The 54,835-nt window shown below is 63.6% G+C and carries 60 protein-coding genes and 2 pseudogenes (2 of these 62 cut by a window edge); 22 read left to right on the forward strand and 40 right to left on the reverse strand.

Features of this window, described 5'->3' with window-relative positions; all coding sequences use genetic code 11:
• The 4 genes from tnpC to E3U25_RS14355 form a co-directional block, all read right to left on the reverse strand.
• Positions 1–937, reverse strand: partial view of an IS66 family transposase gene (tnpC, locus tag E3U25_RS14340; RefSeq protein ID WP_116221375.1) — the 5' portion only. Its footprint begins 629 nt before the window's first position; only the first 937 of its 1,566 coding nucleotides appear in the window; its start codon is at positions 935–937; its stop codon lies off the left edge, out of view.
• Positions 938–1,006: 69 nt separating this feature from the next.
• Positions 1,007–1,339: an IS66 family insertion sequence element accessory protein TnpB gene (gene tnpB, locus E3U25_RS14345; protein ID WP_208861546.1), complete on the reverse strand. Its 333-nt coding sequence runs from the start codon at positions 1,337–1,339 to the stop codon at positions 1,007–1,009.
• A gap of 20 nt (positions 1,340–1,359) precedes the next feature.
• Positions 1,360–1,797 (reverse strand): IS66-like element accessory protein TnpA, encoded by a 438-nt coding sequence (gene tnpA / locus E3U25_RS14350; RefSeq protein ID WP_244295007.1) that lies wholly within the window; start codon positions 1,795–1,797, stop codon positions 1,360–1,362.
• A 41-nt stretch (positions 1,798–1,838) separates the two neighbouring features.
• Entirely contained in the window at positions 1,839–3,266 is a 1,428-nt protein-coding gene (locus tag E3U25_RS14355; RefSeq protein WP_116222397.1) for an IS1182 family transposase, read from the reverse strand.
• Positions 3,267–3,518: 252 nt separating this feature from the next.
• Here E3U25_RS14355 and E3U25_RS14360 point away from each other — a divergent pair, with 252 nt between their 5' ends.
• On the forward strand, positions 3,519–3,980 hold the full coding sequence (locus E3U25_RS14360; RefSeq protein ID WP_116222396.1) for a PaaI family thioesterase: 462 nt from the start codon (positions 3,519–3,521) through the stop codon (positions 3,978–3,980).
• On the opposite strand, the gene E3U25_RS14365 is transcribed toward E3U25_RS14360, so the two are convergent.
• Positions 3,977–4,225 carry a hypothetical protein gene (locus tag E3U25_RS14365; RefSeq protein WP_147304532.1) on the reverse strand — a complete coding sequence of 83 codons (249 nt, stop codon included), beginning with the start codon at positions 4,223–4,225 and terminating at the stop codon, positions 3,977–3,979. The genes E3U25_RS14360 and E3U25_RS14365 overlap by 4 nt on opposite strands.
• Positions 4,226–4,383: 158 nt before the next feature.
• Here E3U25_RS14365 and E3U25_RS14370 point away from each other — a divergent pair, with 158 nt between their 5' ends.
• The 6 genes from E3U25_RS14370 to E3U25_RS14395 all read left to right on the forward strand — a co-directional run bounded on the left by E3U25_RS14370 (position 4,384) and on the right by E3U25_RS14395 (position 8,288).
• A complete protein-coding gene (locus tag E3U25_RS14370; RefSeq protein ID WP_116222468.1) occupies positions 4,384–4,761 on the forward strand; it encodes a nuclear transport factor 2 family protein in 378 nt (125 codons plus the stop codon).
• Positions 4,758–5,156, forward strand: coding sequence for a cupin domain-containing protein (locus E3U25_RS14375; RefSeq protein WP_208861615.1), 399 nt, complete (start codon positions 4,758–4,760; stop codon positions 5,154–5,156). Before E3U25_RS14370 ends, E3U25_RS14375 begins: the two co-directional genes overlap by 4 nt.
• A gap of 100 nt (positions 5,157–5,256) precedes the next feature.
• Positions 5,257–5,514, forward strand: coding sequence for a hypothetical protein (locus tag E3U25_RS14380; RefSeq protein WP_147304531.1), 258 nt, complete (start codon positions 5,257–5,259; stop codon positions 5,512–5,514).
• Positions 5,507–6,757, forward strand: coding sequence for an MFS transporter (locus E3U25_RS14385; RefSeq protein ID WP_116222395.1), 1,251 nt, complete (start codon positions 5,507–5,509; stop codon positions 6,755–6,757). Before E3U25_RS14380 ends, E3U25_RS14385 begins: the two co-directional genes overlap by 8 nt.
• 90 nt (positions 6,758–6,847) lie before the next feature.
• A complete protein-coding gene (locus E3U25_RS14390; protein ID WP_116222394.1) occupies positions 6,848–7,393 on the forward strand; it encodes a YbhB/YbcL family Raf kinase inhibitor-like protein in 546 nt (181 codons plus the stop codon).
• Between the two features lie 19 nt (positions 7,394–7,412).
• Positions 7,413–8,288, forward strand: coding sequence for a PhzF family phenazine biosynthesis protein (locus tag E3U25_RS14395; RefSeq protein WP_116222393.1), 876 nt, complete (start codon positions 7,413–7,415; stop codon positions 8,286–8,288).
• Here the strand turns inward: E3U25_RS14395 and E3U25_RS14400 are convergent, their stop codons facing one another.
• Positions 8,289–8,834, reverse strand: coding sequence for an AAA family ATPase (locus E3U25_RS14400; RefSeq protein ID WP_116222392.1), 546 nt, complete (start codon positions 8,832–8,834; stop codon positions 8,289–8,291).
• Between the two features lie 28 nt (positions 8,835–8,862).
• The gene (locus tag E3U25_RS14405; RefSeq protein ID WP_116222391.1) at positions 8,863–9,840 is read right to left on the reverse strand and encodes an alpha/beta hydrolase family protein; all 978 of its coding nucleotides are present in this window, start codon (positions 9,838–9,840) and stop codon (positions 8,863–8,865) included.
• Positions 9,841–9,981: 141 nt separating this feature from the next.
• On the opposite strand from E3U25_RS14405, the gene E3U25_RS14410 reads away from it, so the two are divergent.
• From E3U25_RS14410 to E3U25_RS14420, 3 genes are read left to right on the forward strand one after another with little or no spacing between them, the layout of a single operon-like run.
• Entirely contained in the window at positions 9,982–10,500 is a 519-nt protein-coding gene (locus E3U25_RS14410; protein ID WP_116222390.1) for a cupin domain-containing protein, read from the forward strand.
• A complete protein-coding gene (locus E3U25_RS14415; RefSeq protein WP_116222389.1) occupies positions 10,497–11,096 on the forward strand; it encodes a 2-hydroxychromene-2-carboxylate isomerase in 600 nt (199 codons plus the stop codon). Before E3U25_RS14410 ends, E3U25_RS14415 begins: the two co-directional genes overlap by 4 nt.
• Positions 11,090–11,563 (forward strand): GNAT family N-acetyltransferase, encoded by a 474-nt coding sequence (locus tag E3U25_RS14420; protein ID WP_116222388.1) that lies wholly within the window; start codon positions 11,090–11,092, stop codon positions 11,561–11,563. Before E3U25_RS14415 ends, E3U25_RS14420 begins: the two co-directional genes overlap by 7 nt.
• Here the strand turns inward: E3U25_RS14420 and E3U25_RS14425 are convergent.
• Together E3U25_RS14425 and E3U25_RS14430 are read right to left on the reverse strand one after the other, a co-directional pair.
• Entirely contained in the window at positions 11,555–12,022 is a 468-nt protein-coding gene (locus E3U25_RS14425) for a GNAT family N-acetyltransferase (protein ID WP_116222387.1), read from the reverse strand. The genes E3U25_RS14420 and E3U25_RS14425 overlap by 9 nt on opposite strands.
• The gene (locus E3U25_RS14430; protein WP_116222386.1) at positions 12,023–12,964 is read right to left on the reverse strand and encodes a LysR substrate-binding domain-containing protein; all 942 of its coding nucleotides are present in this window, start codon (positions 12,962–12,964) and stop codon (positions 12,023–12,025) included.
• A gap of 141 nt (positions 12,965–13,105) precedes the next feature.
• Here E3U25_RS14430 and E3U25_RS14435 point away from each other — a divergent pair, with 141 nt between their 5' ends.
• On the forward strand, positions 13,106–14,008 hold the full coding sequence (locus E3U25_RS14435) for an aminotransferase class IV (protein ID WP_116222385.1): 903 nt from the start codon (positions 13,106–13,108) through the stop codon (positions 14,006–14,008).
• Here E3U25_RS14435 and E3U25_RS14440 read toward each other — a convergent pair.
• Entirely contained in the window at positions 13,999–14,739 is a 741-nt protein-coding gene (locus E3U25_RS14440) for a sulfite exporter TauE/SafE family protein (RefSeq protein ID WP_116222384.1), read from the reverse strand. The two genes, E3U25_RS14435 and E3U25_RS14440, sit on opposite strands and share 10 nt — an antisense overlap.
• Positions 14,740–14,830: 91 nt before the next feature.
• Here E3U25_RS14440 and E3U25_RS14445 point away from each other — a divergent pair, with 91 nt between their 5' ends.
• On the forward strand, positions 14,831–15,595 hold the full coding sequence (locus E3U25_RS14445; RefSeq protein ID WP_116222383.1) for an AraC family transcriptional regulator: 765 nt from the start codon (positions 14,831–14,833) through the stop codon (positions 15,593–15,595).
• Between the two features lie 2 nt (positions 15,596–15,597).
• Here the strand turns inward: E3U25_RS14445 and E3U25_RS14450 are convergent, their stop codons facing one another.
• Both E3U25_RS14450 and E3U25_RS14455 read right to left on the reverse strand, forming a co-directional pair.
• A complete protein-coding gene (locus E3U25_RS14450; RefSeq protein WP_116222382.1) occupies positions 15,598–16,230 on the reverse strand; it encodes a LysE family translocator in 633 nt (210 codons plus the stop codon).
• A gap of 2 nt (positions 16,231–16,232) precedes the next feature.
• Positions 16,233–16,778 carry an RBBP9/YdeN family alpha/beta hydrolase gene (locus tag E3U25_RS14455; RefSeq protein ID WP_116222381.1) on the reverse strand — a complete coding sequence of 182 codons (546 nt, stop codon included), beginning with the start codon at positions 16,776–16,778 and terminating at the stop codon, positions 16,233–16,235.
• Positions 16,779–16,895: 117 nt separating this feature from the next.
• On the opposite strand from E3U25_RS14455, the gene E3U25_RS14460 reads away from it, so the two are divergent.
• The 4 genes from E3U25_RS14460 (at position 16,896) to E3U25_RS14475 (ending at position 20,423) form a co-directional block, all read left to right on the forward strand.
• The gene (locus E3U25_RS14460) at positions 16,896–17,351 is read left to right on the forward strand and encodes an Lrp/AsnC family transcriptional regulator (protein ID WP_116222380.1); all 456 of its coding nucleotides are present in this window, start codon (positions 16,896–16,898) and stop codon (positions 17,349–17,351) included.
• A 29-nt stretch (positions 17,352–17,380) separates the two neighbouring features.
• Entirely contained in the window at positions 17,381–18,004 is a 624-nt protein-coding gene (locus E3U25_RS14465; protein WP_116222379.1) for a LysE family translocator, read from the forward strand.
• A 174-nt stretch (positions 18,005–18,178) separates the two neighbouring features.
• On the forward strand, positions 18,179–19,177 hold the full coding sequence (locus tag E3U25_RS14470) for a LysR family transcriptional regulator (RefSeq protein ID WP_116222378.1): 999 nt from the start codon (positions 18,179–18,181) through the stop codon (positions 19,175–19,177).
• The gene (locus E3U25_RS14475) at positions 19,170–20,423 is read left to right on the forward strand and encodes a tetratricopeptide repeat protein (protein ID WP_116222377.1); all 1,254 of its coding nucleotides are present in this window, start codon (positions 19,170–19,172) and stop codon (positions 20,421–20,423) included. The genes E3U25_RS14470 and E3U25_RS14475 overlap by 8 nt, the downstream gene beginning before the upstream one ends.
• 15 nt (positions 20,424–20,438) lie before the next feature.
• Here the strand turns inward: E3U25_RS14475 and E3U25_RS14480 are convergent, their stop codons facing one another.
• The 12 genes from E3U25_RS14480 to trbB form a co-directional block, all read right to left on the reverse strand.
• Positions 20,439–20,942 carry a MaoC family dehydratase gene (locus tag E3U25_RS14480; RefSeq protein ID WP_244295229.1) on the reverse strand — a complete coding sequence of 168 codons (504 nt, stop codon included), beginning with the start codon at positions 20,940–20,942 and terminating at the stop codon, positions 20,439–20,441.
• Positions 20,943–21,100: 158 nt separating this feature from the next.
• On the reverse strand, positions 21,101–21,334 hold the full coding sequence (locus tag E3U25_RS14485; RefSeq protein WP_116222375.1) for a DUF2274 domain-containing protein: 234 nt from the start codon (positions 21,332–21,334) through the stop codon (positions 21,101–21,103).
• Positions 21,335–21,336: 2 nt separating this feature from the next.
• On the reverse strand, positions 21,337–22,458 hold the full coding sequence (locus E3U25_RS14490) for a TraB/TrbI/VirB10 family type IV secretion system protein (RefSeq protein ID WP_116222374.1): 1,122 nt from the start codon (positions 22,456–22,458) through the stop codon (positions 21,337–21,339).
• On the reverse strand, positions 22,455–23,483 hold the full coding sequence (gene trbG, locus E3U25_RS14495) for a P-type conjugative transfer protein TrbG (RefSeq protein ID WP_116222373.1): 1,029 nt from the start codon (positions 23,481–23,483) through the stop codon (positions 22,455–22,457). The genes E3U25_RS14490 and trbG overlap by 4 nt, the downstream gene beginning before the upstream one ends.
• Positions 23,480–24,169, reverse strand: a complete 690-nt coding sequence (gene trbF, locus E3U25_RS14500) for a conjugal transfer protein TrbF (RefSeq protein WP_116222372.1) — start codon at positions 24,167–24,169, stop codon at positions 23,480–23,482. Before trbF ends, trbG begins: the two co-directional genes overlap by 4 nt.
• Positions 24,166–25,515, reverse strand: a complete 1,350-nt coding sequence (trbL, locus tag E3U25_RS14505; protein ID WP_116222371.1) for a P-type conjugative transfer protein TrbL — start codon at positions 25,513–25,515, stop codon at positions 24,166–24,168. The genes trbF and trbL overlap by 4 nt, the downstream gene beginning before the upstream one ends.
• Positions 25,516–25,518: 3 nt before the next feature.
• Entirely contained in the window at positions 25,519–25,806 is a 288-nt protein-coding gene (gene trbK-alt / locus E3U25_RS14510; protein ID WP_116222370.1) for a putative entry exclusion protein TrbK-alt, read from the reverse strand.
• Between the two features lie 17 nt (positions 25,807–25,823).
• A complete protein-coding gene (trbJ, locus tag E3U25_RS14515; RefSeq protein WP_116222369.1) occupies positions 25,824–26,606 on the reverse strand; it encodes a P-type conjugative transfer protein TrbJ in 783 nt (260 codons plus the stop codon).
• Positions 26,603–29,113 (reverse strand): conjugal transfer protein TrbE, encoded by a 2,511-nt coding sequence (trbE, locus tag E3U25_RS14520; protein WP_116222368.1) that lies wholly within the window; start codon positions 29,111–29,113, stop codon positions 26,603–26,605. The genes trbJ and trbE overlap by 4 nt, the downstream gene beginning before the upstream one ends.
• Positions 29,114–29,119: 6 nt before the next feature.
• On the reverse strand, positions 29,120–29,401 hold the full coding sequence (locus E3U25_RS14525) for a VirB3 family type IV secretion system protein (RefSeq protein WP_116222367.1): 282 nt from the start codon (positions 29,399–29,401) through the stop codon (positions 29,120–29,122).
• Positions 29,401–29,733 (reverse strand): TrbC/VirB2 family type IV secretion system protein, encoded by a 333-nt coding sequence (locus tag E3U25_RS14530; protein ID WP_116222366.1) that lies wholly within the window; start codon positions 29,731–29,733, stop codon positions 29,401–29,403. The genes E3U25_RS14525 and E3U25_RS14530 overlap by 1 nt, the downstream gene beginning before the upstream one ends.
• On the reverse strand, positions 29,730–30,680 hold the full coding sequence (trbB, locus tag E3U25_RS14535) for a P-type conjugative transfer ATPase TrbB (protein WP_425355729.1): 951 nt from the start codon (positions 30,678–30,680) through the stop codon (positions 29,730–29,732). Before trbB ends, E3U25_RS14530 begins: the two co-directional genes overlap by 4 nt.
• A gap of 506 nt (positions 30,681–31,186) precedes the next feature.
• Here trbB and E3U25_RS14540 point away from each other — a divergent pair.
• Entirely contained in the window at positions 31,187–32,860 is a 1,674-nt protein-coding gene (locus tag E3U25_RS14540; protein WP_116222364.1) for a reverse transcriptase domain-containing protein, read from the forward strand.
• 181 nt (positions 32,861–33,041) lie between these two features.
• Here E3U25_RS14540 and E3U25_RS14545 read toward each other — a convergent pair whose 3' ends face one another.
• The 7 genes and pseudogenes from E3U25_RS14545 to E3U25_RS14575 all read right to left on the reverse strand — a co-directional run bounded on the left by E3U25_RS14545 (position 33,042) and on the right by E3U25_RS14575 (position 43,153).
• The gene (locus tag E3U25_RS14545) at positions 33,042–34,181 is read right to left on the reverse strand and encodes a hypothetical protein (protein WP_244295227.1); all 1,140 of its coding nucleotides are present in this window, start codon (positions 34,179–34,181) and stop codon (positions 33,042–33,044) included.
• 441 nt (positions 34,182–34,622) lie between these two features.
• The gene (locus E3U25_RS14550) at positions 34,623–35,054 is read right to left on the reverse strand and encodes a CopG family transcriptional regulator (protein WP_116222362.1); all 432 of its coding nucleotides are present in this window, start codon (positions 35,052–35,054) and stop codon (positions 34,623–34,625) included.
• 2 nt (positions 35,055–35,056) lie between these two features.
• Positions 35,057–36,187 (reverse strand): annotated as a pseudogene (locus E3U25_RS14555) (type IV secretory system conjugative DNA transfer family protein); the annotation flags it as partial.
• 129 nt (positions 36,188–36,316) lie between these two features.
• Positions 36,317–37,045 (reverse strand): IS21-like element helper ATPase IstB, encoded by a 729-nt coding sequence (gene istB, locus E3U25_RS14560; protein ID WP_058096087.1) that lies wholly within the window; start codon positions 37,043–37,045, stop codon positions 36,317–36,319.
• Positions 36,942–38,544, reverse strand: a pseudogene (gene istA, locus E3U25_RS14565) (IS21 family transposase). Before istA ends, istB begins: the two are co-directional and overlap by 104 nt.
• A gap of 123 nt (positions 38,545–38,667) precedes the next feature.
• Positions 38,668–39,755 (reverse strand): IS3-like element ISPbe1 family transposase gene (locus tag E3U25_RS14570; RefSeq protein ID WP_076611590.1). Its coding sequence is split into 2 segments (ribosomal slippage): positions 38,668–39,500 and positions 39,500–39,755, totalling 1,089 coding nucleotides; the frame shifts between segments, so codons are not numbered across the junction.
• Positions 39,756–39,844: 89 nt separating this feature from the next.
• The gene (locus tag E3U25_RS14575; protein WP_244295225.1) at positions 39,845–43,153 is read right to left on the reverse strand and encodes a strawberry notch family protein; all 3,309 of its coding nucleotides are present in this window, start codon (positions 43,151–43,153) and stop codon (positions 39,845–39,847) included.
• A 234-nt stretch (positions 43,154–43,387) separates the two neighbouring features.
• Here E3U25_RS14575 and E3U25_RS14580 point away from each other — a divergent pair, with 234 nt between their 5' ends.
• Positions 43,388–44,932, forward strand: coding sequence for a Fic family protein (locus E3U25_RS14580; RefSeq protein ID WP_116222360.1), 1,545 nt, complete (start codon positions 43,388–43,390; stop codon positions 44,930–44,932).
• Between the two features lie 11 nt (positions 44,933–44,943).
• On the opposite strand, the gene E3U25_RS14585 is transcribed toward E3U25_RS14580, so the two are convergent.
• The 9 genes from E3U25_RS14585 to E3U25_RS14625 form a co-directional block, all read right to left on the reverse strand.
• Positions 44,944–45,588, reverse strand: coding sequence for a hypothetical protein (locus tag E3U25_RS14585; RefSeq protein ID WP_036744025.1), 645 nt, complete (start codon positions 45,586–45,588; stop codon positions 44,944–44,946).
• The gene (locus E3U25_RS14590; protein WP_116222466.1) at positions 45,581–45,997 is read right to left on the reverse strand and encodes a hypothetical protein; all 417 of its coding nucleotides are present in this window, start codon (positions 45,995–45,997) and stop codon (positions 45,581–45,583) included. The genes E3U25_RS14585 and E3U25_RS14590 overlap by 8 nt, the downstream gene beginning before the upstream one ends.
• Before the next feature lie 65 nt (positions 45,998–46,062).
• On the reverse strand, positions 46,063–46,611 hold the full coding sequence (locus E3U25_RS14595; RefSeq protein WP_036744023.1) for a hypothetical protein: 549 nt from the start codon (positions 46,609–46,611) through the stop codon (positions 46,063–46,065).
• Positions 46,612–46,811: 200 nt separating this feature from the next.
• Complete coding sequence (locus E3U25_RS14600; protein ID WP_156876264.1) at positions 46,812–46,976, reverse strand: hypothetical protein; 165 nt, start codon at positions 46,974–46,976, stop codon at positions 46,812–46,814.
• A 415-nt stretch (positions 46,977–47,391) separates the two neighbouring features.
• Positions 47,392–47,697 carry a hypothetical protein gene (locus tag E3U25_RS14605; RefSeq protein ID WP_011747857.1) on the reverse strand — a complete coding sequence of 102 codons (306 nt, stop codon included), beginning with the start codon at positions 47,695–47,697 and terminating at the stop codon, positions 47,392–47,394.
• A 97-nt stretch (positions 47,698–47,794) separates the two neighbouring features.
• A complete protein-coding gene (locus tag E3U25_RS14610; protein ID WP_116222358.1) occupies positions 47,795–49,909 on the reverse strand; it encodes a ParB/RepB/Spo0J family partition protein in 2,115 nt (704 codons plus the stop codon).
• A gap of 111 nt (positions 49,910–50,020) precedes the next feature.
• Positions 50,021–50,509: a RadC family protein gene (radC, locus tag E3U25_RS14615; protein WP_116222465.1), complete on the reverse strand. Its 489-nt coding sequence runs from the start codon at positions 50,507–50,509 to the stop codon at positions 50,021–50,023.
• Positions 50,510–50,619: 110 nt separating this feature from the next.
• Entirely contained in the window at positions 50,620–51,015 is a 396-nt protein-coding gene (locus E3U25_RS14620) for a DUF2958 domain-containing protein (RefSeq protein ID WP_116222357.1), read from the reverse strand.
• Positions 51,012–51,974, reverse strand: coding sequence for an ArdC family protein (locus E3U25_RS14625; protein ID WP_116222356.1), 963 nt, complete (start codon positions 51,972–51,974; stop codon positions 51,012–51,014). The genes E3U25_RS14620 and E3U25_RS14625 overlap by 4 nt, the downstream gene beginning before the upstream one ends.
• Positions 51,975–52,338: 364 nt before the next feature.
• Between E3U25_RS14625 and E3U25_RS14630 the strand changes: the two genes are divergently transcribed.
• The 4 genes from E3U25_RS14630 to E3U25_RS14645 all read left to right on the forward strand — a co-directional run.
• Positions 52,339–52,656: an H-NS histone family protein gene (locus E3U25_RS14630; RefSeq protein ID WP_036744168.1), complete on the forward strand. Its 318-nt coding sequence runs from the start codon at positions 52,339–52,341 to the stop codon at positions 52,654–52,656.
• 15 nt (positions 52,657–52,671) lie between these two features.
• The gene (locus E3U25_RS14635) at positions 52,672–53,289 is read left to right on the forward strand and encodes a plasmid pRiA4b ORF-3 family protein (RefSeq protein ID WP_116222355.1); all 618 of its coding nucleotides are present in this window, start codon (positions 52,672–52,674) and stop codon (positions 53,287–53,289) included.
• Positions 53,290–53,626: 337 nt separating this feature from the next.
• Entirely contained in the window at positions 53,627–53,932 is a 306-nt protein-coding gene (locus E3U25_RS14640) for a helix-turn-helix domain-containing protein (RefSeq protein ID WP_244295223.1), read from the forward strand.
• Positions 53,922–54,835 carry the 5' portion of a type II toxin-antitoxin system HipA family toxin gene (locus E3U25_RS14645; protein ID WP_036744171.1) on the forward strand. 328 nt of this gene lie beyond the right edge of the window, so 914 of the gene's 1,242 nt are visible here — the first part of the coding sequence; it begins with the start codon at positions 53,922–53,924; the stop codon falls past the right edge of the window. Before E3U25_RS14640 ends, E3U25_RS14645 begins: the two co-directional genes overlap by 11 nt.

The raw sequence follows: 54,835 nt of genomic DNA on the forward strand, positions 1-54,835 counted from the left end.
CGTCGCATTGCAGGAACCGGCCGCGGTATCCGGCCAGGAACCTAAGCGGATGTTCCCGTCCCCGACCGGGAGCGTAGTGGAACAGCACGATGGGCGGTCCGGCACCACCATGCCCGCGATCGTCGGATACGACGGCCCAGAAGTAGCCGCTCTTGGTGGCCTTCCGGCCCGGATCCAGAATCGGCGCGCGGGTCTCGTCGACGAAGATCCGGTCGGCGGCGCGCAGATTGGCCTTCATGTGGTCGATCACGGGCATCAGGTGGAAGCAGGCGCGGCCGACCCAATTGCCGAGTGTGCCGCGGTCGAGGTGGAGTCCCTGTCGCTCGAAGATCCCCGCCTGGCGGTAAAATGGAAGGTGGTCGCCGAACTTGGAGACGATGATCCATGCGATCAGCCGCTCGGTGGGCAGGCCGCCCGGCACGACATGCTCGGGGGCATGCGTCTGCACTACGGCCTGCGAGCAGCGGCGACAGGCATATCTGGGGCGGCACGTCACCAGAACCTGGAACTGCGCCGGGATCACGTCGAGACGCTCGGAGATGTCTTCCCCGATCCGGGCCATCTCACCACAACCGCAGGGGCAAAGGGTGCTGGCGGGCTCGATCACGCGCTCGACCCGGGGCAGATGCGCCGGCAGATGCCCACGGTTGCGCGCGGGCTTGCGAGGTTCTTCCCCTCGCGCCCGTTGCAGCGCGGCTTCAGTCTTCTCCTGTGCGGCCTCAAGCACGCCCTGGGCCAGTTCGGCGTCCTCGAGCGGCAAATTGAACTGGTCGGGTGACAACTTCTCGGAACTCTTGCCAAAGCGCTCGCGCTGCGAGGCGCGCAGGATACCCTCCAGCCGGCGGTTGGCCTCCTGCACCTCCGCGAGCGCTGCCTCAACCTCCGCGAGGCGGGCCTTCAAATGAGCGTTCTCGCGGCTGAGAGTGTCGGCATCCATGCCTCGAAGTGAATCATGCTGATGCTGTTCTGGCCAGTAAAAACAGGGCCTCCAGTGCATCGGACGCACTTACCCTGCAACCAGCGGGCGGCGCACCCGCTCGGGTCTTACCAGTCTCCAGTCCAACCCCTCGAACAGCGCCGCCAGCTGCGCCGAGGACATCCGCATCACCCCGTCCCGCACCTGCGGCCAGACAAACTTGCCACCTTCGAGGCGCTTGTGAACCAGCACCATTCCGGTCTGATCCCAGACCAGGAGCTTGATGCGCTCCGCACGCTTGGCCCGGAACACGAAGACCGCCCCGCTGAACGGGTCGAGCCCGAACATCTCCTGAACCGCCAGCGCAAGCCCGTCGATCCCCTTGCGGAAGTCCACCGGGCGCATCGCCACATAAACCTTCACCGGCCCGCCCTGACCGAGCATCATGACCTCGACGCCCGCGCCGCCCGGATCGACCGCGTAAGCAGAACCTCATCGGTATCTGCGCCGACGCGGATCACGACATCACCCACAACGATCTCCACGCCGGTGCTGGCCTCCGTCTCTGCCGGCATCTCCGCTGCGGCGCCCTCGACGACCAGTTCTGCAAACATCGGCAGTGCCGCCACGCTCTCGGGCACGACAAGCTGTCCGTCCCGTAGCTTCTTCCGCCAGTCATAAACCTGCCAGCGCGTCGTCCCGTGCCGCCGCGCGACATCGGTCACCGACGCTCCCGGCACCAAGCTCTCCGCCGCAATCCGCGCCCGCTCCGCCTTCGTGCGTCGCTGACGCCCGGTCGGCCCCTCGATCACTTCCAGCCGCGAAACCCCACCATCCGAGAAACCGTCCAAATGGCCGCCCATTTTGCCGTCTCGTTCCAAGCCAACACCTCCGACCTTCATGCGCACGGAGATTGGCCCGTTCAGATCACCAGCGGCAGGAGGGGATCAGCGTCGCGCTTACGCTTGATATTGTAGGCAAGGACATTCAGCGCCATTTCCGTGCGGACGTTTGCCAGCCTTCGTGTCAGGAAATGGGTGTGCCCCATCCAGGCCTTGATCGTGCCGAACGGGTGCTCGACCGTCGAGCGCCGGATCCTCATCGGGGCCGAGGCGTCCCGTCGGCGGGCGTCGGCCGCCTCCACCAGATGCTCATGTTCCCAGCGACCGATCCGGCGCAGGGTGTTCGTCGTGCAGCGGTTGCGCAACGGGCAGTCAGGGCAGGCCGTGGTCCAGTAGCGGCGCATCTGCAGGCCCTGCTGCTCGACCGTGGACCGATAACTCAATACCTCGCCGGCCGGGCAGCGATAGATGTCTTTGTCGGGATCATAGCCGAAGTCCGCCTTCACATAGCGTCCATGCACCCGGCTCCCGGACGTGTCTGGCCGCGGCACCGTTGCCGTGATGCCCTGCTCGTGGCAGGCGAGTATCTCGCCACCGCTGAAATAGCCTTTGTCGGCCAGGATATGCAGGTCGTCGCGCCGGAGGGCAGTCTTTGCTACACCCGCCATGGAGGCGAGCTGATCACGATCATGGCCCTGATTGGTGACCTCATGCGTCACGATCAGATGGGTCTCGGTATCGACAACGCTTTGCACGTTATAGCCGACATGGCCGCTGTGCTGCGCCCGCGTCGCCATGGCACGGGCGTCCGGATCCGTCAGTGATATCTGCCCGTCCGGTGTCGTTGCCAGTTCCCGGCGCAACCTCACCATGCGGTCCATTTCCAGCCGGACGCGGTGATAACGGCTGGTCAGATGGGCTATCTTTTCCGTGCGTGCCTCGCCGGTTTCCTGCCGATCCGCCCGCTCGGCCTCCTCGATATAGCGACCAACCTCCTGCTCCAGATGCGCCAGGCGGCTGGCGATCTTCGCCTTGGTGAAGTTCCGGTCGCGATTGTTGACAGCCTTGAACTTGCTGCCGTCCACGGCAACGCAGTCGCCCCTCAGCACGCCGATCCGGCGGCAGAGTTCCACGAACTCGGCACAGGTCCGGCGAATGGCCGGGCCGTTCTCGCGCCGGAAATCGGCGATGGTCTTGTGGTCGGGCACCAGCCGCCCGGTCAGCCACATCGCCTCGACATTGCGCCCTGCCTCACGCTCGAGGCGCCGACTGGAAGGAATACGGTTCAGATAGCCGTAGATGAACAGTTTCAGAAGCACCGCCGGATGATAGCCCGGCCGTCCCGTCCGTGCGGCCGCATGGCGATGAAAGCCAAGGGCGGCAAGGTCGAGCTCATCGACGAAGAGATCGACGACACGGACAAGGTTATCTTCGCCGATCCAGTCCTCCAGACGCTCCGGGAAAAGCGTCGTCTGATCCCGGTTCACGCCCTCGATGAAACCCGACATGCCAAGCCTCCCGACCATGCGGAAGTGTAGCATAAAAAAGGAGTTTTTACACAATCTCCGCCCTTCGTGCCAGAGCCTCTAGCGGTGACGGCAATGGAACTCTTGGCGGCCCTGAATCGCCAATCGTAGGCAGCCCAGGGCAGCACAAAGCTCTGCTCCGGCGCCTAACATTCAGTTGAGACTGAGAATTCCTCACGCGCCGAGACCTATGCCTTATGCATACTTCCCCGGCCAAGATGTGGGGGAAAAGCTATGCAGGTCGGCGATCCAATTTCTGAGGAAGTCATCATTAGAGCGCGCGAAAGCTTTGCAAGACAGGGGCTTATGGCGCATCTCGGGGCCGAAATGACGGATGTGCGCGCGGGGCTTGTCACGCTGCGACTGCCGTTCCGTCCAGAACTCACGCAACAGCATGGCTACTTCCATGCCGGCGGGACATCGGCCATCGCCGACAGCGCAGGCGGTTACGCTGGGTTCACCCTCTTCCCCGAAGGCAGTTCAGTCCTGACGGTCGAGTTCAAACTGAACCTGATCAGCCCGGCGCAAGGAGATTATCTCGAGGCTGTCGGCCGCGTGATCAAGAATGGTCGCACACTGACCATCTGTCAGCTCGATGTATGGGGCGTTGATGGAGATCGCCGCAAACATGTCGCGGCGGGGATGCAAACCTTGATCTGCTTGCATGACACGCCAGACCTGCCCGCTTCGCGCTAGAACAGGTCTTCTCGGCGAATGGCCTGAACAGGATTGAAGATCGGCAGATTTTGGCGGTCCAATCCCAGATCCATCAATTCCGCGTCGCTCAAGCGGTAAAAGGCCCGAAAACGGCGCGGCAGCCGAGCCGCGCGTGATGCGAGACCATCTTTGTCGCGCTCTTGCGTTGGATTTGCCGTGCATCGCGGGTTCATGGTCACCTCCGGTGTCTTCCCCCAGAGAATGCACCCCGTGCCCAGAGCCATGAATTTCGGATCCTTCAGCGGATATTGAGAATTCCTCTCTGGGATTGTCGCCGCGAAATCCTCAGGACCACCGGAAGATTCCTCAATTGCGAGCAGCCATGCTGCGGCACGACAGTCAGCCCCGACCGCTAAAGCGGACGGAGAAGGAGACCGGAATAATGACAAGACTTTCCCGCACTGACCTTGAAACCCATGCCAGGCATTGGATCGCCGCCTGGAACGCGCATGACGTGGAGACGGTTCTCGCGCCGTTCGCCGAAGACTCCGTCTTCATCAGCCCTCTCGCCAAGCAGGTGGCGGGTGACGCCCAGATCATTGGGAAGGACGCCCTGCGGCAGTACTGGACCGACGCCTTGGCACGCGTGCCCGATCTTCATTTCGAGCTGAGCGGAACTGCCGTTGACGAAGAGGCGCAATCCGTGACGGTTTTCTATGTGTCGCGAGCCCGCGGTCGGGTCAGGCATGCCTGCGAACACATGCGGTTTCGGGATGGTGTTCAGTTTCTGGGCGAAGCCTATTACGGGTCCGAGGAATGACAGGCCCCCTGCGCGCGTCAGCCGCGAACCATTACCCCTGGGGTAACGGCTGTGACGGCTGGAGACTGGTCGATCGCCCCGAACTTTCACTGCGCGAAGAGCGCCTGCCGTCCGGCGGTGCCGAAGCACCACATTATCATCGGGTCTCTCGCCAGATCTTCTATGTCCTTGCCGGGGAACTGACGATCAAGGTCCCGGGTCGTATCCTATTGGCCAAGGCAGGAGAGGCCCTGGAAATCCCCCCGGGCCTGGGACATTTGGTACAGAACAACGGGGCCGAAGACCTGCGCATCCTGCTCGTCTCCGCCCCTGATACGGCCGGCGACCGGTATCCGGTCGAAGACCGGTCGACCGTCCCGGCGGATGTAGCACACCATCCGATGTATTGGCTCTAGCCCGCCCCGGACAAAATCTCCCGCTCGGTTGAGACCTTCTCAATCGGCGTGGAGGCGGCTCCCGGCTAGCACTTGAGACAAAGAGCGGATGCCAGATGCCATGAACATCAATGATCTGAGAAAATCCTTGAGCGCCGTCTTTGGCGAGACACCGACACCCGGCCTGTCGGGTCTTCAACGACTTGCACTTCTTTGGGTCACGGCCATCCTGCTGACATTTCTGTCCTTCGTCTCTTATCCTCACCGATCTGGCGAAACGGGCTCCATTCAGGATCGTGCCGAGCAAACCGACAACCTTGGGCGGGTATACTCCCTGAGGGACGACTGCTGCATCTGGTCCGGCCACGCGCATGACTGACCCAGCCCAATTGTCCCCGTTGCGCCGCATCGTCTTCGTCTCTCTGCCATTCACCTTCGCCTACCTGCTCTCCGAACTCTTTCGAAATGTGAACGCTGTTCTGGAGCCTCGTCTCACGGCCGAGTTTCAGCTTGAACCTGCAACCATGGGCATGATGACCTCCGCCTTCCTTGGCGCACTGGCCGGCTCGCAACTGTTCGTCGGTCAGGCCCTGGACAGGTTCGGGCCGAAACGCGTGCTGGTGACTACGCTCTTCCTGGCTGTCGTCGCATCCGCGCTCTTCGCCGGGGCACAAACAGCCAGCATGCTCATCCTGGCGCGTTTCATGATCGGTCTCGGGCTTTCCGCTTGCTGGACCGGCGCCTACAAGGCGAACACCCTGTGGTGGCCGAGGGAGCGCCTGCCCTTGGTAAACGCCATCACGATTGCAGCGGCCGGCCTTGGTTCCCTGGCGGCCACCAGCCCGACCGAATGGCTGCTACGCCAAATCGGCTGGCGCGAAATTTTTCTGGGTCTCGCCGGCGTCACTGCCACCATTGCATTGATCATCGCCGCGGTGGTTCCGCCCCAGACGAGGGAACGAGCCGCCCCTGCGGGGCTGGAACCGGCTGTGAAGGGACTGCGTGGTGTCCTCACGCACCCCGCCTTTCTCACCATCGCACCGGCTTCGGCCCTCTGTCAGGGAGCCTGGGTCGCCTATCAGGGGCTCTGGGCCGGGGTCTGGCTACGCGACGCGATTGACCTCCCGTCGACTGCGGCAGCGGGTATCCTGATGGCGCTCTCCCTTGCCGTCATCTTGGGGCAATTCGGCTTCGGCCTGCTCGCCGATCGGATCGCCCGCACCGACCGGCACCTGTTCCACCTGACGTTCGCCCTGACGCTTGGCTTTGTTCTGTGTCAGCTCGCGATTGCCGGTGCAGGCGCGTCCCTGCAGACCATCCTTTGGGCTGGCTACGGGCTGTTCACCGCGGGTCCCATCCTTGCCTACGCGCTTTTGGTCCGGCTGCTACCCGACGCAGTGTCCGGCCGCGCTATCGCCATGCTCAATCTCGGCGCCGTCCTCACCGGCTTCTTGATGCAGGGCGGTATCGGCGCAGGCATCGAGACTTTGGTTCGGCTTGGGTGGAGCATTTCGTCCGCCCATGTGGCGTTCATCGTGCTGATCGCCGGTCTGCAAGCCATCGCTCTGGCGTGGATGGCTCTGCATCAAGGTCGCGCCCTGAGTCTGGACAAGGTTCGGTGATCATTTCTACCGGGCCCCTGAAAGCTTCTCAATCGCCGTATCTAACACATTGGAATACCGTCAAATCATGGAAGTCGAGGAGAGACATTCATGATGATGAACCTAAGCCGTACTGCCCTGATCTCAATGGCGCTCGCCGCCGTTCCCGTTGTCGCTCACGCGTTCGATCTGGACAGCCGCGACCTGCGGGAGGGTGAAACGATCCGCATGGAATTGGTGAACTCGACCATGGGGTGCGAGGGGCTCAACCAATCCCCGCACCTGGTCTGGAATGACCCGCCCGCAGGAACGCAGAGCTTCGCGATTACGGTCTACGACCCAGACGCCCCGACCGGCAGCGGTTGGTGGCACTGGATCGTTCTGGATATTCCGGCGCACACACGGGCGATGCTCGCGGGCGCCTCCGGCTACCTGCCCGCCCCTCTGGTCGAGGCCCTGACGGATTTCGGGCAACCCGGCTACGGCGGCCCCTGCCCGCCTGAGGGCGCAGTCCCTCATCGCTACGAGTTCACCGTCTATGCAATCGACGTGCCGAGCCTGGGGTTAGACGCCAGCGCCATGCCCGCCCTCGCCGGCTACATGATCCACGCGCACAGCCTCGGCAGTGTGACACTGACAGCGCGCTACGGGCGCTGAAAGCAAGGACTTAACGACCATGAAGAAACGCATGCTTCAGATCGATGCCTTTTCGGACCGCCCCTTGCTCGGCAATCCGGCGGCGGTGGTCTTCGACGCCGATGACTTGTCCACCGAGATCATGCAACGCATCGCGCGCGAGATGAACCTCTCCGAGACCGTGTTCCTGCTTCGCCCGACCGGTGATGCGGACTATCGTGCCCGCATTTTTACCCCGGTGCGCGAACTGCCCTTCGCCGGTCATCCGACCATCGCCGCCGCCCATGCGTTTTGCGGCGAGCAAAGCAGAACGCCCCAAAGCCTGACGCAGGAATGCGGCATCGGACTGGTTCCGATCCGCCTCGAAGACGACCTTTACACGATGACGCAGGCAACGCCCCAAATCCGCGATGTGCCGGTCACCAAAGCTGAACTTGCCGAGGCGATCTGCCTTCCGCTCGACATGCTCGCGGACAGCCCGCATCAGATCGTCTCAACGGGGGTTCCATGGCTGTTGCTTGAGCTGCACGACCTCCAGGCACTGGCTGGCCTGCGACCCGACCTCGGCCGGATCGAGCGGATCTGCCATGGGCTCGGCGCGGCAGGGCTCACGGTCTTTGCGGACAGCGGGTCCGGGGCCGCGCCGCGCCTGCGTGTACGCACCTTCGCTCCGGGTGAGGGCGTGGCCGAGGATCCTGTTTGTGGGTCTGGCAATGGTGCCATTGCTGCGTGGATCGCCACGCATCGCGACGCGGTACCTCGGGGTGGTTACCTGTCGGAGCAAGGGGTCGAGATGGGCCGGCGCGGGCTGGTTCACGCGGGCTGGGATACGACAGCCGAAGGGCTGCGGATCACCATCGGCGGGGCCGCCTGTATCGTCCTGCGGGGCGAACTGGATCTGGGTGACGCGTCCTGATCAGATGGACTGATCCAAAACCTCCAGAACAAAATCGACCCGCGCCTCGACCGTGGCCAAAGGCAGCGGCAGCAGGTCATATCCCGCCATGGCATAGGCCTGCTCCATTGCCTCTGCCGTCGCAACCGCCTCGTCGAAATCCTGCCCGCGCTGCGCATCCTGACCGAAGATCTCGGGCCAGGGCGGCGCAAGAAAGACCGTCGGGCGATACCGGTAGAGCTCGGCCGCCGCGTGAACATGTGAGGGCGCCTCTCCCACATAGAGCTGAAGATAACCGATCACATCGGGAATGCCGCGATCGAAGACCACCGGACCGTCGGTCCCCTGCGCCTCGTGCCACGAGCGCATCTCCCAGCCGAGCATGAGCTCTGCAAAAAGCTGCCGGTCCTGACCGTGCCACCCTGTCCCGCCAATCCGGGTCTGATCCTGAATGACCGCGCGCCCGGCTTCGGGCATTGTTGCGAGACCATGCCGCGCCAATGCGGACAGAAGCGTAGTCTTGCCCGATCCCGGGCCGCCGGTAATAACAAAAAGTCGATCGTTCATAGTGATCCTGCTGGAAAGAAACCTGCATTCAGCCTGTCGGAAAGACGATCTGCCCCGGAGCATCCTTGGGCAGTCGACCGGAAAGCAACCATGCGGCGGCAAGCGGCCAGAGCGTCTGTTCGAAACGGGCGTGGAAGAATGCGAAATGCCCGATCTCGGGCACCGCGATATCCAAGGGCGCGATCCGCAGATGGGTTCGATCCGCCCTGGAATAGTAGTCGAGCAATCGCTGGCCCGCAGCTTCGGTGCAGAACGGATCATCTGTCAACCCGATGGCCAGGAGCCGCGCCCGGGTGGCGCCATGACGCGATGCAAGGTCTGTTGGGTCCAAAGCGGAGCAGACACTCGACTCGAACCTCGGCCCCATCCGGCTCCAGTCGCGCACCACGCCGCGCGGCACATCCTCGAGCCATCCAAGCCGTGCCCCGGGAAAATAGCCGAAGAGCTGCGTCACGGCGGGCATGAAGAGATGCCATTTCAGATACATCGCACGCCGCTGGCGGGGATCGTAATCGCGCCAGTAGGCGAATTGCGCGCCAACCGTCACGATCCGATCCAGCCGATCCGAGGTGCGCGCCAACCCCAGGGCGAAGCCGCCGATTGAATGGCCCACGGCGCAGAGCGCACGATCCGGCCAGCGCCTGCCAGCATAGGCAAGCACCGCCTCAGCATCGAGGACGCCCCAATCGACCCATCCCGCCTGCAAATCCTTCACCGGCGTGGAGCGGGACTCACCAATCCCGCGATAGTCGAAGGTCAGGACCGTCGCCCCCTGCCCGGACAACCAGGACGCGAATCGTGCGTAATAGCGCGCCTGAACCGCCGTCGCGGCATGAAGCACGACGACAGGGCCGGTGTCTGCGTGCCAGATCCCACCCCTGATCGGATACCCGTCTTCAGCCGCCACCTCGAAGCGTTCGGCGGGCATCGTCGACGCCGGCCTTTCAGGGTTCGGCCGCGATGGCGGAGCGTCAGGTCTCCAGCGATAAAGCATTGGTGTCCACATTCGTCTCAGGTCCGACAATACGAGAACAGCTTCCTTTGAAAGGGAAAGCACGCCAAATGAGCTTTGCTACGGCTCACCTGAAGCCAATTCAATTGCGGGACCGGTCGGATTGGCGCTCTCTTCTCGCAGGAGGGCACCGAAATGACCCAGGATCGCATGCCACGCAGCCCCGTCGTCACGCTCGACGATCTGGACCTGTCGCCACAGAGCTATGGCACCCGCTTTCATGCCGCCATGGCGGCCATTGCCGCCCCACTCGGTGCGACGCATCTGGGGGCAAGGCTGGTGGAGGTTCCGCCCGGCAAAGCAGCCTGGCCCTTCCATGCCCATCATGCCAATGACGAGATGTTCATCATTCTCTCGGGCACCGGCGAACTGCGGTTCGGCCCCGACCGGTACCCGGTCGCAGCCGGCATGGTGGCGGTCTGCCCTGCGGGTGGCGCCGAAACGGCCCATCAGTTGATCGCAACCGGCACTGAACCTTTGCGATATGTCGCGGTCAGCACCATGCGAGAGCCTGATGTGATGGCCTATCCCGACAGCGGCAAGCTGACAGTCTTCGCGGGCGCCGCGCCCGGAGGTGACAAGGCAAAGCGTCGGGTTGCCAGCTCCTTCAGGACGGCGGATGCGGTCGATTACTGGGAAGGCGAAGAGCCATGAGCCCCGTCGAGTTCTGGTTCGACTTCTCGTCCGGCTATGCCTTCTTCGCTGCGCAGCGGATTGAGGCCATCGCGGCAGACCTGGGTCGGACCGTGCTCTGGCGACCCTACATGCTGGGCACCGCTTACAAGGTGACAGGGGCACGCGGACTGTCGTCGACGCCGCTGAAACGCGACTATGCGCGACGCGACTGGGCGCGTATCGCACGGCACCAAGGACTGACCTTCCAGCTGCCCGCCAACCATCCCCATGTCGCCCTGGCGGCAACGCGCGCCTTCTACTGGGTTGAAACACAGCGCCCTGAACTTGCGGCCGCCTTCGCGAAGAGGGTCTTCACCTTGTATTTCAACGACAGTCTCGACACCGCCTCACCCGAAGCCGTCTCGCGGCTCGCCCCGGAGTTCGGCCTTAAGCCCGGGGCCCTTCTGGCCGGCATCGCCGACCCTGCCCTGAAAGAAAAAGTCCGGAGGATCGGCGAAGATGCGGTGGCACGGGGCGTCTTCGGATCTCCCTTCTTCATCGTCGATGAAGAGCCTTTCTGGGGCTGGGACCGCATGGAGATGATGGCAGAGTGGGTCAGGATCGGCGGATGGTGACCGCACCGGCGATCCGCTGCCTGTCCGCCGCGGACGCTCCGCGCCTTGCCGATCTGATGACGGCCTATCGGAGAGCCATGAGCGGACCGGCAGAGGCAATGACGCCGGAACAGGCCACACCTCTGATCGAGGGGGTCGGCAGCGAGCCGGGTCTGCTGCTTCTCGGGGCGGATCATGGCGGCGCGCTTGCCGGCTTCGCGCTGGCCTTCGACTTGCCCGAGATCATCTCAGGAAGCCGTGCCGGTCAGCTCGACGACCTCTTCGTTATGCCAGAGGCCCGGGGAAGCGGCCTTGCCCGCGCTCTGATTGGCCAGTTAACCGAGATCGGTACCGCACGCGGCTGGACCCATCTGCGCTGGCTGGTGCCGCAGGACAATCTGACGGCGAAACGGTTGTATCTGTCGATCGCCGATCCCGCACCATGGGACAGTTTTCGGATCGAGCTGAGCCAACCCCGCTCAATCTAGGTCGATCCGGTAGCGCTTGACCGGATCGAGCGAGGCAATCCGGTCATAGAGCCGCTGCGCAATGAGGTTCTCATCGCCGGTTTCCCATTCGATGCGGCGCCAGCCCTGCGCGCGCCCCTCCAGAACCAGTCGCTCGACAAGCCGTTCCGCCAGCCCGTGACGCCTCGCGAAAGGTGCGATCCAGAGATCTTCCAGGATCGCGATCTGGGCTGTGCTGAAGCTGTGCTGGCGAAGGATCACATGCGCCAGCCCGGCGGCCCGCCCCTGCAGGAGAACCAGCCAGCCGAGAAGCGGCGCAGCTTGATCCATGAGGCGCTGCCAGATGACGGGCATGTCCGCCCGGGCTCGATCAGGCGCCGCGAAATGGTCCAGGTTCTCTTGCCAGAGGTCTTCCCATGCCACGCGGTCGTTTTCCTCAAGTCGCCGGATCTCGAGCGCCGCCGCTTCAATACGATGCATTCAATTCGCTCCCGGCTCCAGTTGCCTTTGCGCGAGGGTCCTTTCCCCGGCCGAGGCCTCGACCATCCAGCGGCTCAAATTGCGCACGCGACGGTCCCTGGCCAGCGCCTCCGGATAAACGAGGAAGTAGCCTCCGCCCGTATGAGCCCAATGTGGAAAGAGCTGCGTCAACCGCCCGGCGCTGACATCGAAGGCGGCGATCTCCACGCCTGCCAGAGCCACCCCTGCCCCGTCCATGGCCGCGCGCAGCGCCAGCCCGGCGGAATCGACCATCATCACCGCAGCAGGCCGGATCGGCCCGCCCGGCAACGTCGCGTTCCATCGCGCGTAGTTCTCTTTCCGATACTGCGAGAGAAACAGGGTCATGCCCGATATCTGCGCCCGCATTTCGTCGGGGTCATCCTTGGCCAGGGGTGGCGCACCGAACAGGCTCACGGTTTCTTCGAACAGCAGGTCCGCCTGCAACCCATCCCATTGGCCCTGCCCGTGCCGCACCGCCGCATCGGCCACTCCGGCAGACAGATCCACAGCCTCCTGTGTCGTGGATATCAGCAGATCGAAGCCGTTGCGCTCGAACGGGTAGCGCGTGAGCCGGGGCGAGAACCAATGGGCCGCGAAAGTCGGCAGCATTGACAGCCGCAAGGGGCCCGCGTTGCGATCCTGTCTGAGGCCGCCGACCGCTTCGATGATCCGGGAAAACCCCTCGCTCAGATCGGGCGCCAGTCTCGCTCCGGCCTCTGTCAGTTCGAGCGCCGGGCCGACCCGTCGCATCAATGTCAGGCCGAGCGCATCCTCAAGCCCGCGCAACTGGTGGCTGACGGCCGATGGCGTTACGCCAAGTTCCAGCGCCGCCTCCTTGATCGAGAGATGGCGCGCCGCAGCCTCGAAGGCTCGCAGGGCATTCAGGGGCACATTCAGCCGAAAGGGTACTTGTTTATCCATAGATCCTCACAAACCGACTATCGCCGATAACCGGCACCACGCGAACGACGCTTTCTCATCAGCGCCTGAAAACTGCTCACTCGCCTGCCCGGCTCCTGAACCCGAAGATCGTCCCATCATCCGCGAAAAGGGAGATCCCGAATGCTGACCGAAGCCGTGAAGGTCCCGCTCGTCGATTTGGCGAGTCCCGTCTGGTTCGACGGGACGCTTCTGCCGTCCGGTGAGGCGACGCTGCATGTTCTGACGCACTCTCTGCACAACGGCGGCGCGGTCTTCGAAGGAATCCGCGCCTATGACGGTCGCCTGTTTCTGGGCAAGGAACATTTCCGGCGCCTGCAGCGCTCGGCCGAGCTTCTCGGATACACGCTGCCATGGCTGGTCGATGATCTTCAGGCCGCGGCCGAGGCCGTGCTTTGGGCCGGCGGACTGAAGGACGCCTATGTTCGGCCGATCGCCTGGCGCGGCAGCGAAAGCGTCACCGTTTCCGCACAGGGGTGCCGGATCCATACCGCCATCGCGGCCTGGGACTGGCCGGTGGAAACCGCCCTCGGAGACGGCACAAGCGAATTGCGCCTGGTTCTGTCGGATTGGCGGCGCCCCGCGCCCGATACGGCGCCGACGGCGTCGAAATGCTCGGGCCTCTACATGACCGGAACCTTGTCGCGAGCCGCAGCCGCCCGTAGCGGACATGACGATGCCCTCATGCTGGATATGGCAGGCCATGTCGCCGAAACCACGGTCACGAACATCGTCCTCGTCCGGGACGGCAGGCTTCTGTCTCCCCTTCCCACATGCTTTCTCGACAGCCTGACCAAGCGCCATGTCTTCGACCTTGCGCGTGGCCTCGGCCTGTCGGTTCATGAAGGAACCGTCAGCCTCGACGATCTGGATGCAGCGGACGAGGTCTTCGTCACGGGCACGTCGGTCGAGCTTCGTCCCGTGGTCTCGCTCGACCGCCCCGGCAAGCACAGCACATGGCCCGTGGGGCGGATTACCAAGGCCCTGCGCGAGGCGTTCCGCGCCTCGACCCGGGCTCACGCGTAGTGCCAGACCAGCAACAGGCCGAGGCAGACGATCGCGACGCGCAGGAGTTGCGGCTTCACCCGGCGCGCCAGCCGGCCACCGATGACACCACCTGCCGTCGCCCCCAGGAAGACCAGGGCAGCCGGACCCCAGGCGACCGCGCCGCCAAAGGTGAAGATCAGGACGGCGATACTGGTCGCGAGCGTTGCCAGAGCATTCTTGACCACGTTCAGCCGCTTCAGATCGTCGTCCCCCGTCACGGTCAGCAGCGCGAGCAGCAGCACCCCCAGCCCTGCCCCAAAGTAGCCACCATAAAGGGCCACGCCCCCCTCGGCGCACGCGGCGCTGACTGGCCCGATCGACACCCCGTGGCGGGCGAGCCAGCGGTTGAGCCAGGGCCCCGCAGCAAACAGCAGCGTCGCGAAGAGCAGCAGCCAGGGGACCAACTGCCGGAACAGCGCATCTCCCGACAGCAGCAACAGCCCGGCCCCCGCCGCCGACGCCAGCGCAAACACCGCGACGCGCCCGGGCCGCGCAATCAGTTCCTGCCGCAGCACCGCACCTTCGCCAATCAGGCTGGCCGCATGGCCGGGCCAGATCGCGACTGCGCTGGTTGCGCCCGCCGTCACCGGCGGCAGCCCCACGGCCAGCAGCGCCGGGAAGGTAAAGAAAGTGCCGCCGCCCGCGATCGCATTGCACAGCCCGCCGAGCAGCCCCGCGCCCGTGAGCAGCGCTATTGTCGCCATATCCATCCGGTCCTCCGCTCCACCTCCGCGCGATCCTGACAGAGGGGCTGGAAAATTGTGTCGGACCGGTGCCAGATGATACCCCGGAGGTGCCAACATGCAGCGCGACGAGATTGGCGGATTTGCCGAGGATGGAAGTCCAGTGATCGGCAGTATCACGAGCTTCACACCCGGCACCATGCCAGAGACGCATGCGCACTGGCGCGGGCAGCTCGCCTGGTGCCCGGACCGGCCGGTGACTGTCGAGACAGGATGCAGGCTGCATCTTCTCTCTCCCGGCATGGCGATCTGGCTTCCACCGACGCACCGCCACCGCATCCGGGCCGAGGGCGCACGGAAATCGGTCAGCCTCTACACCCGGCCCGCCGCGGCGCCGCTGCCCAAGGACCCCACGCCTTTCCCTCTCGAGGCGCTGGAAGCCGAACTTCTCCGCGCCCTGGCAGGATCCAGCCGCGCCGACCGGCAAGAGCCCGCTTTCGCCCGGCTGACGGCCGTGCTGTGGGACCGGCTTGCCCGCCCCACCCCTGCGCCCACGCTGCCCCTGCCCACAGACCCGCGCCTGCGTCGGATCGCGCTGGCACATCTCGATGGGGCCGACCAATCGCTCGACTACTGGGCTGGGGCACTGGCGCTGTCGCGGCGCAGCATGCAACGGCTCGTTCGTCGCGACACCGGGCAGAGTTGGGCCACCTGGATGCGAGATCTTCGGTTGGCACGCGCTATTGCCCCGTTGATGGTCGGCAAAAGCGTGCAGCATGCAGCCCATGCCGCCGGCTACGCCACCGCGAGCGGCTTCGTCGCCGCCTTTCAGGCCGCCCATGGGATCACGCCTGGTCAGTTGCAGCGTCGGATGGAGAGCTGAGGTCATCCCACGCGCCGCTCCGTCAGCAATCGCAGGGCGAACCCGATCAAGACACTGCCGGTGATCCCGTCGAGGAGGCGAGGCAGGCGGGGGCCGTTCAGGGCATTCTGAAACGGTACTGTCGCGGCAGTCAGCGTTGCAAAGAAGATCAGCCCCATCGACGCGTGTATCCCCGCGAGCAGAACGCTGAACGGCACCACCGGAACGCCCACGGGCAGAAACTGCGGCAAGAAGCTGATATAGAAGACGCCGACCTTGGGGTTAAGAAGGTTAGTCATCACCCCGCGCAGGAACCAATTCGGTGCGGAAGGCGCCATGACCCTCGGCAACCCCGGCTCTCGCGCACGGAACGCCCCCCACAACATCCCGATACCCAGCCAGATCAGGTAGGCCGCGCCGGCAAGCTGAAGACAACGGTAAGCCAGTTCCGACACGGCCAGCACAGCACCGAGCCCCAAAGCCGCAATCAATCCCCATGCCAGCACCCCGGTCACCACCCCTGCCCCCGCCAGAATCGCCCGGCGCGGCCCCTCGACCGCCGCCGTCCGCAGAACAAGGGCTGTATCGAGCCCCGGTGTGATCGTCAGCAAAGCCGCTGCAATGGAGAAGCTCAGCAATGCAGTTGCAACGTCCATGGCTACTCTCCGATCTCGTCCAGGAAATCTGCCAGAAGCCCCTGGCCTTCGGGCCAGGCGCCGAGGTTCGACGCCTCATTCAAATGGCCCCTTGGGCCAAGACGTCGCGGCCAGGCGCCTTGCCTGGCAGCCCAGGCTATCGCACTCGCCTTAGGATCATAGGGATCGTTCTCACTTGCGACGGCCAACACCGGCCGCTCACCAAACCCTGTTGCAGGTAACGCTCCGAATGCCTTCGCTTGCGCCGGGAAAGCGGGCCCGCTCCGGTCCGGCACGGCAACAAGAAATGCCGCGGCGATCGCCCGGGACGACGCCGCACGCCAATGGGCAAAGAGCAGGCACCCGAGCGAATGGCATACCAGCACCGGCGGATAAGGTGCCGCGGCGACCGCCCGGTCCAGGGCGGCGAACCAGTCCGCGAGGTCGGGCTCATCCCAGGAATTTGGCTCTATCCGGAGGGTGTTCGGATAGAGAGATTCCCAATGGCTCTGCCAATGCTCAGGGCCGGATCCCCCGATGCCCGGCACCATAACGAAACGACGGCTCATGCGACTCTCCTGATGTTCACCCTTCTGGAGTGTCCCTTGCCGAACGCAAAACGGGAATGGCAATTCATCGGCGTTTGTGACAAACTTCCGATGAATTAACGGAATCTGTGGTGGAACATGCCGACCAGTGAGCTCGACCGCCTTGACATCGCAATCCTCGAAGCGCTTCAGGAAAACGCCCGCACCCCGCTATCGGAGGTCGGCCGACGTGTCGGGCTTTCGCAGCCGGCGACATCGGAGCGGGTGAAGCGCCTAGAGGATCGCGGAATACTGGCCGGCTATACAGCGCGTCTGGACGCCGCCGCGCTCGGTCTCGGGATGATGGCCATCATTCGCCTGAAAACCACGCATGAGCACATCAAGCCAGCCTTGAAAGCCTTTGCCGAGATGCCGCATGTCATCGAGGTCCACCGTTTGACCGGCGAAGACTGCTTCCTGCTCAAAGTCCTCGTCCCGACGCCCGGCCAACTTGAGACCATCGTCGACACCATCGCCCGGTTCGGCGCGGTGACGACCTCTCTAGTGCTGCGCTCGGAACCCGCAAAACCGCTTGGAAAGGCGCTACTCGGCTGACGACACCACGCGCGATACTGGAGCAAACCATGCCAATCGATATCTGGCTGATATACGTCGCAACCGTGCTCGCCCTGATGAGTACGCCTGGCCCCAGCCAGATGCTGATGCTGTCAAACAGCGCCATCAATGGCTTGCCGCGGGCCTGGTCCACCGCTGCGGGAGATTTGACAGCGAACCTGATTCAGATGCTTGCCGCCGGCCTGGGGCTGGCAACCGTCCTCGCAGCCTCCGCCGAGGCCCTGACCGTCGTAAAATGGGCCGGCACCCTCTATCTTCTGTGGATCGGCCTGCGTACGCTTCGGCGATCGATGAAGCCCATATCGCACTCCGCTTCTCGACGGGCCTCCCTGCGGGCCCTTTGGCTGCAAGGCTTCGTAACCTCGGCGGCCAACCCCAAGGCCGTGGTCTTCTTCGCCGCGCTGTTTCCCCAGTTCATTGATCCGGCGCAGCCGTTCTGGCCGCAGTTTCTAATTCTGTCGGCCACCTATATCGCAATGGATGGAGCGTTCCTGACCGGATACGGGGCTGGCGCGCATTGGCTCTCCCAACGACTGAAGGGTTCGGCCCGTCGTTGGCTGGACCGGATCGGAGGCAGCTGCATGATCCTGGCAGCGGTTCTCCTGGGGATGAAAAACGCCGCCAGCCGGTAAGGTCGCTACTCCTCTCGGACGGAAATTCAACGCCGGGTGAGACAATCTCACTACGCATGATGCAAGAGGTTTTTCATGATGATCAGGCGTTGCATGAGAAGGCGCTGAAGCAAGCAAGCAGCCAGCCCCCCGCTTCCGAACGCAGGTTTCGGCTGCAGGTTCGGAGGTGGCTTCATGATTGAACTGCGTCAACTACACCAATTGATCGCTATCGCCGAGTTTCGGAGCCTGCGCGCCGCCGCCGAAGCTCTGGATGTACAACAATCGACGCTAAGCCGCACCGTCCGCGCCATCGAGGATGAGCTCGGCGCGATACTTCTGGACAGGCGCCATAGTGGCGTCGAGCTCACTGAGGCCGGCCAGGCTTTCCTTCGCGAAGCCAAATCGGCGATCGAACTGCTCGAACGTGCGCAGCGACATGCCAGGCTTGCAGGTCGAGGAAAAACTGGAAGTCTGACGATCGGGATTCAGACCTCGCTGGGCACCGGCTTCCTCAAGGACCTTCTCCGGCGATACGCGACGGCCCATCCCAAGGTGCAGCTTAGCGCAGTCGACGGCGCAACGAGAGAGCATGTCAGGCTCGTCGCGGCGGGCTCTCTGGACATCGCCTTCGTGACCAATTGCGAGATCCCGGCGAACTGTGATCACGCACAGCTGTGGCAGGAAGAAGTCTTCGTTGTCACCTCGAAGACCCATGCACTGTCCGGCATGCCCGCTGTCAGTTGGTCTTCGATGCGGCATGAGCGGGTCCTCGTAACCGTCGCCGCGCCAGGTCCCGAGGTCGAAGCCTTTATTCGCGGCGTTCTGGCGGTCGAAGATGATTGCGGCTTCAAAGTCGATCGGATCGATGCGACCCAGGAGATGCTTCTGGATCTGGTCGCCCTGAACCAGGGCATAACGGTCGCCGTCTCTTCCTGGCAGCGACCGGATGATCGGGAACTTTCCTATCTTCCCGTGAACGAGCCCAAAAACAGCGTGGCTTTCAATGCTATCTGGAATCGAGCGAACGGCAATCCGGCGCTCCGGCGGCTCATAACTGCCGCACATATCTGCGCCGGACGGCACCGCCGGGGCACGTCGGACTGGCTGTCAGCGCAACACTCCATCGATCAGGACGGCATGTCGGGCCAACAAGTTACCATACCCTCCAAAGGGTCCTCGCGCGATGGATAGTATCAAGCGTTGCCGTACCGCAGAAGCTCTGAGCGCCTATGCCGCAGGACGCTACTCAGCGGCGGAAACTGCCTGCATGCGCACTCTGATGGACTACCCTAACGACCCGGACCTGCTTCACCTGCTCGGGGTCGCACGGCTCGCTCATGGTAGCATCACCGCGGCGATCGAGGCCCTCGAGGCCGCGTGCGTACATGCACCGGTACCCTCGCCGGAAGCTTACAACAATCTCGGCATAGCTCTGCGTAAGGGGCAGCGGCCTGAAGACGCAATTGCAGCCTTCAGGAAGGCCATCGAAACACGGCCCGGATATGCGGAAGCGATGTACAATTTGGCTGTCACCTCAATGGATCTGGCGGATTTCGCTACTGCAGCCGACCTTCTTGCCGAAGTCACCGCTGCCAGTCCTGAAGATACGCGGGCGCATTTCGCTTTGGCAGACGCTTTAATCGCCCTGAACGATCTTGACGCGGCAGGGCTGTCATTGCGTTGCTACCTGCGCCTCGCCCCCGGAGACGAGCAAGGCGCTGAACTGATTCTTGCATCAATTGGCAAGGCGCCTGTTCCAGCTAGAGCATCGCCCGCCTTTCTGCGCGACCTCTACCGACGAAAGGCGAAGAATTGGGATCTGGTCCCGGGCTATTTCGCGCATCGTCACGTCCTGGATGCCGTTCTCCGCCACGCGTCCCCGCCCTTCTTCTCGGCCCTCGATGCCGGATGTGGCACAGGTCTCTCCGGCGCCGGGGTCCGCGCGATGACCCAGCACATGGCGGGTGTCGACGTCTCACCGGACATGCTTGAGGGCGCCCGCGCGAAAGGCATCTATGACGTCCTGAACGAGGATGATCTGCTTTCTTTCCTGACCCGGCATCCAGACCAATTTGACCTGATCGTCTCGGCGGCGGCACTCATCCATTTCGGAGACCTGAACGCCGTCCTCGAAGCAGTGTGGCTGGCCCTTCGGCCGGAAGGAACATTTGCTTTCACCACCTATTCATACGACGGTTCCGACCCAACAGCCTTTGGTGCATCGAGCTATCGGGAACTCGCAAAATCGGGATGTTTTGCGCATGGCAGCGCCTACCTGGCCGACTTATCCAAAACCTGCGGTTTCGAGATCTGCGAAGTCAGCGAGATCATTCATGAGCAAAGCTCCATGCAGAAAATCCCGGGTTTCGTCGCGGTGCTGCGCAAGAGGAGCGACGTTAAAAGCCCCCTGATCAACAGCCCCTTGCCGGGCCGTTGATCTGAGCAATCCCGCCTATTGCCTGGATGCTGAAGGTCTCTTCCCGATGATGTTCATCGCCTTGAAGCTGGCGACCACCTCTTCGCGCTGGTTCACCGCCTCCACAAAAGAATGCACCAGCCCCCTGTCCGCCTTCGTTCTTGACGGTCGGGCTTCTGTGATCGTGATCCTCACCTGGAGCTGATCGCCCGGACGCACGGGCACAGACCACCGCACTTCATCCACTCCCGGAGACGCCATACTTGCAACAGAGGTCAGGTAGTGTTCCACGAAGAGCCTCATCATCAGGCCAATCGTGTGCCAGCCACTGGCAATGATCCCACGAAATGGGCCGTTCTCTGCGGCGTCCCGATCCATGTGGATTGGCTGCGGATCAAACTGGGTGGCAAATTCGATGATTTCGCTTTCGTGAACCTCCACTCCGCCAAACTGGAAACAACTTCCGGGGACGTAGTCCTCAAAATAACGCGCATCCCTGGGGACATCGAAGGACATCTGAACTGGGGGGTCTTGGCTCATGTCTCGCACCTTCATCCATTAAGGAAGCGGGGCACGGCATTCACCGCAGCCCCGCTCAGCTCAGCTCAGTTCGCGCGAGCTGAGTTCGATTGCTGGCAATATCAGCCGGGTCAGCCCATCGCGCGAGTGAAAATACATTCACTCAGCGTGAGCTTCCTTCACGCTTCGCTCCCGGGGGACACGCGCCTCGCCCTCGCAAACCCGCGATCCGTCGCCATGAAGCGCTCCAGCATCGGCACGATGAGCCGGACAGGGTCGGCGGCGGCCTGGCCGCTATCGCGGGCGAGGATTTCGGCGTAGGCGACAAGATCGCGATGAACGGACGCCGGCAGTTCCACTGTCACCTTCACCGGCTTGTCATCGGGCAGCGGCCCCAGCTTCAGTTTCGACATGATCAACCTCCTGCCGGTTCGAATACCAGATCGCGGGTGACGATGATCCTGATCGGGAAACCCGGACGGATGGTCAGCGTTGGCGCGACCTGCAGCTGACGCTGGATGATCTGCTGACCGGCCTGGTTGATCGTATCCACAGCGCCATCGCGGATCGCCTGGACCAGGCGGTCTTCGTCATCGGTGGCGAGGTCCGCGCCGATCGCGAGCAGCGTGGACAGACCCGCTGCGCGCATAAGATCCCACCAGTGGTAGTCAACGCCATCCTCGAGGCCGGCATAGCCGCTCGCATCCGCACCCGGCAGACGTTCGAGAACGATGGACCGGCCTCCGGGAAGGATCAGGCGGTTCCAGACCAGCAGCACGCGTCGCTGGCCGAACGTCACACCGTCATCGTATTGGCCGATGATACGGGTTCCCTGTGGGATCAACAGCAGCGATCCGGTCGGGCTGTCATAGACGTTCTCGGTGACCTGCGCGGTGATCTGGCCCGGGAGATCGGAGCGAATGCCGGTGATCAGCGCGGCCGGGATCACCGCTCCGGCCTGAAGGATGTACGGCGAGGCTGGCGGCTGAATGCGATCCGATGCGACGGTTTGCCGGTCCACCGGACCGTTGAGGAAAGCCGTATGCCGGCTGCCCTCGGGTTGTTCGGTGCCACCCAGGCCCGGAAGGTTCACGCCGACCCCGGCCGTCGTCGCTCTGCCAGACGCCGTCTGAAAGAAGACCCCGCTCAGACGCGCGGTTTCCTCCTCTGCCCTGCGGCGCTCCGCTTCCGGATCGACGGTCGGGCCCACAATCGGCGGAGGGGTCACGGGCACTCCGCGCTCCTGCGCATCGAGGATCGGTCGCCCGAGGTCACCGGGCAGTGCGGGTCCCAGAACCGGCCCGGTATAGTCGGACGGCAATCCTTCCAGGCCGTCCGCGGCCGGTCGGTTGTCGATGGAATAGAGTTCTCCACCTCCCGGCCCAGCCTCACGGGTCTGGAGCGCATAGATCAGCGCGCCTCCAATGCCGAACAACGCGACCGCTCCGACACCGGCCAGAACCTTGCGCGACAGCCTGGTCACGCGGGGCGGATCGGGACGCAGACGCATCGGAGCCGCGGGATCGGTGTCACTCATGACGCCCCTCCCCTTCGCGCATCCCCCTCCGTCCGCGCATCGGCCTCGCGCTCCTCCATGCGCACGATCCGGACCACCTGCTGGCGGTCTCCTGCCCCCAGCCGGAGCTCCGCCGCACCGAAGAGGCGATCCACGATCAGAACGTTCCGGTGAATACGGCTGTTCACGATCTGCGGTTCTCCGTCGGCGCCGAGCACGAAGAGCGGCGGCATCTCGCCCTGGGCGATGCCAGCCGGGAAAACGACATAGACGCGGCGGCCATCGTCGAAGACGGAAACCGGGCGCCAGGGCGGGCTTTCCCCCTGGATCTGCAAGCCGTAGCGATGATTGCGGGCAGAGGGCGCCGGAATGGTCGGCGCGGTTGCCACAGCCTGTCGCCCACCACGGGGCGCTGCCGGATAGGCCCAGGCGACAGAGGGCATGTAGAGCGCCTCGCGCGCACGCAGCTCGATCGTATACACCCGCCTGTCAGTGCTGATCACCAGATTGGTCGAGATGTCGTCCCGCGTCGGTTTGACGAGGATGTGGACGCGAGCGGTGGATCCGGACCCGCTCTCTGTGTCGCCGATGATCCAGCGCGTGGTATCCCCCGCGGCGATCGGACCCGCGCCGGTCAGACGTTCGCCCGGCTCGAGTGCGATGTTGGTGATCTGACCCGGCGCGGCGTAGACCTGATAGAGGGCTCCTTCCGACCAGGGATAGATCTGGATCGCATTGTAATAGCCTTCCCGGCGCGGTTCGATCCGGGCGGCAGCATTGGCGTTTTCGATGCGAGCAGTCGGTGTGCCTGCCGCCGCTCCGCCATGCGCCACTGTCCAGACCGGCGGCGTGTGCAAGGGCCGAGGACGTTCCTCGGCAGTCGAGGCGGGCGGATTGGGCAGTGGTGGCACGGACTCGTCGTAGCTGAATTCCGGCACCGGGTTTCTGGCACATCCCGCCAGTAAGGATGCGGATAGCAGCAAAGCCACCAACATCGGCGTCCTGATGCCCGGAGACCCGGTTGCATGAAGATGGTGTTCAGTCATTGGCTCATCTCCCGCGACCAGGAGATCGCATTGACATAGATTCCGAGGGGATTGGCGCGCAGGCGCTCGGCGCTGCGCGGAGTCTGGATCACGACGGTCAGGATCGCGGTCCAGCGCTCGGTCGTGGAAAGCTGGCCGTTCTCGTAGTGCCGTTCGGTCCAGGCGACGCGGAACGATCCCGGCGAGGCCCGAATGACGGAGGACACCTCCACGGCGATCTGTTGGCGACCGACGCGGGTGAACGGGTCGTTGGCGCGGGCATAGTCGTTCAGAGCGGCCGCGCCGCGATCCGTGGTGAACTCATAGGCGCGCAACCAGTTCTGCCGCACGATAATCGGATCGGCGGGGATCGACCGGACCTGTTCGATGAAGCGGCCGAGATGGAAGGCGATCTGCGGATCGGTCGGCTCGTAGTCGGCGGAAGCCGGGGCGACAGCCTGGGCCTCGCCGAGCGAGTCGACCTGAACGACCCAGGGCACGACGGTGCCACGCGCGGATTGCCAGACCAGGGCGCCGGCAAAACCCGCCACGAGGATCAGGCTGCCGAAGGCCATGTAGCGCCAGTTGCGGGCCTGAACACGGGCGGAGCCGATACGCTCATCCCAGACCTGCGCAGCCCTCTGGTAAGGCGTTTCTGGTTGAGGAGTCTTGCCATAGTGCGTGGCGGAACGCCTGAAGAGGTTCATGAGCGATCCCTTTCGGAGAGATTGACGGAGGTGCCCGAGCCGTGGCTGTCGCCCGACCGGACGGCATGGGCGGCAGCGCGCACACCATGGCTCATCGCCTGGCTATGGCGCATGCGCTTGGCCCAGGCTGGCGGGCCATCGGAGGCGGACGGGCTGGAAGAAGGCTCGGGCGCCCCTCCGCCGACCGTGCCCATCGAGGTGGTTCCGCCCGTCGCCGCAACACCGCCCTTGACGCCCTCGGCGTAGCTGGACTGAATCCCGCCAGCCGCGCGAGAGGACGCTTTCTTGAGCGGTGATGCCGCGGCAGCGGCCCCGGCGCGCGCCACACCAGCCATCCCGCCGGAGAGACCACCTCCGCCCATCGAGCCGAGCGTGTAGGCGCTCGAGGCAGCGCCCGCCGCGGCCGCGCCGCCACGTGCCAGGGCGGCGCCTCCGGAGAGCGCGGACCCGGCGCCGCGCGCTGCGAGCATGCTCGCCCCTCCGACCCCGATCGCAGCGCCACCAACGGCAAGGCCGGTGCCTATGGCGGCACCCGCGCTGAGTTGCGGCCCGCCGGACACCAGACCTGAGGCGATGCCCGGGCCGAATATTCCGAGGCCCAGCAGAGACAGGGCGGCCAGCACAATCGCCATGGCGTCATCGATGGTCGGCGTCACGCCTCCGAAGCCGGCTGTGAACTGGCCGAAGAGCGTCGATCCGATGCCGATGATCACGGCGAGGACCAGAACCTTGATGCCGGAGGAGATGACGTTGCCCAGCACGCGCTCGGCCATGAAGGCGGTCTTGCTGAAGAGGCCGAAGGGGATCAGCACGAAGCCCGCGAGGGTCGTGAGCTTGAACTCGATCAGGGTGACGAAGAGCTGCACCGCGAGGATGAAGAAGGCGAGGATCACCAACGCCCAGGCGAAGAACAGGCAGAGAATCTGGACGAGGTTCTCGAAGACCGCGACCCAGCCCATCAGATCGGAGATGCTCTCGAGCAGCGGCCGTCCGGCCTCTAGCCCGGTCTGGGCCACGCGGCCAGGGCGCAGAAGATCTGCGGCAGAAAACCCGGTGCCCGAGGCCATCAGACCGAGGCCCGCGAAGCTCTCGAAGACGATCCGGGCGAGGTTGTTCCAGTTGGAGATGATATAGGCGAAGACCCCGACAAAGAGCGTCTTCTTCACCAGCCGGGCGATGATGTCGTCATCGGCGCCCCAGGCCCAGAAGAGCGCCGCCAGCGTCACGTCGATGACGATCAGCGTGGTGGCGATGAAGGCCACCTCACCCCCGAGCAGCCCAAACCCGCTGTCGATGTAGCTGGTGAAGATGCCCAGGAAGTTGTCGATGACGCCGGTTCCGCCCATGGCTTACTGGCCTCCCGACCGCTGTGGCGCTTCGGGTGCAGGCATCCGGCCGAGGAACCGGTCCCGGCTCTCGGCCCAGGCGGCGAGGCAATCGGCATCGCTGGAAGCGGCCACGCCAAGCTGCTGGCACCGGCGCAGCGTCGCGCGGAGAGGATCAGTAGACGGCTGGAGCGCGGGCGCGGTGCTGGCCGGCACGGGAGCTTCCTCGCGTGCCATCTCGATCACCGTGGCTGTGATCGCGATCGCCACGAACACGATGGCCGCGATCCGGGCCGGCACCTTACCCTCCATCGTCTCCCCTCCCGGCCTCAGTTGAACATTTGCGCGTTGCCGGGCTGGTAGCCCGCGCCCGGCGTCAGGAACCGCTCGCGCTGGATGCGGCCCTGTTCTGCAGCGGTGGCGCGCTCGGCCTCGGTCAGCGCGTTGGCGCGACCGTTGGCCGAGATCACCGCTATCAGGTCCGAGAGCTGCTGCGATTGCAGTGCGAGGAGCTGGTTGCCCGCCTGCGTGGCCTGAAGACCACCGACCGCGTTCTGGCTCTGCCCCACGAGCGCGGACATCTCGGCACGGTTGGCATTGATATTGCCGACGACACCGGCCTGCACGCGCATCGCATCCTGCAGGCCACCGACCGTGTTCTCCCAACGGGACCGGGCCTCGGCGATCAGCTGTTGGTCGGTCGCCGTCAGGGAAAGGTTGCCATAGTCCTGCTGGAACATCTGGTCGATGCTCTGAACGTCGAAGGCGATGTTCTGCGCTTGGGCCAGGAGTTGCTGTGTGCGGCTGACGTTCTGCTGGATCTGCTGGAGCGCGGAATACGGCAGGTTGGCGAGATTGCGCGCCTGGTTGATCAGCATCTGCGCTTCGTTCTGGAGCTGTGCGATCTGGTTGTTGATCTGCTCCAGAGCCCGCGCCGCGGTCAGGAGGTTTTCGGCGTGGTTGGTCGGGTCGTAGACGATGAAAGGCCCCCCGCCGATACCGAAGAGCGCGTGTGCGGGCGGCGCTGCGATGGGCGACATGGCAATGGGCATCGCCAGCGCGAGGGCGAGCAGCGACGTGCCGGCGGGCCGAAACGTGATCTTGCGGGTCATGATGTGATCTCCTCTTCTTTCAGGACAGGTTCGGCGTCCTCAACGACGACGGAGGCCTGAGATGCCCCCTCAGCGTCGAGGGCGAGATTGGTGAGGTCAGGGATCAGGTCGGCGGCCCAATCGAGGCCATGCGCCTTCAGCCAGGCGTCGAGGAAGCCGTCTTGGCCGTGCCCGGCACAGATCTCGGCAATCAGCGCCTGATCCGATTTGGACGATGCCGCGCAGAGTGCGAGCCCGACATCGCTGAGGCCCAGCTCGAACAGCCGGTTGCCGCGCCGCGACTGACAGTAGTAGTCGCGTTTGGGCGTGGCCCGCGCGAGGATCTCGATCTGCCGGTCATTGAGGCCGAAGCGGCGATAGATGGCCGTGATCTGGGGCTCGATGGCCCGCTCGTTCGGCAGCAGGAGCCGCGTCGGGCAGCTTTCGATGATCGCAGGCGCGATGGCGCTGCCGTCGATGTCGCTGAGGCTCTGCGTCGCGAAGATCACCGAAGCATTCTTCTTCCTCAGCGTCTTCAGCCATTCGCGGAGCTGCTCCGCGAAGGCATCGTCATCGAGTGCGAGCCAGCCCTCGTCGATGATGAGCAGCGTGGGGCGTCCATCGAGCCGATCACCGATCCGGTGGAACAGGTAAGAGAGGACGGCGGGCGCCGCGCCGGTTCCCACCAGCCCCTCGATCTCGAAGGCCTGCACATCCGCCGATCCCAGCTGTTCGGTCTCGGCATCGAGTAGCCGGCCATAGGGTCCACCCACACAGTATGCGCGGAGCGCCTGCTTCAGGTCGTTGGATTGCAGCAGGACCGCAAGGCCGGTCATGGTCCGCTCGCCCACAGGGGCCGAGGCCAGCGAGGTCAGCGCGGTCCAGATATGTTCCTTCACATCCGGGGTGATCTGGATGTTCTCGCGCGTCAGGATGGCAACGATCCAGTCGGCCGCCCAGGCACGTTCCGACGTCTCGTGAATGCGTGCCAAGGGCTGTAGCATGACGGAGCTCTCGTCCGCTTCGGTCAGCTCTCCGCCGAGGTCATGCCAGTCGCCGTCCATGGCAAGCGAGGCGGCGCGGATCGAGCCGCCGAAGTCGAAGGCGAAGACCTGGCTGCGCGGATACCGGCGGAACTGAAGCGCCATCAGTGCCAGCAGCACGGACTTTCCCGCGCCGGTCGGGCCGACGACGAGGGTGTGACCGACATCCCCGACATGGAGAGAAAACCGGAACGGGGTGGAGCCTTCGGTCCTGGCGTAGAGCAACGGAGCGTCGCCGAAATGCTCGTCCCGCGCCTCGCCCGCCCAGACCGCCGAGAGCGGGACCATATGGGCGAGATTCAATGTGCTGATCGGTGGCTGCCGGACATTGGCATAGGCATGTCCGGGCAGACTACCAAGCCAGGCATCGACCGCATTGACCGTCTCGACCATGACGCTGAAATCGCGCGACTGGACGACCTTCTCGACCAGCCTGAGCTTCTCGTTAGCGCGGCGGACATCCTCGTCCCAGACCACGATCGTCGCGGTGACATAGGCCATGCCAGCCACATCAGCCCCAAGTTCCTGCAGGGCCATATCTGCGTCAGCGGCCTTGTTCGCCGCATCGGTGTCGACCAGCGCGGATTGTTCGTTGGTCATCACCTCCTTGAGGATCGCGGCGATGCTCTTGCGTTTGGCAAACCATTGACGGCGTATCCGGGTCAGCAGCTTGGTTGCATCCAGCTTGTCCATGAGGATGGCCCGGGTCGACCAGCGATAGGGAAAGGCCAGCCGGTTCAGCTCGTCGAGCAGGCCCGGGGTCGTGACGCCGGGAAAGCCGGTGATCGTCAGGACGCGGAGGTGATGATTGCCCAGACGCGGCTCCAGCCCGCCCGCCAGCGGCTGGTCGGGCAAGAGCGCGTCGAGATAGACCGGCACCTCCGGCACGCGCACGCGATGGCGGTTGGTCGAAATCGTCGAATGCAGGTAAGTCAGCGTAGCGGCGTCATCGAGCCAGTGGCAGTCCGGCATGAAGCCGTCGAGCAGCGCCAGCACGCGGTCCGTTCGGTCGATGAAGCCGCGCACCTGTTCCCAGGGGTTCACGCCCGAGGTATCGCGGCCCTCGTAGAGCCAGGATTCTGAGCGTGCCGCGTCCTCCGCCGGTGGAAGCCAGAGGAGCGTCAGGAAATAGCCGGATACGAAATGGCACCCCTCCTCCTCGAAATCGGCCTTGCGCTCGGCATCGACCAGCGCCGATGCCGCATCGGGGAAGGTGCTCACCGGATAGGTCGCGGCCCCAGAGCGCTGCGCTTCCACGAAGATCGCCCACCCGGAACCGAGGCGGCGGAAAGCGTTGTTCAGCCGACCTGCCACCGCGACCAGTTCGGCCGCGACGGCGCTGTCGAGATCGGGCCCCCGAAACTTCGCCGTCCTCTGAAACGAGCCATCCTTGTTGAGGACCACGCCCTCCCCGACCAGCGCCACCCAGGGCAGGTAGTCGGCGAGGCGCGAGGCAGTGTGACGGTATTCTGCGAGATTCATCATGGGGATTCACACCGAGAGATGACCGGGAATGCGCAGATGGCGGCGGGCGACCTCGAAGAAGAGCGGATCGCGCCTGGCCGCCCAGACAGCAGCAATGTGGCCAACGGCCCAGATCAGGATCCCGACCAGCCAGAGCTGAAGCCCGAGGCCGACCGCACCGGCGAGCGTACCATTCAGAATGGCGACCGAGCGCGGTGCGCCGCCGAGCAGGATCGGCTCGGTCAGCGCGCGATGAACCGGCACGCTGAACCCCGGCACCGCGTCGAGGGCCTCGAAACTCACCGCCATCAGATCAGCGCTCCGCCACCAAAGCTGAAGAAGCTCAGGAAGAAGGACGAGGCCGCAAAGGCGATGGAAATCCCGAATACGATCTGGATCAGCCGCCGGAAACCGCCCCCGGTATCGCCGAAGGCCAGCGTCAGACCGGTGACGATGATGATGATCACCGCCACGATCTTGGCCACCGGCCCCTCGACGGAGTCGAGAATGGATTGCAGAGGCGCCTCCCAGGGCATGGAGGACCCGGAGGCATGGGCGGCCGGGGCCATAAAGAGACTGACATAGGTGGCGGTGGCCGCGGTGGCGATGTGTTGGCGGATGCGCAGGGCGTGACGGATCATTCGGGATCTCCTGGTTCGTGAGTGGTGATGGCGTCTGAAATGACAGGTGAAATCCGGTAGTCGCCGTCGGCCCCGAGGCCCTCGACGCAGGCGAGTTCAGCAAGACGACGTTCGGAACCTCGCCCGGCCAGGACGGCTACGAGGTCGATGGTCTCCGCGATCATGGGGCGGGGCACGGTAACGACGGCTTCCTGGATGAGCTGTTCGAGACGACGCAACGCGCCGATCCCGGAACCGGCATGGATGGTGCCGATCCCGCCAGGATGGCCGGTGCCCCAGGCTTTGAGCAGGTCGAGCGCCTCGGCGCCCCGCACCTCACCGATCGGAATACGATCGGGGCGCAGGCGCAGCGAGGACCGCACCAGATCGGACAGGCTTGCAACGCCGTCCTTGGTGCGCATCGCCACGAGGTTCGGCGCGGCGCATTGCAGTTCCCGCGTGTCCTCGATGATCACGACGCGATCAGAGGTCTTGGCCACCTCGGCGAGCAGCGCATTGGTCAGCGTGGTCTTGCCGGTCGAGGTGCCCCCCGCCACCAGGATATTGGCACGGGTCGCAACCGCCTGGCGGAGCGCCTTGGCTTGCATCAAGTTCATGATCCCGGCTTCGACGTAGTCCTCGAGTGTGAAGACGGCGACAGCGGGCTTGCGAATGGCGAAGGCGGGAGCCGCTACCACGGGAGGAAGCAGCCCCTCGAAACGCTCACCGGTTTCCGGGAGCTCCGCAGAGACGCGTGGAGACAGGCCATGAACTTCAACGCCAACATGGTGCGCGACCAGTCGAACGATGCGCTCGCCATCCGCTGCGCTCAGCGTCCTGCCGCTGTCGGCCAGCCCCTCGGAAAGTCGGTCGACCCAGAGCCGCCCATCAGGGTTGAGCATCACCTCGACGGTCATGGGGTCGTCCAGAAACCCGGCGATCGCCGGCCCGAGCGCGGTGCGCAGCATCCGCGCGCCTCTCCGGATCACCTCTGGTCTATGATCGGTTTTCGCCATGCCGGCCCCGCTCCTTTGCAGGCGCCTCCAACAGGCTGCCCTGGATCGGGGTCGATTAAGAAAGCCGTAAAGGCCTACGGCTCAACAGGTTTCCGATGGGCGTAGTAGCGCGGCGTGTAAAGACAGGGAATCGGCGGGATGTCCCCCAGATCCACTCCAGAAGGAAGGCGTCGTGGCCTCCATCATGAGAACATGGTGGTTTCAGCCGATAGGTCGACGTTCGCTACACTCCGAATGAACACCTGCAACGGAATCGAACGAAACGCTGCCACCGTTGCCTCCACTCAAAGATCAAGTTACACCTCGCTCAGCATCAGCGGCCTGCAATCAACCAAGTGTTGTGTTACCTGCGACACCTGCGAGAAGGTTACTTTCAACTCGCCCCGCTACATGCTGTTACGGAATTACGAAATTCCCTCGATGTTGGGAATGCGAGATTGTAGGTCGTTGATGCGCCCATGTCGCTAAAGCCTTTTACCAACCTAAGACAAATTGCATTTTCGCTTCGTCGGAACTATCGGCGGAAATTTGTCTACATAGCATATGGACTTGCTCCGGGCGCGCGATACAAAGAGTTCACCATACCGAAGAAGAGCGGTGGAACACGACGCATTTGCGCGCCTCGTATCGCGCTTCTCAAGTTGCAGCGTGACATCCTGCGCCTTCTGGAAGGCGACTATCGCCCCCGTGCCCACGTGCACGGATTTGTCGGCGGGCATCAACGCAGCATCGTGAGCAATGCCCGACAACACGTCGACAAGCGCTGGGTCCTAAACATTGACCTAGAAGACTACTTCGAGACAATTCACTTCGGGCGCGTTCGCGGACGCTTGATGGCCCCGCCGTATGACTACCCAGACGAGATTGCCCAGTTCATCGCTCACATCGCTTGCTTTCAAACTGAAAAGGAGGTCGACGGCAGCCTTCGAACAACACATGTCTTGATGCCGGGCGGTGCGCTATCGCCAATACTTGCAAATATCGTTTCAGATAAGCTCGATGCCGAGTTGGCTCGGTTTTGCAGGCAACTTGGATGCACCTACACGCGATATGCCGATGACGTCACTATTTCCTCCAATCGCAGGACCTTCCCCGCGCCAATCGGGCGTTTTGCAACCCCCGACAGCCACGACGAGTTTATTCTATCCGACACCTTTCAGCAGATGATTGAGGACAACGGATTTAGAATTAACCACGCAAAGACGCGCCTGCTGGGTCGCGCCTTTCAACAGGAAGTCACAGGTCTGGTTGTGAATGAGAAAGTCAACGTCAAGCGCAAGTTTGTTCGCGATGTCCGGGCGATGCTTCATGACTGGGAGTTCAATGGCTATGCGGCGGCATCAGCGCGGCACTTCAACGAGAAGCGCCCCAATAGGGGGCGGTTGCCGGAACAGGAGGCCACGAACTTCGAGTGGGTGGTCCGAGGAAAAATTGAGTTCATTCGGCAGGTGAAAGGATCAACCGATCAGGTCTTCCGTGGCCTAGCCGCGAGGTTCAACGCATTGTGTTCGGGCCACGAGTTTTCGATTCCGCTGGTCGAGGATACCGACGTTCTAAACGCAGCCGTTTGGTATCTCGAAAATGACACAGATGGCGGATCAGTGGGCACTTGCTTCGCCGTCGCCGAGAACCTGTTTGTGACCTGCGCGCATTGCCTCGGACCAAATTTGCGGATCTTCCCGCGACAAAACCCGGCGTTCGCAATGGAAGCGGACGAGGTTGCCCGCGACGATCACAACGACCTTGCGCTAATTCGTCTACGAACTCCGTTGCCCGCATTCAATCCCGCAGCCACTCTGCAAATGGCGTCGACAGCCGAAGCTAGCGCGCTCGGCATCCGATCTGCGGTGCAGGCTGCGGGCTATCCTTCGAATCTGGACAGCACTTCTCTGACGATCCGAGACACTGAGGTGACAGGCTTCTCGCGGCAAACCTTTGATAGCACGCCCGCCACTTCCGATAACGTGATCGCCTTGTTGTCAGGGACCTACGAGGGAATGAGTGGTGGTCCCGTGCTATTTTCAGGAAAAGTCATTGGGGTTATCGTTAGAGGGCCAAACGATGATGACCGGACAATCCCCTTCCTTGCTGTCAGGTCACAGTTTGTTGATTCCTTGCTCGCAACCCTTTAGCGAACACTGGCGTTCAAGGTGAGTGAACTTTCGCTCAGGAACGAGAATGAAAATCTCGAGTTGGTCGATCCGACCATGAGACCCCGTTCTAAGAAACGGGATCTCTTACCTTCAGACTATTAGAACAGGCATGGACGTTTGCCGTCCCTGAACACCCCTAATTGTTCATTGTACGCACGAGCTAGCTTCTGTCTTTAGTTCCCCGCGCGCCGTGACTGCCATACGCGTCGAGCATCAAACGCGTATATTCGGCCGTGCTCTGGGTCACGGTACCCAAACCGGGCCATGCGAACAACGGATCCGACCAAGTAACTTCCAACTCAATCTCGATCCCAAGCAGTGCGGCCACTTCGATCGCAGCGGTCGGCTCCTTGTCCTCGGGCCAGTAGTGATCCTCGAAGGAAACAACCACGTCGAGATCGTCATCAACCCAGATTTCGGCCAGACTCGCTCCCATGCGCTCGCTGGCATTGGTCGCATCCTCGAACAGGGCAGCTCGGATCAAATGGGTCACCTGGTCACTGTTGAGGTCAAGCCTTGGCCGCGGATCTATAACTGACGCGATGGGTTCAATCTCTTGCCCTTCGGCGCGGGATTGGACTGGCACTGGTTTTTCATCGTTCGGTCCCAGCCAGAAGGCTTCTGGAAAAATGTTGATTGGTGATGCGCCGCAGCTGGGGCAGTGCCATTGGTTTCCAGCGATCTGTGGGCCGGTGATCTCTGAGTTGCAGTGAAGGCAGTACCAGAGGTTCGATTCCTCCATCTCCAAGAAGGGGTGCCGCACATTTCCTTCCGCATCCGGCTTTGTGGCGCGCCGTGGCCAATCGGCAAATCGCCGCGCCTTGACGCTCTGCATCAATTCCCTCGCAATCCCGATGGCTTCTTCACGTAGCACGCGATCGTTCATCGGGCTGGTCTGGGCATGCTTGATGTCGATCTCGACACGAGGGGCGGCCAAAGGGTTTTCTGGCAGCACGATCTGCCAACCCTCACCATCCATGCGGACGTCACCAAGCATTGTTTTCAGTTCGTATGGATGCCCCCGTACTTCTCCTCGAGTGACGGCATCGGGGCTTCCGAAGATATGGTCGAAGGTCGCACCCTCGTAGGAAGTGATCCGTTCGACGAAGGCCTTGATCGTGGCAACTTGTGCTTCGGAGGGAACCCACTCTCCTTTGGCGCTGCCTGTCAACGCATTCCAATGAGCAAAGCCCATTCGACTGGCAACAAAGTCGAGCGCTACGTGCTGTGGTTGACCCGTCGCCCTAGCGTAACGCTTCGCCAGGAGTTTCAAAGTCTTAAGCTTAGTGTTCTCTGTCATGATCCATGTCCAAGCCGGATCTGACTAGGTGCCCGCTGCTAATCAGACCCGCCGATGGCATGAGGTCTGCTGTTCGAAATCAAGATCGCTGCGAAGCTTCGCGTGGCGGGCACACCGGCCTGCGAGAAAGGCCGTCTTTAACGTCTGCCATTTTCGAACACAGGTCAATACCTATGAGTTTCAGGCTTAGGTAGCCAAGCAACTGAACACCATTTGCCCAAGAAAGTACCAGTTTAGCCAGCTTGTCGGTGCCGGGTTGAGTACTGGGGGCGCCGACCTTGTAACGGAACGAGTTTCTGCGACATACGCCGTACAACCGCTGCCGAGAGCACCGTCGCGCGCCATTGGCAGCTGACGAAAGTCTGCATAGGGTCGATCACCCCGGAAATGATGATCACGGCTACAGTTCCGACGTCTGCGGCGGAGGCAAGTGATATCTTTTCAGCCACCTGCGCCCCCTTCCACATCCTCCGCCACCTCCTGCCGCAGTTTCGGCCCCTGTGCGAGGCGCCGACCGAGAGCCGAGATGAATGCCTCGTAGCGCTCCCCTGCCTTGGCCCGAGCCGCCTTGGCCGCGGGTTCCGGCAGAGCCGGTGTTGTCGCAAGCCAGAAGCGAATGAACACGGCCAGGCTTTCGAGGGAGATCCCGACATCGCGTTCCAGCCGGGTGATCCGCCTGTCGATCTGATCCAGGCGCCTCGCGAGAACCGCCTCGCGGCGCTCTGCGTCATCCGGAGAGAGAAAGGATGCGATGGCAGCCTCTGCGACCATCGACTGGGATCGGTCGCGCCGGGCGGCAAACTCCGCCAGCATCTGCATGACCTCAGGATCGAGGTAGACCGAGATCTTCGTCTTCTTGCGGCTCGAGGTCATGATCAAAGCTCCATGCCGTCATCGGGATTGAGGGAGACCTGGCGCGCGACACCGCGCATCTGCTGCAGGATGCGCCGATTGCGGAAGGCGCCATCCTCGTCATCCTCAGTTGGTTCGAATTCGAACTCGTTCTCAAAGGGGGACTGCCTGTCGGCCGACCGAGTCTGCGCCAGCTCCGGCTGAAGACGGCGCTCTGACGCAGTCGGGTCCTCATCCTCCGATCCCGTCTCGGATACTGGCTCCAACTCGTCGTTCTGCGTTGGGACTGCCAGACTGCTCCAGTCATCCTCCCCAGAGACACCCACATCCACCAAATCGGGTGGCGGCAAGACCCGCTCGGTGAACCGCGCATCTTCGTAATACCGTGCTTTAGTCGCCCGGATCGGCGGTGTGCCGGCAACCATGACGATCTCATCGGTCGGCGGCAGCTGCATGATTTCTCCGGGCGTGAGCAAGGCCCGCGCAGTTTCCGACCGGGACACCATGAGATGGCTGAGCCAGGGCGCCAGACGGTGCCCGGCGTAGTTCTTCATCGCCTTCATCTCGGTAGCCGTGCCGAGAGCGTCAGAAAGGCGCTTCGCCGTGCGCTCATCATTGGTCGCGAAGCTCACCCGGACGTGGCAATTGTCGAGGATCGAATTATTCGGGCCGTAAGCCTTCTCGATCTGGTTCAGCGACTGGGCGATGAGGAAGCTCTTCAGCCCGTAGCCCGCCATGAAAGCCAGCGCGCTCTCGAAGAAATCCAACCGGCCGAGCGCCGGGAACTCATCGAGCATCAAAAGCAGCCGATGCCGATCATCCTTGCCCTGCAGGTCTTCGGTCAGGCGTCGGCCGACCTGGTTGAGGATCAGTCGGATGAGCGGTTTGGTGCGATTGATATCCGAAGGCGGCACCACGAGATACAGCGTGACGGGGCGCACTCCCCCGACGATGTCACCGATCCGCCAGTCGCAGCGGCGCGTGACCTGAGCGACGACAGGGTCGCGATAAAGGCCAAGGAATGACATCGCCGTCGAAAGCACACCGGAGCGTTCATTCTCGGACTTGTTGAGCAATTCACGGGCGGCACTGGCGACCACGGGATGCGGCCCCGCCTCGCCCAGGTGCGAGGTCCGCATCATCGCGCGGAGTGTCAATCGGCGTTGAAGAGTGCCCCCTTATCGGCGTCCAAAAGGGACCCCTCTGGCGATGTGGTGAGCAGGCCCGTGGCGGCGTAGCTTTCCAGCTGGCGCAGCCGACGCGGGCCTGCGTCTCGAGAGCATTTAGGCTCGTGTTTTGATGCGCCAGCTGTCGTTGCCGGTTTCGACGATGTCGCAATGGTGAGTGAGACGGTCGAGCAGCGCGGTGGTCATCTTCGCGTCTCCGAAGACGGTCGGCCACTCCCCGAATGCCAGGTTGGTGGTGACGATGACGGAAGTCTGCTCGTAGAGCTTGCTGACCAGATGGAACAGCAACTGGCCGCCGGATTGGGCGAATGGCAGGTAGCCGAGCTCATCGAGGATGACGAAGTCGAGCCGCATGAGATGTTCGGCCAGGCGGCCCGCCCGCCCTGCACGGCCCTCGGCCTCCAGCCTGTTCACGAGATCCACAACATTGAAGAAGCGGCCCCGGGCGCCGTTGCGGATGACGGCGCGCGCGATCGCCACGGAGATATGGGTCTTGCCGGTCCCGGTGCCACCAACCAGCACGACATTGCGCTGCTGGCTGAGGAATTCCCCGCTGGCCAGATCGCGCACCAGCGTCTCGTTGATTGGGGTGTCATCGAAGGTGAACTCCTCGATCTCCCGGGCATAGGGCAGCTTGGCGGTGGTGATCTGGTATTTGACCGACCGCGCCTTCTTCTCGTTGATCTCGGCGGCCAAAAGATCACCAACGATCTGGCGGGGTTCATGCTGACGGCGCACAGCCACCGCCATGAGTTCGTCGTAGGCGGCGCGCATGCCGTAGAGCTTCAGTTCGCCCATCGCTGCCATGATCTCTGCACGATCCATCAGCCAGCCCTCCGCAGCAGGTCATAGCGGGCACAGTCGGCCTTCGGTTCATGGGTCAGGCGCAGGGCCGGAGAGGTGAGCAGCAAGGGTGGCGGCTCCGGGTCGCGCCTGCGGGACAGGATGTTGAGGATCACATCGGCGGAGTGGACGCCCTGCGAGAGCGCTTCGGCACAGGCCTTCTGCACGGCGGGAACCCCCTCCGTCAGCACGGCGCCGAGGATCTTCACCATCTGGCGGTCGCCATCCGACGACCCCTGCAACTTGCGGCGGATCTGCTCGAGGGCGCCGGGCAGAACCCAGTCCTTGAACGGTGCGCCATTGCGCAGCGCCCCGGGTTTGCGAAGCAGGACAGGCACATAGTGCCAGGGATTGTAGATTGTCCGGTCCCGCCCGAAGTGACGGGGATGGTCCCCGACCAGCCGCCCTTCCTGCCGGATCTCGATCCGCTCCGCATAGGCCCGGATCTCGACCGGCCGCCCGACAGCCGTTGCCGCGACGGAGTATTTGTTGTTGTCGAACCGTACGAGGCAGGTCTTCGATACCGCCGCAGGCAGCGAGTGGAAGCCGTCGAAGCGCCCGGCATAAGGGACGAGGTGCGGGCGCTCTTCCTGAAAGACTTCCCAGACGGTCTTGTCCGTCAGTTCGGGATGCTTGCTGCTCCTGGCCGAGGCGATGCACTTGTCCACCAGCCAGGCATTCAGTTCCTCGTAGCTCTTGACCCTGACACGGGGTGAGAAGAACCGTTGGCGGACAGTGCCGACCTGGCTCTCCACCTGGCCTTTCTCCCAACCCGAGGCAGGGGTGCAGGCAACAGGTTCAACCAGGTAGTGGCTGGCCATCTGCAGGAACCGACGATTGTAGAGGCGCTCCTTGCCGACGAAGATGGTCTCCACCGCCGTCTTCATGTTGTCGTAGATCCCGCGGGTGCAGGTGCCCTTGAAGAAGGCGAAAGCCCGATCATGGGCATCGAACACCATCTCCTGCGTCTCGCGAGGATAGGCCCGCACGAAGAACATCCGGCTGTGGCACAGGCGAACATGCGCCACCTTGATCGTGGTGGTCGCCCCATCGATCAGGACAACCTCGTGGCTCCAGTCGAACTGATAGGCTTCGCCGGGGGCAAAACTCAGCGGCACGAAGGCGGACGCGGCACCGGAGCTTTGAGTGCGCGCCCAGACCGAGGCATAGCGGCGGACCGCATCATACCCGCCTTCATAGCCAAGGCCGCGCAGTTCCTCGTAGATCTGGATCAGTGTCAGGCGTTCCCGGCGCCCACGAGCCGCGTTGATCGCCAACAGCCGGCTCAGTTCCTCAAGCCAGGCGCCCAGCTTCGGGCGTGGCTGAACCGTCCGGGTGTAGGTGAACTCCGTTATCCCGGTACGGATCACCTTGCGCACCACCTTCTTCGACAGCTTCAGGTCGCGGCAGATCGTCTTGATCCCCTTGCCCTCGGTAAAATGCAGCCGCCTGATTTTTGCGATTGTCTCCACGATCAGCATCCCGCGCTCGGCCTCCGATAATCCTCGGAAGCACTTTGGACCCAACCCCCGGTCGGTGGGGTCCCTTTTGGACGCCGATCACCCGGTAATCCCCCCATTTTTAGCGGGGTGCATCCGTAGAATTCACGCGGCCATCTTCAGTTTCTGTGCGGGTGTGATGCCGCCGATGCCCATGTTCGGGCGGTCGTTGTTGTAAGTCCAGAGCCATTGCGTGGCGAAGTCCTGAGCCTCCTCGATGGTTTCGATGATGTATTGATCGAGCCATTCATGCCGTACGGTGCGGTTGTAGCGCTCGATATAGGCGTTCTGCTGGGGCTGTCCGGGTTGGATGTGCTGGATGGTGATCTTCCGCTTTTCGGCCCATTCCATCAGCTTGCCGCTGATGTATTCCGGGCCATTGTCGACCCGAATGGTGCCGGGTTTGCCGCGCCATTCAATGATCCTGTCGAGGCTTCTGATGACCCTTTCCGCTGGCAGTGAAAAGTCGACCTCGATGCCCAAGCCCTCCCGGTTGAAGTCGTCCAGCACGTTCAACAGCCGGAACTGGCGGCCATCCCCCAGACGATCGGCCATGAAGTCCATGGACCAGGTCAGGTTCGGCGCATCCGGCACGGCCAGAGCCTCGGGCTTCTCACGCTTCAGCCGTTTGCGGGGCTTGATCCGCAGGTTCAGTTCCAGCGCGCAATAGATGCGATAGACACGTTTGTGGTTCCATGGATGCCCCTTCACGTTGCGCAAATGCAGGAAACACAGGCCAAACCCCCAGGTCTTGCGGGCGTCCGTCAGCCCGACCAGCAGATCGGCGATCTCCTCGTTCTCGTCCTTCAGCTTCGGGCTGTAGCGATAACAGGTCTCGCTCACCCCGAAGGCCCGGCAAGCCAGCGCAATGCTGACCCCGTGTCGCGCCACCGCTTTCTCGGCCATCTCGCGGCGTTGAGATGGCCGCGTCATTTTTTTCCGAGAGCCTCCTTCAGCAAATCGGCCTGCATGCTGAGATCAGCGTACATCCGCTTCAGCCGCCGGTTCTCCTCTTCCATAGCCTTCATCTGGCTGATCAGGGACGCGTCCATGCCCCCATACTTCGCCCGCCACTTGTAAAACGACGCGCTGCTCATGCCATGCTCGCGGCACAGCTCGGCCACCGGCATCCCGCCTTCGGCCTGACGCAGGATCGAAAGGATCTGCGCTTCAGTGTATCTGCTTGTCTTCATTCAGAATCTCCTCGTTCATCTTGCCGAGAAAATTCTACTTATGCAGCCCCTTACTTTCGGGGAGGATTACCACCCCAGAAGCGGGGTCCTTATTCCACGCCGGTCAACATTTCAAACCGTTCAAGCGAGCAGCCCTCCACCTTGCCGCGCACGATAAGCAGATAGAGCTGGCGCAACGCATCGCGGGCATATGCGGATTCCAGATTATCCTCGGGCCAGAACAGGCCTTGGCCGCCGGTCTGGCGCTGCCCGCGCGTGATCGCACCCAGCGTGTCGAGACGACGGGCGATCGTGCTGAGGAACCGCTTCTCGGCCTTCACATCCGTGGCGATGGGCCGGAAGAGCGGTGGCTGCGCCTGATTGGTCCGGTTCGTGCGGCCCAGCCCCTGAATGGCGGCATCGGCCTTCCAGCCCGGCTCCAGCAGGTAGTGCACCCGCAGGCGCTGGTTCCGCGCCAAAAGGTCCGCGTGATAGCTGCGCCCCGTGCCACCGGCATCAGAGAAGACCAGAACGCGCTTCTGGTCATCCATGAAGGCCGAGGTCTCTGCCAGGTTTGCGGAGGGCGCGCGGTTCTCGACGGCCAGGCGTGCCGATGGACCATCGCCCTTGCGCACGATCCGCCGGGACCGCCCTGTGACCTCCGCCACCAGGTCGGTGCCGAAGCGCTGCACGAGCTGGTCGAGCGCGCCCGGAACCGGCGGCAGCGAGCCGAGCTGTTCGAGCATCTCGTCGCGCCGGGCGATGGCCTCGCGGCTCTCGACTGGCTGACCGTCCCGGAACACCGGCCGCGAGGACAAATTGCCTTCGCTGTCGGTGAAGGGCTCATAAAGCTGCACCGGGAAGGAATGCTGCAAGTACGAGCCGACATACTCCCGCGGCGTGACATCGACGGAAATATCGTTCCATTCGTCGGCGGGGATCTCGGCCAGCCGCCGTTCCATCAGCGCCTCGCCGGTCGAGACGATCTGGATGACGGCCGCATGGCCCGCCGCCAGATCGGCTTCGATCGAACGGATCAGCGTCGGGGTTTTCATCGAGGTCAGCAGATGGCCGAAGAAACGCTGCTTGGTGCTCTCGAAGGCCGAGCGCGCGGCGGATTTGGCCTGCCGGTTTAGCGTGCCTTCACTGCCGGTGATATTGGCGGCCTGCATTGCCGCATCGAGATTGTTGTGAATGACGGCGAAAGCTCCGGCATAGGCATCATAAATGCGCCGCTGTTCATCCGTGAGCTGATGCTCGATCAGTTCATACTCGACGCCATCATAGGAGAGTGAGCGGGCGGTATAGAGGCCGAGAGATCGCAGATCGCGGGCCAGCACTTCCATGGCCGCCACACCGCCGGCCTCAATCGCCTCGACGAACTCTGCGCGGGTCTGGAACAGAAAATCCTCACCGCCCCAGAGGCCGAGGCGCTGCGCATAGGCGAGATTGTGGACCGTGGTGGCGCCGGTCGCAGAGACATAGACCACACGGGCATCGGGCAGCGCGTGCTGAAGCCGCAGGCCCGCACGTCCCTGCTGCGAGGCGGCGACATCACCGCGTTCGCCTTTTCCGCCACCGGCATTCTGCATGGAATGGCTTTCGTCGAATATAATGGCTCCATCGAAATCGGACCCCAACCATTCGACGATCTGCTTGACGCGGGAAACCTTCTCGCCCCGGTCGTCGGAGCGTAGCGTGGCATAGGTGGTAAAAAGGATGCCTTCCGTGAGCGTGATCTTTGCGCCTTGAGGAAAGCGCGAGAGCGGCGTGACCAGCAGCCTCTCCATGCCGAGCGCCGACCAGTCGCGTTGCGCGTCCTCGATCAGCTTGTCGGATTTGGAGATCCAGACCGCCTTGCGCCGCCCGCGCAGCCAGTTGTCGAGGATGATGCCGGCCGACTGGCGGCCCTTGCCGGCACCGGTGCCGTCACCGAGCATGAAGCCCCGGCGGAAACGGACAGCGCTGGCAGCATCCTCGGCGGCGGCGCTCACGTTGTCGAGATGCTCATCCACCATCCAGGCACCCGCGAGATGATCGACATGGGCTTCACCGGCATAGATCACCGTTTCAAGTTGGGCGTTGGAGAGTCGGGTACGGATGTCGGCGGGCAGCATCGGCCGGTAGGAGGGCTTCGGAGGTGCGACGGAGGCCATGGCGGCGGACTGCACCAGCTTGGTCGGGTGCGGCGCGGCGCCGGGAATGCGAAGCGATTGCAGCGCATATTCCTCATAGATGGCATCGGACAGGCGAGCGCCCTCCGGTGGCGTCCAGTCCACGGTCTCATAGGCGAGTTCGACGCCCTCGGGATCGGAAGCTGGTGCGGCGGCGGGTCGGGACGCTGTGGCGCGAGCGAGATAGCCGCGCACGGTCTTCGGGGCAGCCGCCGGAACGGGAGATGCGACCTTCAGCAGCGAAACCGGCAAGCGCGGCGGAACCTGGCTTTCGATCCAGCCGAGCAGCGTGGCAACGTCGGGTGCGATCCCAAGCGAGGCAGGGAAGTCGGACGGATCGTCCGCTGGCAGCTTGTCGATGACGGTCAGCCGCGTGTCGATGCTCGTACCGTGCTTCGCAAAGACCGCGCCATCAATCGCCGCAGTGAAGACCACGCGCCCGCGATCCTGCAGGCGCATGAAGGCGTCGCGCCAAGCCGGTGCTTCCGGGCTGAAATTGGCCCCGGTGATCGTGACCAGCCGTCCGCCGGGGGCGAGCCGGGCTTGTGCCGAAGCGACATGACGATAGGCAGCGTCCGCCATCCGTCCCTCGACATTGGCCATGACTGAGAATGGCGGATTCATCAGCACAACGGATGGCACGGCCTCCGGGGCCAGATGATCGTCGATCTGGGCGGCGTCAAACCGAGTGACGGGAAAAGCCGGAAACAGGGAAGAGAGAAGATCGGCGCGGGTCTCGGCGAGTTCGTTGAGGATCAGCGAACCTCCGGCGGTCTGGGCCAGGATAGCCATCAGGCCGGTGCCGGCCGAGGGTTCCAGCACCACGTCATCAGGCGTGATCGCGGCCGCCGCCAGCGCGGCAAGGCCGAGAGGCAGAGGCGTCGAAAACTGCTGGAAGCTCTGGCTTTCCTCGGAGCGGCGGGTCTGCGTCGGCAGCAACCCCGCGATCTTCGCCAGAGGACCGAGCCGGGAAACCGGAGAGGCGGCTTTGCGGAAAAGCGCCTTTCCGTATTTGCGCAGGAACAGCACCGTGGCGACTTCGCAGGCCTCGTAGGCCAGCTTCCAGTCCCAGGCACCACTGGCGTCGGACGCACCGAAAGCGGTTTCCATGGCGCTGCGCAGGATCGCAGCATCGACGCGTTGACCGCGTTCGAGATGGGGAAGGAGGAGATTGGCGGCGGCCAGGATCGCGGGTGCGGCGCCGAGCGGCGTGACCGGATCGGTCACGGGAGACGAGATGTTCATGTCGGGGATCCTCGGAGAGCGGGAGGGACAAGCCCGGACAGTGCTCTCTCTCGACCACCCGGACTCAACCCGTCCCGGCCCCTCTCTGACTCTTCATCACAAGCCCCATCGCCCCGCCCATGCGGGGGGCGACAGCGCTCCGCCATCAACTTTCGCAAGGCCTCATTGATCGTAATCGATATTCATGAAATACACCGACTTAAGATCAATCATCGGGGCCAAGAACTGAATTTCATGGAACAGGCGCAAAGGAATCCGTTTTCAGGTGCCGTAACCGTTTTTCACGAGCGCTGGCTCCCCGAGGAGGCCACACCTGCGGGCTATGCTGCGCTGATCGATGCCTATGCGCTCGCAACGCCCCTGCCCCGGACACTTTCCGCCATCGGCCCACGTCACAAGGTCTACGCGGCCGACGGCTGGCGCCTCTACACGCCCCGCCATGAACCCGAGGCGAGCCTCATCGGTCATCTGACCTTCGCGCTGCGCTACGAGGGGCTGGATCTGGCAGTTCTCAAGCGGCTGTTCAAGGCAACCGGGCCAGAGCCGATCCAGGCCATTGTCGAGGCTGCCCCGACGGGCAGTTACGCGCGCAGGATCTGGTTCCTCTACGAATGGCTCCTCGGCGAGGAATTGGATTTGCCCGACGCCACACGCGGCAATTACGCGCCCGTGGTCGATGCCAGGCTCCAATGGGATGCAGAGGGCGCCCCCTCGCCGCGCCACCGGGTCCGCAACAACCTGCCCGGCAACCCGGATTTCTGCCCGATGATCTTCCGCACAGCGGCAATCGAGGCGTTCATCGCCCGTGATCTGGCAGCCGAGGCCCGCGCGGTGCTGGCCGAGGTGCCCGCCGATCTGCTGGCGCGCACGGCGGCCTTCCTGCTGCTCAAGGATTCACGGTCGAGTTTCCAGATCGAAGGCGAGAACCCGCCCCAGGATCGCATCCGGCGCTGGGGCCAGATCATCGGCGAAGCCGGGCGGCATCCGATTGACCGGGCAGAGCTGGAACGCCTGCAACGCATCGTCATCGGCGATGCCCGCTTCGTCCATCTGGGCCTGCGGCAGGAGGGCGGCTTCATTGGCGAGCACGACCGCGCGACCGGCGCGCCCCTCCCCGATCACGTCAGCGCCCGGCATGAAGACCTGCCTGTGCTGATCGCCGGGCTCGAAGCGTTCGACCGCGACGTCGCCCCGGGGCTCGACCCTGTTCTGGCGGCCGCCGGCCTCGCCTTCGGCTTCGTCTATATCCACCCGTTCGAGGACGGCAACGGGCGGCTCCATCGCTACTTGATCCACCACGTGCTTGCTGCACGCGGCTTCAATCCGCCCGGGCTAGTCTTCCCGGTGTCGGCGGTGATCCTCGAACGGATCGAGGCCTACCGACAGGTGCTCGAGAGTTATTCGCGTCGACTACTGACCCATGTCAGCTGGCGCCCAACCGATCGCGGTAACGTCGAGGTGCTGAACGACACCGGCGATTTCTATCGCTTCTTCGATGCCACGCCCCATGCCGAATTCCTCTTCGCCTGCGTGGCCCAGACAATCGACCATGACCTGCCAGCAGAGACCCGGTTCCTGCGTGCCTATGACGGGTTCAAGTCCCGCGTCTCGGGCCTGATCGACATGCCGGACCGCGTGCTCGACCTGCTGTTTCGCTTCCTGCACCAGAACGGTGGCAGGCTTTCCGGACGCGCCAGAGCGAAGGAATTCGCCGCTCTGGCCGACGAAGAGGCCGACCGGATCGAAGCCATCTATGCGGAGTTGCGGGAGAAGTTCTGAGACGAGACTCCTCACCCGAACCGGTGGCCGGCTTCGGTGAAGGTGTAACCGTTGGCTATGATGGCCTCATCGACGACCTCATCCGAGGACAGATAGTCGTATTCGCGCTCGAGCTGGCGGTAGAGCCAGCGGGCCAGATCGCGCAACGCCTCGATCACGCCTTCCTCGGCATCGGCGGTCATGTCCTGATATGTCGGACTGTCACGCTCGACCGAGATCCCCATGCAATATTCGTGACAATAATGGCCGCGATGGCCGGCCTCGGCGCGAAGCTGGTAGAAATTGCGCCGCTGGATCGCCTGCAGGGCATCGGCGATGCGGTGCAGTTCGGTGTCCTTAGGCGCATATTCCCGGATCAGACGTGGGGCACCCTTGCGGTAGGCATAGAAAGTTTCGAAGCAGGCGCCATCGCCTTGGCTCCAGAAGCCTCGGAACCAGATGCAGGGTTCCTGCCGAGTCCCGCCGCCCATCAACCGGACGGTTCGGGTCTTGAGGTTCAGCCCGAGGATTTCGGCGACGCGCTGGAAATCCTCATAGACGGCATCGTACCAGTCATCGTCGAAGCCACCCTCACGATACCAGACGCGGGCTTTGTCCCTGGCTGCATCGGAAAGCTCGTCGAGGCGATAGACAGTGATCTCGATGACCTCACTCATAGGGATTGCCTCCCCCCAGCACGGTGGAAAGCCAGCCGTCCGTGTAGATCCAGTCCACCGTCTCGCCGGTGGCGAGATCGAGGACGTGCGCCCCGCCGCCGAACCCGTCCACACGCGGCTTCGAGCAGGTGTTGGCGTATTGCATTCCCCATAGACCCGTCAGCCCGAACTCCCTGGCGCAGCGTTTGACGAACTGGATGACATGCTCGGGATCGCCGGTGCCATCATCGCGCATCCAGAGCTGGGTTCCGCCATGCTCGGGTTGAATGGAAAGCAGAAACCCGTCCGAAGGCGGATCCCCAGCGGCATTCTCATCCGAGAGCGCATTGTAGAGATCGAGCGCGCGGGCGGCCTGCTCGGGGGTGCCCACATCGAGCAGGCAGGAGAAATGGGTGAAATAGTCGGTCATGATGGTCTCCGGGCATGACATGGCCCGGCGTGACACCGGGCCGAATGGGAAGGAAAGGGTGAAGCTCAGGCGGCCTGTGGCAGGTGGAGCAGATCGGCCGCGGTCTCGCGCCAGAAGGGATCGACCAACCGTGCCTCCAGCGCAGCGGCGCGGTAACGCAGCCGTCTCGCATCACCGGGCTCCGTGGCTCGGAATGCCATACCGCGCAGTCGGCTGGCCTCGGTCACAATCCTGCGTGCCTCGCCATCGGATGCGACCGGCTGTTGCCAGAGGATAATGCCGGCGCGGATTTCGCCGCCCAGGACCAGACGCTGATCGCGGTCCTGAATGAGCATGATGCGCGGCTGGAAATACGGAAAACTGTCCGGCCCCGTGCAAATATCACCGCGCGACAGGCGCAAGGCTGCGGCCTCGATGGCCTCCTCCGGTGACGGGCATTCCCCAAGCGGGATCACGCGATCAAAGCTATTCGCCGCGTCACTGGCGTCATAGCTGGCGGTGCCGAGGCAAGAGATGCGTAGCGGCAGCTTATGCGACCGAAAAAGCGCGGGCAGAACATCGGCCGCCAGAATCTGGCCGATGGAGCAGAAGGTTTCGGAACGGGCAAAGGTCATCGGGATCACTCCATGACGGGCGCCGGTGAGCCTCTCTCTCCGGCCCTCAACCCGTCACGGCCGAAAGGCCCGCACTCTTCCTCTCTGACCGGGCTTGTTCCCGGTTCCGCTGCCGACGACGGGGGACCATCGAGAGGCACTGAAAGCCCGAAGCGCGGGTCTCCGCGTTCGGGCCGTTTGGGGTGAGGCGCTTTCGCGCCTCAGGCCCATGGATCAAGTTCCAGCTTCACCATGTCCTCATCGCCGTCAAACTCGTCGGCGGGCATGGCGCCGTGGGTTCCGTCCCCGGCCTGGAACACGACGATCACGACCATCAGCGTGGTGGCGAGGCTGGCAGCGAAAGCGGTGGCATCTGCATAGGACATCGGGATTGGCTCCTGTCTCTGGAGGCGGGGGACCATCCCCCGCGCGACAGGCGCCCGACGTGTCTGACCGGATCTGCACTCACCCTCGGGCATTCGGACTAGCTCCGAATCCCCGAGGGCGGCACGTATGCGTAAGCCGACCCCTCCGGGGTTGAATGTCAAAGAGACGGATCAGACCAAGGTTAGCGAATGGAAGCGGGGGTGGTGTCTTGCATCCGACAGGCGCCGGATACCCCCTTGCAGATGCCCCGCCCGGCCAGCCTTGCCGCCGCGCTGGCATCAGGAGCGTGTTCGAGGACGGGGGCGGACACCGATGCCGAACATGATGAGCGGCACCGTGGTGAAGCTGGAACTGGAGCCATACAGGCCGATGACAGGACGACGGGGGCGGCTACCGTCAGACATGAGCGGGCCTTCAGTCCCAGAGCCCATCGGCAATCTCGCGGGCGATCATGGCGCGCGCGCTCATCATCACGGCGTCACCGCTGGTGTCGATATGACCGTAGAACCGGGCATGACCGCCGTTCGCGGTCCAATCGGCATAGCGGCAATATTCGCGGGCTTCGAGACGGAAGGCGCGCATGTCGTCCGCCCAATGCGGCTTCGGCTCCACCACTACGGTGATGCCGTCGCAGGTTTCCTCCCAGGGCAGCGTGCGTTCGGATGGCGGGTTGGCACTGTCCTCGCGGAAGACCTGGTCGATATCAACATGTGCGGACATCGGATTTCTCCAAAGAAAAAGCCCGGTCACGAGGACCGGGCGTGTTGCGGAAACGGAAGGGATGAGGCGGGGCAGCGAAGGCCACCCCGCCTGAGCATCATTCGGCGGCGACCATCGACTGCTCTTCGTCCTCCGTGCCGTCTTCACCCTCGCCATCGCTGGCAAGGAATTCAGGCAGATCATCCGCCTCGGTGTCGCCGCCGGCGTCCGCATCGCGAACCACCATGCGCAGCGGCTCAGGAAGCCAGCCGGTTTCGGCCAGCAGGCGCTCGGCCTCCTTCGCCATGTCACCCTTCTTCAGGTGATCGATGAGCTGGGCCGCCCGCTCGCCAGCGCCCTCGCGCACTGCCTCGATGATCCGGGGCTTTGTCACACGGCCGAGATAGTTGCCGACGGTCGGCCGCCAACCCACCGCCACCATGTCGAGGCCCGTTGCCCGTGCCAGCCGGTCGGCCTGGGACAGGCGCAGGTCGAGCCCGTGCTGGCTGACGCCCATGCCGCCATAGGGGTTGGGCTTCTCGTGCAAGGCGTTGACGCCGAAGCTGATGCAATGGGCGAGCAACTCCATGCGGGTGTTGTCGTCCTGATTGACCAGCCATTCCCAGAGCGCCGCATCGTCGGCCGGGATATGATCGCCCCAGCGTTCGTGCCGCTCGGCGATGGCGCGCGCCGAGACACTTTCGCCGAGGTCGTCGGCTTGCGCCGGGAAATGAACTTCCCGGACATGGGCCTCCAGGCACCCCCTGGTGGAGTGCGGCAGGAAGCAATCGGTGACCAGCCGATGCAGCAGCGCCGTCATCGCGACATGCGGGTTCGTCGCCACGGCATCGCGGAGCGCCAGCGTGCGATGCGCGGTCAGCTCGCTGACCAGGCGGTCCGGCAGAGGCCGGATGGTTTCGACCTCATCGTCCTCCTCGGGTTCCGTCGCCCTGCCACCCACCATGATTACCGCGCGCTGCACACCACCGGACTCGCCGCCCTCGGGAGAACGACCATCGGCTCCCTGCCCTTCCTGACCTTCCATCGCCTCGTCGTCGGCACGGACATAGCCGCGCTCGACGGCGAGCTGGCCGTCATGGCGGATGCTGACGAAGACACCGGCGCGAGCCATCTGATCGGCGTCGTAGAGCATCGGTCGGGTCTCGAAGGCTTCCAGCGCCTCTTCGATCTCGCCGAGCCGCGAGTCCACCTCGTCGGGCAGTTCGTCGGCCTCAGCATATTGCGCCTCCAACGCGTCGAACTCGTCGCGGAGCTTTTCGCGCTCGGCACGTTCCTCGTCGGTCAGGTCGATGGTGGTGCCGGCCAGACGGCGCATGCCGCCGGTATGGCCATAGGGGAAATCGGTCGCGACCTCGATCCACTTCCAGCCCTCGGCGGCGATGGTCTCCGCCTCGGCCTTCAGTTTCTCGCCCACCAGCCGGTCGAGCAGAACCGGGTCCTGGAGCCAACCACCATCGTCCTGCTGGAAGAGATCGCGCAGCACATAGCCGCCCGCCGCCTCATAGGCCTCGATACCGACGAAGAGCGTCCGCTTGTCGGAGGCCCGCACCGTGGTCTCGTTCAGCATGCGACGGATGGTATATGGCTCTTTCTGCCAGCCATCCTTGATCGCCTCCCAGACCTGTTCCTGCCGGGCATGGTCGTCGGAGATTGTGAAGGCCATGAGCTGTTCCAGCGTCATGCCGTCCTCGGCATAGGCCTCGAGGAGCGCCGGCGAGACCGAAACGAGGCGCAGACGCTGCTTCACCACCTTTGCGTCGAGGAAGAAGGCGGCGGCGATTTCCTCCTCGCTCATGCCCTTCTCACGAAGGACCTGGAAGGCGCGGAACTGGTCGAGCGGATGCAGCGGCGCGCGCTCGATATTCTCGGCAAGCGACACCTCGTCGATCAGGATGTCGTCTCCGGCCTCCGAGACGATACAGGGCACCGGCGTGGTCTTGTTGAGGCGCTTCTGCTTGACCAGCAGTTCCAGCGCCCGGTAACGGCGCCCGCCAGCCGGCACTTCGAAGAGGCCGGTCTCCTTGCCTTCCGAGTCGAGTTCGGGGCGGACATGCAGGGACTGGATCAGCCCCCGGCGGGCGATGGACTCGGCCAGTTCCTCGACCGAGATGCCGGCCTTCACGCGACGGACGTTGGACTGGCTGAGCACCAGCTTGTTGAAGGGGATGTCGCGCGAGGACGACAGGGTGATCTTCTGTGTGGCAGTGGCCATGTCAGGGTCTCCATGACGGACGCCGGGGAGCCTCTCTCTCCGGCAACCAGCCCGTCACGAAATTCCCCACCCACCTTTCCCTCTTATGGGCCGGCGTAACGCGCGGCCCCATCAGAGCTCGCCGCGGGCACGCAGGCTGGTCTCCCGGCCAGCACCGGTGATGATGTGGTCGTGCAGCACTACCCCCAGAGACGCACAGGCGTTCCGGATTTCTTTCGTCATCGCGAGGTCGGCGGCCGAGGGCTCGGGGTCGCCGGCCGGATGATTGTGCACGATGATCAACGCCGAGGCATTGAGTGCCAGGCATCGCCGCAGCACCTCCCGGGGATAGACCGGGACATGATCGACCGTGCCGATGGCGAGGCACTCGTCCGAGATCAGCCGGTTCCTCCGGTCGAGATAGAGGACATGGAAGCGCTCCACATCGCCCCTGATGGTGAGGGCGCAATAGTCGAGCACCGCCTGCCAGGACGTCAGGACAGGGTTCTGATTAAGGTGGCGCAGCAGGATCTGCCGAGCCTCATAGACCACGGCCTGCTCCTGGGCGGAGAACCGGAGCGGCTGTGCTTCGATCGCGGATGTTCTCGTGCTTCGTGTCATGGTCCTGTTCTCCAACGGGCAGCCGGCCAGGCGCCGAACTTTCACCGCGTCACGAGGAGAAGCGCCGCCCTCTTCCTTCGAAGAGAGCGGCGTGGAAGCCGCAGACACCCTCAGGAATGCCAGGTCTCCGTATCGGAGCGTGTCCCGTTTGACAGGTGGCCCGAACGATACAGCAGGCGCTCGGCATCGCGAATGCTGCCGGTTTCGCGGGCGGTCTCGGCCCAGACCGAGATCGGGAAGTCCCCCGTGAACAGCAGATCCCGCTCGATGCCCATGCCGAAGGGCAGCCGAATGGAACGCAGTTCGTTGAGGCTCCAGGAGCCAAGCTCCGGGTAGCCAATGTCGGCCAAGCCAAACATGATGTCGCCGTCCTCGTCGAGCTCGGTCGCAAGCCAGACACCGGCGCCGAAGGGATTGAAGAACTTCACGACCGGGATGTGATCCTGATCGCGATCGCGGCCATTCGCCAGCAAACGGTCACGCTGTGTGTCGGTCAGGAGGATCATGCCGCGGCCCTCCCTTCCGTCGGGGTCTGCCGCTCAACATCGGTGCTGTCGTCGGGCAGATGGGCCAGCAGCCAGTCGGCCGCCTTGCTGGCCTGCGAGGCTGCACGAACGATCGCGCGGGAATCCTCGCGCATCACCTCCAGCCAGGAGCCGATGTAATCGGCGTGGCGCACGGTCGGCGCGATCCCGAGCGAGGCGCAACAGAACGCGCTCGAAATCTCGGCGATCAGTTCCTCGAAGGCGTATTTCTTCGTGCCGAAACCGCCCGAGAAATCCCGCCCCAACCGTGAGGCATGTCCTGTCGCGTGCCCCATCTCGTGCAGGGCGGTCCTGTGCCAGTTGATCGGCTCGAAATAGGCTTGCGGAGGTGGCACCTGCACATAGTCGAGCGCGGGGACATAGAAGGCGCGGTTGCCGCCGATCCGGAAATCGATGCCGGTCGCCGCGATCAATGCCTCGACCCGCGGCTCGATCAGCCCGGGCGGCGGTGGCGGCGCTTCGATGGCGATATCGTCGGGCAGACCCTCGCATTGCGCCACGTTGAACACGGTGAAGCGCTTCAGGAACGGGATGCTGTTTGCATCTTCTCCGGTCTCCCGGGCGCGGCGCTTCTCGTCTTCAGGCGTGAAGCGGTCGGCATAGACGACGGTTGTGCCCCGCTCACCCTTGCGGACATTGCCGCCGAGCGACAGCGCCTGGCGGAAGGTCAGCCAGTGCTGGGTTGGATAGCCCTGCTGGATGACGGCGCCCCAGAGGATCAGGACATTGATCCCGGAATATTGCCGCCCTGTGCTGGCATTGCGCGGCATGGCAAGCGGCGCCTGCGCCGCCGCCGTCCCCCAGGGCTGAACCCAGGGCAGCCGGCCTTCCTCCAGCTCGGCGATGATCTTGTCGGTGATGTCGTCATAAAGGTTGGTGCGCGGGCCGCTTTTGCGGGCTGCGCGATGCTCTCTGGTCATCGGGATGATCTCCGCGACGGGCGCCGGAGGCCTCTCCTCCAGCCCTCAACCCGTCACGGAAAACCCGCCCGCACTCTCTCTCTCAGGGGGCGTTGCGGGGTCTCCCCCCTGATGGGGGTATGTCGGTCGGCAATGCCAGTGCCGACCAGGGGGAAGGCTTTCCCCCAGACAATCCACGTATTCAGCCGAGGCAGGCGTGAAACGGCAAAAGCCACCACTCGCGAGCCCCGATCCCCGACGTGTTGTAATCCCCACGATATCTGCGCTTATCTGACACGCAATCGCGGTGCCTGCTTTCCAGCGCCAGACGCCTTCCTTCCCGAGAGATCGGGCTCAAAGCCAACGGGCAATAAAAGAGGACCAGATGACGGATATCGATCTTAACGCCTTGTCGCTCCCCGAACTGAAGCAGTTGCAAAAGAATGTTGCGAAGGCCATCGCCAGTTTCGAGGACCGACGCAAGGCCGAGGCTCGCTCCAAGGTGGACGAATTGGCCCGCGAGCTCGGTTTCAGCTTCGACGAGCTAGCGGAAGCCGCTCCCACCCGGAAACGCGCGGCGTCTGCGCCCAAGTACCGCCATCCGGAAAACGCCGAAATCACCTGGTCCGGCCGTGGGCGCAAACCGGCTTGGATCGCCGAGGCGCTGGCTTCGGGAAAATCGCTCGAGGATTTTGCGATCTGATCGGGGAGACCTGCCTTGTACCAGCCCGCGAATGCCATCCGCCTGCATGTCTCTCTGGCGGAGATTGACCCGCCGATCTGGCGGCGACTTGTCGTGCCGTCGGACTGGACGCTCGACAGGCTGCATCTGGTGCTGCAGGCCGCGTTCAGCTGGACCGACAGCCATCTGCATGAGTTCCGGATCGGCGGGCTGCGCTATGGCGACCCCGATCAGCTTGAGGATGGCTTCGGCGGGCCGCAGACCTTCGACTACACCGGGGTCAGGCTGGCGGATTTCACCGGCCAGGATCTGACCTTCACTTACCTCTACGACTTTGGCGATGACTGGACCCATGTGATCCGGATCGAGGAGTGGCTATCCCTGGATCCCCTGCCCCGCCATGCAGAATGCACCGAAGGGGCCCGAGCCCGGCCACCCGAGGATGTCGGCGGCCCCTGGTCCTATGCCGATTTCCTCGAGACCATCCAGGATCCGAACCACGAGGACCACAGCTCCAACCTTCGCTGGGCCGGCGGGCATTTCGATCCGGACTGGTTCGACATCGAGCTGATCAACAAGGATCTCCGCAACACCTTCCGCAAGAACACCAGCCGACGCCTGCATCAGCCCAAGCCAAAGCCTTCTGGTCGGTGAGCGCAGAGGGCTCGGCCCTCAAGGCGGTGCCGCGGGCCTGGATGACCCTCTCCCGGCTGCTCAGATTTCTGGCATCGCCTCTGTGCCCGCCTGGATGCATCCCATCGTAAAACAGATCGTCGCCTACGTCTGAAGGTCGCCCCCCATCAGATACGCCCCTTATGTGCGACCGGATTGCGCGTCTTGCCGTCGTTCCTTGGCTCCCACATCAATGTTACTTATACGTATCTTCAGACAACATGAAGATATGGATACAGATCATATTCTTGCTATTTTAGCGGGATGATGATATGTTTTCAGATCAATATCAATCACATGAATCGCAAAGGTATCCTTGGTGCCCGAAACAACCTCTCTTCACACGATCGGCACACAGCTTCGCCGGGCGCGGCTGGCCGCCGGGTTGACCCAGGAACAGGTCGCCGAGTTGGCTGGCATTTCCCGCCCGCGCTACCGCGACATCGAGACGGGCGCTGCCGCCGCGCGCGCCACTACTCTGATGAATGTTGCGCGCGCGCTCGGGCTCGAGATGATGTTGATCCCCCAATTCCTGGTGCCCGCGGTCGACACCCTACTCAGCCCCGAGGCTGGGGAGGATGCCCCGGCATTCGCACCGCAGCCGGAGCCTGACGATGAGCGCTGAACCAACCGCCGCCAGCGTTCAGGCGCTCGACATTTTCCTGAACCGACACAAGATCGGCACCATCGTCCGAACCCCGGGCGATTTCAACGCTTTCAGCTTCGCTCCTGCCTATCGCGCGACGGGTGGATACCCCATCCTCAGTCTCTCCTTCCGGGCGGCGAATGGCGGGCTGCGGAAGGATCCGCGGCCGATCGCGGGCTCTTTACCGGCCTTCTTCGCCAACCTGCTTCCCGAGGACAAGCTGCGCGACGCGATGGAAAAGCACCACGCCGGGCGTGTCCGTCCCGGCAATGACTTCGACCTGCTCGCAGCGCTCGGGGCCGATCTGCCCGGCGCTGTGCGCGCCCTGCCGGGCGACGGCCCTGCCCTGGCCCCAGCGAAGACCACCCAGACGGCGCCGAAAGCTCGCTTCTCGCTGGCCGGCGTCCAGATGAAGCTCTCAGTGATGAAGAACACTGGCAAAGGTGGCGGGCTGACCGTGCCGCTCGGCGACGGCGACGGAGAATACATCGCCAAGTTCCCCTCCACGGCTTTTCCGGCGGTATCGGAGAACGAATTTGCCAACCTCGCACTGGCCGAAGCCATCGGCATGGAGGTGCCCGAGCGCGAGCTGGTCACTCGTGACCAGTTCGACGGCATCCCAGCGGAATTCGAGACCATGACCGAGGGGCGGGTCCTACTGCTGCGCCGCTTCGATCGCGGGCCGGGCGGCCAGCGCATCCATATCGAGGATTTCGCCCAGGTGTTCGGTATCCCCCCCGCGCGCAAATACGAGGGCGCAGCCTATCACGATATCGCATCGGCGCTCAGCATAGCCATTTCTCCGTTGGCGGCGCTGGAGTTCGTCCGGCGTCTCGCGCTCTCGGTGATCATGGGCAATGGCGACATGCATCTGAAAAACTG

This window comes from Paracoccus versutus, assembly GCF_029909795.1.
GTDB lineage: Bacteria > Pseudomonadota > Alphaproteobacteria > Rhodobacterales > Rhodobacteraceae > Paracoccus > Paracoccus versutus.

Bases quoted from the DNA above. Each gene is read 5' to 3' on its own strand.
- E3U25_RS14605 (WP_011747857.1), bottom strand. From the start codon at position 47,697: ATGTCCGCACATGTTGATATCGACCAGGTCTTCCGCGAGGACAGTGCC.
- E3U25_RS14460 (WP_116222380.1), top strand. From the start codon at position 16,896: ATGCCGACCAGTGAGCTCGACCGCCTTGACATCGCAATCCTCGAAGCG.
- E3U25_RS14545 (WP_244295227.1), bottom strand. From the start codon at position 34,181: ATGACAGAGAACACTAAGCTTAAGACTTTGAAACTCCTGGCGAAGCGT.
- E3U25_RS14530 (WP_116222366.1), bottom strand. From the start codon at position 29,733: ATGATCCGTCACGCCCTGCGCATCCGCCAACACATCGCCACCGCGGCC.
- istB (WP_058096087.1), bottom strand. From the start codon at position 37,045: ATGGATCGTGCAGAGATCATGGCAGCGATGGGCGAACTGAAGCTCTAC.
- E3U25_RS14580 (WP_116222360.1), top strand. From the start codon at position 43,388: ATGGAACAGGCGCAAAGGAATCCGTTTTCAGGTGCCGTAACCGTTTTT.
- E3U25_RS14450 (WP_116222382.1), bottom strand. From the start codon at position 16,230: ATGGACGTTGCAACTGCATTGCTGAGCTTCTCCATTGCAGCGGCTTTG.
- trbE (WP_116222368.1), bottom strand. From the start codon at position 29,113: ATGATGAATCTCGCAGAATACCGTCACACTGCCTCGCGCCTCGCCGAC.
- E3U25_RS14435 (WP_116222385.1), top strand. From the start codon at position 13,106: ATGCTGACCGAAGCCGTGAAGGTCCCGCTCGTCGATTTGGCGAGTCCC.
- E3U25_RS14370 (WP_116222468.1), top strand. From the start codon at position 4,384: ATGACAAGACTTTCCCGCACTGACCTTGAAACCCATGCCAGGCATTGG.
- E3U25_RS14540 (WP_116222364.1), top strand. From the start codon at position 31,187: ATGTCGCTAAAGCCTTTTACCAACCTAAGACAAATTGCATTTTCGCTT.
- E3U25_RS14590 (WP_116222466.1), bottom strand. From the start codon at position 45,997: ATGACCGACTATTTCACCCATTTCTCCTGCCTGCTCGATGTGGGCACC.
- E3U25_RS14470 (WP_116222378.1), top strand. From the start codon at position 18,179: ATGATTGAACTGCGTCAACTACACCAATTGATCGCTATCGCCGAGTTT.
- E3U25_RS14445 (WP_116222383.1), top strand. From the start codon at position 14,831: ATGCAGCGCGACGAGATTGGCGGATTTGCCGAGGATGGAAGTCCAGTG.
- trbG (WP_116222373.1), bottom strand. From the start codon at position 23,483: ATGACTGAACACCATCTTCATGCAACCGGGTCTCCGGGCATCAGGACG.
- E3U25_RS14620 (WP_116222357.1), bottom strand. From the start codon at position 51,015: ATGATCCTCCTGACCGACACACAGCGTGACCGTTTGCTGGCGAATGGC.
- E3U25_RS14415 (WP_116222389.1), top strand. From the start codon at position 10,497: ATGAGCCCCGTCGAGTTCTGGTTCGACTTCTCGTCCGGCTATGCCTTC.
- E3U25_RS14425 (WP_116222387.1), bottom strand. From the start codon at position 12,022: ATGCATCGTATTGAAGCGGCGGCGCTCGAGATCCGGCGACTTGAGGAA.
- E3U25_RS14465 (WP_116222379.1), top strand. From the start codon at position 17,381: ATGCCAATCGATATCTGGCTGATATACGTCGCAACCGTGCTCGCCCTG.
- trbB (WP_425355729.1), bottom strand. From the start codon at position 30,680: ATGCTGCGCACCGCGCTCGGGCCGGCGATCGCCGGGTTTCTGGACGAC.
- E3U25_RS14400 (WP_116222392.1), bottom strand. From the start codon at position 8,834: ATGAACGATCGACTTTTTGTTATTACCGGCGGCCCGGGATCGGGCAAG.
- E3U25_RS14585 (WP_036744025.1), bottom strand. From the start codon at position 45,588: ATGAGTGAGGTCATCGAGATCACTGTCTATCGCCTCGACGAGCTTTCC.
- trbJ (WP_116222369.1), bottom strand. From the start codon at position 26,606: ATGACCCGCAAGATCACGTTTCGGCCCGCCGGCACGTCGCTGCTCGCC.
- E3U25_RS14550 (WP_116222362.1), bottom strand. From the start codon at position 35,054: ATGACCTCGAGCCGCAAGAAGACGAAGATCTCGGTCTACCTCGATCCT.
- E3U25_RS14365 (WP_147304532.1), bottom strand. From the start codon at position 4,225: ATGGCTCTGGGCACGGGGTGCATTCTCTGGGGGAAGACACCGGAGGTG.
- E3U25_RS14355 (WP_116222397.1), bottom strand. From the start codon at position 3,266: ATGTCGGGTTTCATCGAGGGCGTGAACCGGGATCAGACGACGCTTTTC.
- E3U25_RS14385 (WP_116222395.1), top strand. From the start codon at position 5,507: ATGACTGACCCAGCCCAATTGTCCCCGTTGCGCCGCATCGTCTTCGTC.
- E3U25_RS14440 (WP_116222384.1), bottom strand. From the start codon at position 14,739: ATGGATATGGCGACAATAGCGCTGCTCACGGGCGCGGGGCTGCTCGGC.
- trbL (WP_116222371.1), bottom strand. From the start codon at position 25,515: ATGGGCGGAACCGGCGTCATCGACAACTTCCTGGGCATCTTCACCAGC.
- trbK-alt (WP_116222370.1), bottom strand. From the start codon at position 25,806: ATGGAGGGTAAGGTGCCGGCCCGGATCGCGGCCATCGTGTTCGTGGCG.
- E3U25_RS14600 (WP_156876264.1), bottom strand. From the start codon at position 46,976: ATGTCCTATGCAGATGCCACCGCTTTCGCTGCCAGCCTCGCCACCACG.
- E3U25_RS14390 (WP_116222394.1), top strand. From the start codon at position 6,848: ATGATGATGAACCTAAGCCGTACTGCCCTGATCTCAATGGCGCTCGCC.
- radC (WP_116222465.1), bottom strand. From the start codon at position 50,509: ATGACACGAAGCACGAGAACATCCGCGATCGAAGCACAGCCGCTCCGG.
- E3U25_RS14625 (WP_116222356.1), bottom strand. From the start codon at position 51,974: ATGACCAGAGAGCATCGCGCAGCCCGCAAAAGCGGCCCGCGCACCAAC.
- trbF (WP_116222372.1), bottom strand. From the start codon at position 24,169: ATGAACCTCTTCAGGCGTTCCGCCACGCACTATGGCAAGACTCCTCAA.
- E3U25_RS14485 (WP_116222375.1), bottom strand. From the start codon at position 21,334: ATGTCGAAACTGAAGCTGGGGCCGCTGCCCGATGACAAGCCGGTGAAG.
- E3U25_RS14595 (WP_036744023.1), bottom strand. From the start codon at position 46,611: ATGACCTTTGCCCGTTCCGAAACCTTCTGCTCCATCGGCCAGATTCTG.
- E3U25_RS14455 (WP_116222381.1), bottom strand. From the start codon at position 16,778: ATGAGCCGTCGTTTCGTTATGGTGCCGGGCATCGGGGGATCCGGCCCT.
- E3U25_RS14475 (WP_116222377.1), top strand. From the start codon at position 19,170: ATGGATAGTATCAAGCGTTGCCGTACCGCAGAAGCTCTGAGCGCCTAT.
- E3U25_RS14375 (WP_208861615.1), top strand. From the start codon at position 4,758: ATGACAGGCCCCCTGCGCGCGTCAGCCGCGAACCATTACCCCTGGGGT.
- E3U25_RS14360 (WP_116222396.1), top strand. From the start codon at position 3,519: ATGCAGGTCGGCGATCCAATTTCTGAGGAAGTCATCATTAGAGCGCGC.
- E3U25_RS14575 (WP_244295225.1), bottom strand. From the start codon at position 43,153: ATGAACATCTCGTCTCCCGTGACCGATCCGGTCACGCCGCTCGGCGCC.
- E3U25_RS14490 (WP_116222374.1), bottom strand. From the start codon at position 22,458: ATGAGTGACACCGATCCCGCGGCTCCGATGCGTCTGCGTCCCGATCCG.
- E3U25_RS14420 (WP_116222388.1), top strand. From the start codon at position 11,090: ATGGTGACCGCACCGGCGATCCGCTGCCTGTCCGCCGCGGACGCTCCG.
- E3U25_RS14630 (WP_036744168.1), top strand. From the start codon at position 52,339: ATGACGGATATCGATCTTAACGCCTTGTCGCTCCCCGAACTGAAGCAG.
- E3U25_RS14610 (WP_116222358.1), bottom strand. From the start codon at position 49,909: ATGGCCACTGCCACACAGAAGATCACCCTGTCGTCCTCGCGCGACATC.
- E3U25_RS14410 (WP_116222390.1), top strand. From the start codon at position 9,982: ATGACCCAGGATCGCATGCCACGCAGCCCCGTCGTCACGCTCGACGAT.
- E3U25_RS14480 (WP_244295229.1), bottom strand. From the start codon at position 20,942: ATGAGCCAAGACCCCCCAGTTCAGATGTCCTTCGATGTCCCCAGGGAT.
- E3U25_RS14430 (WP_116222386.1), bottom strand. From the start codon at position 12,964: ATGGATAAACAAGTACCCTTTCGGCTGAATGTGCCCCTGAATGCCCTG.
- E3U25_RS14525 (WP_116222367.1), bottom strand. From the start codon at position 29,401: ATGGCGGTGAGTTTCGAGGCCCTCGACGCGGTGCCGGGGTTCAGCGTG.
- E3U25_RS14405 (WP_116222391.1), bottom strand. From the start codon at position 9,840: ATGTGGACACCAATGCTTTATCGCTGGAGACCTGACGCTCCGCCATCG.
- E3U25_RS14395 (WP_116222393.1), top strand. From the start codon at position 7,413: ATGAAGAAACGCATGCTTCAGATCGATGCCTTTTCGGACCGCCCCTTG.
- E3U25_RS14380 (WP_147304531.1), top strand. From the start codon at position 5,257: ATGAACATCAATGATCTGAGAAAATCCTTGAGCGCCGTCTTTGGCGAG.